The sequence below is a fragment of the Mycobacterium sp. NGS33 genome (assembly GCF_059812885.1).
Map to the genome: position 1 here is coordinate 512,247 of NZ_JCALDN010000002.1, position 56,711 is coordinate 568,957.

A 56,711-nucleotide genomic window follows, 5' to 3' on the forward strand; every position below is an offset into this window, starting at 1 on the left:
GTAACAAGGTAGCCGTACCGGAAGGTGCGGCTGGATCACCTCCTTTCTAAGGAGCACCACGAAAAGCACTCCAATTGGTGGAGTGCGAGCCGTGAGGGGTTCTCGTCTGTAGTGGACGAAAACCGGGTGCACAACAGCAAATGATTGCCAGACACACTATTGGGCCCTGAGACAACACTCGGTCGATCCGTGTGGAGTCCCTCCATCTTGGTGGTGGGGTGTGGTGTTTGAGTATTGGATAGTGGTTGCGAGCATCTAGATGAACGCGTGGTCCTTCGTGGCCGGCGTGTTCATCGAAATGTGTAATTTCTTCTTTGGTTTTTGTGTGTAAGTAAGTGTTTAAGGGCGCATGGTGGATGCCTTGGCATCGAGAGCCGATGAAGGACGTGGGAGGCTGCGATATGCCTCGGGGAGCTGTCAACCGAGCATTGATCCGAGGATTTCCGAATGGGGAAACCCAGCACGAGTGATGTCGTGTTACCCGCATCTGAATATATAGGGTGCGGGAGGTAACGCGGGGAAGTGAAACATCTCAGTACCCGTAGGAGAAGAAAACAATTGTGATTCCGTCAGTAGTGGCGAGCGAACGCGGAACAGGCTAAACCGCACGCATGTATAACCGGGTAGGGGTTGTGTGCGCGGTGTTGTGGGAGTGATATGTCTCAGCTCTACCTGGCTGAGGGGTAGTCAGAAAGTGTCGTGGTTAGCAGAAGTGGCCTGGGATGGCCTGCCGTAGACGGTGAGAGCCCGGTACGCGAAAACCCGACACCTACCTTGTATCAGTTCCCGAGTAGCAGCGGGCCCGTGGAATCTGCTGTGAATCTGCCGGGACCACCCGGTAAGCCTAAATACTTCTCGATGACCGATAGCGGATTAGTACCGTGAGGGAATGGTGAAAAGTACCCCGGGAGGGGAGTGAAATAGTACCTGAAACCGTGTGCCTACAATCCGTCAAAGCCTCTTCGTGGGGTGATGGCGTGCCTTTTGAAGAATGAGCCTGCGAGTCAGGGACACGTCGCGAGGTTAACCCGTGTGGGGTAGCCGCAGCGAAAGCGAGTCTGAATAGGGCGCATCCCCTTTGGGGTGTAGTGGCGTGTTCTGGACCCGAAGCGGAGTGATCTACCCATGGCCAGGGTGAAGCGCGGGTAAGACCGCGTGGAGGCCCGAACCCACTTAGGTTGAAGACTGAGGGGATGAGCTGTGGGTAGGGGTGAAAGGCCAATCAAACTCCGTGATAGCTGGTTCTCCCCGAAATGCATTTAGGTGCAGCGTTGCGTGGTTCACCACGGAGGTAGAGCTACTGGATGGCCGATGGGCCCTACTAGGTTACTGACGTCAGCCAAACTCCGAATGCCGTGGTGTAAAGCGTGGCAGTGAGACGGCGGGGGATAAGCTCCGTACGTCGAAAGGGAAACAGCCCAGATCGCCGGCTAAGGCCCCTAAGCGTGTGCTAAGTGGAAAAGGATGTGTAGTCGCAGAGACAACCAGGAGGTTGGCTTAGAAGCAGCCACCCTTGAAAGAGTGCGTAATAGCTCACTGGTCAAGTGATTATGCGCCGATAATGTAGCGGGGCTCAAGCACACCGCCGAAGCCGCGGCACATTCACCGTACGGTGAGTGTGGGTAGGGGAGCGTCCCTCACTCAGCGAAGCCTCCGGGTAACCGGTGGTGGAGGGTGGGGGAGTGAGAATGCAGGCATGAGTAGCGATAAGGCAAGTGAGAACCTTGCCCGCCGTAAGACCAAGGGTTCCTGGGCCAGGCCAGTCCGCCCAGGGTGAGTCGGGACCTAAGGCGAGGCCGACAGGCGTAGTCGATGGACAACGGGTTGATATTCCCGTACCCGTGTATAGGCGTCCCTGATGAATCAGCGGTACTAACCACCCAAAACCGGATCGACCATTCCCCTTCGGGGGCATGGAGTTTCGGGGCTGCGTGGGACCTTCGCTGGTAGTAGTCAAGCGATGGGGTGACGCAGGAAGGTAGCCGTACCAGTCAGTGGTAATACTGGGGCAAGCCCGTAGGGAGGGCGATAGGCAAATCCGTCGCTCATTAATCCCGAGAGGTGATGCATAGCCGATTGAGGCGAATTCGGTGATCCTCTGCTGCCAAGAAAAGCCTCTAGCGAGCACATACACGGCCCGTACCCCAAACCAACACAGGTGGTCAGGTAGAGAATACCAAGGCGTACGAGATAACTATGGTTAAGGAACTCGGCAAAATGCCCCCGTAACTTCGGGAGAAGGGGGGCCGGAATACCGTGAACACCCTTGCGGTGGGAGCGGGATTCGGCCGCAGAAACCAGTGGGTAGCGACTGTTTACTAAAAACACAGGTCCGTGCGAAGTCGCAAGACGATGTATACGGACTGACGCCTGCCCGGTGCTGGAAGGTTAAGAGGACCCGTTAACCGTAAGGTGAAGCGGAGAATTTAAGCCCCAGTAAACGGCGGTGGTAACTATAACCATCCTAAGGTAGCGAAATTCCTTGTCGGGTAAGTTCCGACCTGCACGAATGGCGTAACGACTTCCCAACTGTCTCAACCATAGACTCGGCGAAATTGCACTACGAGTAAAGATGCTCGTTACGCGCGGCAGGACGAAAAGACCCCGGGACCTTCACTACAACTTGGTATTGGTGTTCGGTACGGTTTGTGTAGGATAGGTGGGAGACTTTGAAGTACAGACGCCAGTTTGTATGGAGTCGTTGTTGAAATACCACTCTGATCGTATTGGACACCTAACGTCGAACCCTTATCGGGTTCACGGACAGTGCCTGGCGGGTAGTTTAACTGGGGCGGTTGCCTCCTAAAATGTAACGGAGGCGCCCAAAGGTTCCCTCAACCTGGACGGCAATCAGGTGTTGAGTGTAAGTGCACAAGGGAGCTTGACTGCGAGACTTACAAGTCAAGCAGGGACGAAAGTCGGGACTAGTGATCCGGCACCTCTGAGTGGAAGGGGTGTCGCTCAACGGATAAAAGGTACCCCGGGGATAACAGGCTGATCTTCCCCAAGAGTCCATATCGACGGGATGGTTTGGCACCTCGATGTCGGCTCGTCGCATCCTGGGGCTGGAGCAGGTCCCAAGGGTTGGGCTGTTCGCCCATTAAAGCGGCACGCGAGCTGGGTTTAGAACGTCGTGAGACAGTTCGGTCTCTATCCGCCGCGCGCGTCAGAAACTTGAGGAAACCTGTCCCTAGTACGAGAGGACCGGGACGGACGAACCTCTGGTATACCAGTTGTCCCACCAGGGGCACGGCTGGATAGCCACGTTCGGACAGGATAACCGCTGAAAGCATCTAAGCGGGAAACCTTCTCCAAGATCAGGTTTCTCACCCTTTTAGAGGGATAAGGCCCCCCGCAGACCACGGGTTTGATAGGCCAGACCTGGAAGCCCAGTAATGGGTGCAGGGAACTGGCACTAACCGGCCGAAAACTTACCAACACACAATCGCAACCACAGTCCATTTCACGGCAGCAATGCCGCGGAACACCACACCCCCCACCAAACAAATTTAAATAGAGTTACGGCGGCCACAGCGACAGGGAAACGCCCGGTCCCATTCCGAACCCGGAAGCTAAGCCTGTCAGCGCCGATGATACTGCCCATACGGGTGGAAAAGTAGGACACCGCCGAACATACACAAAAACACCCCCGGCAACGGGGGTGTTTTTGCATTTCCGGTTAATCGAATAGCGTGAGATTTTCCCGTTGCTTTTCCAATTCGAGCAATGTGCGCTTTCGGCCGAGCCCACCGCCGAAGCCGGTGAGACTCCCGTTGGCCCCGATGACGCGATGGCAGGGAACGACGATGGCGATCGGGTTGTGGCCGTTGGCCAAACCGACCGCGCGGGCGGCGCCCGGCGCCGCGATCTGCTCGGCGATTTCACCGTACGAGCGGGTCTCGCCATACGGAATGGTCAGCAGCGCCCGCCATACCCGGCGCTGAAATTCGGTCCCTCTCAGGTCGAGCTCGAGATCGAAATGCGTCAGCTCGCCGGCGAAATACGCGGCGAGTTGTTCGACGGCCTCACCAAACGCCCGGGGGTTGGGCGACCAGCCGGCGCGATTCGGTTCGTAGGTCTGGTCGACCATCCGTAGATTCGTCAGCACCGGGCCGCGGCCGGCCAGGGTCAGCAGCCCGATCGGGCTGTCGATGGTGCGGTACTCGATCATGCGCGCAACTCCTCATCGCTTCGGTCTGCATCCTCGGCGGGGCGAATCATGCGACCTCCTGCGGCGGCCATTGGTTTACCGGATGCTCGAGAGTGGTCCAAAGGTATTGGGTGGCATAGGAACGCCATGGGCGCCACCGCGCACTGTGGGCGGCAAGGGATCGGTCGTCGGACGGCAGGCCCAGCTGTTTGGCGGCCACGCGCAAGCCCAGGTCGCTGGCGGGAAACGCGTCGGGATCGCCGAGGCCGCGCATGGCGATGACCTCCGCGGTCCACGGGCCGACCCCGGGCAAGGCGAGCAGTTGTGTTCGGGCCCTGTCCCAGTCACACCCGGCGCTCAGCACGACGCTTCCGTCGGCCAGGCCGGCGACCAGGGCGCTCAGCGTTCGCTGCCGGGCTTTGGGCACCGCCAGATGAACGGAGTCGATCTCTGCCAGCTGCTCGACCGACGGGAAGGTGTGGGTCAACGATCCCTGCGGATCGTTGATCGGCTGCCCGTAGGCAGCGACCAGGCGGCCGGCGTGCGTGCTCGCCGCCTTGGTGGACACCTGCTGGCCCAGCACCGCGCGGACCGCGAGTTCGGCCTCGTCGACCGTGCGCGGGATTCGCTGCCCGGGCGCCTTGGCTACGACGGCGCTGAAGTCCTCGTCCGCGCTGAGCGCTTCGTCCACGGCTTCCGGGTCGGCATCGAGGTCCAGTAGGCGCCGGCAGCGCGCGATGGCCGTCGTCAGGTCGCGGAAGTCGTCGAGCACGAGCACGCAACGGACGTGATCGACGGCGGGCGTCAGGGCGACGATCGCGTTGCCGAACGGCAGGCGCAGACTTCGCCGGTAGGCGCCATCGCGGATCTCCTCGCACCCGGGCACCGTGCCCGCCGCCAGATGACCGAACACACCGGCGTATGCAAAGGGCGTTCGTACCGGGAGCCGAAGGCACACCGTGCCAGGCGAATTCGGGGCCGACGCGGGGCGTGTCACCGCGCGCCGCCGCAGCGCGCTCGGTGTGTTCTCGAACACCGAGCGCACCGTGTCGTTGAACTGACGGATGCTGGAAAAGCCGGCGGCGAAGGCGACGTCGCCGAACGGCAGATTCGTCGTCTCGATCAGCACGCGCGCGGTTTGCGCGCGCTGCGCGCGGGCCAGGGCGAGCGGACCTGCCCCCACCTCGGCCTGCAGGAGGCGCTCCAGCTGCCGGGTGGTGTAGCCGAGGCCGGCGGCCAGGCCGGCGACCCCTGCACGGTCCACCGTGCCGTCGGCGATCAGCCGCATCGTTCGCGCCACGATGTCGCCCCGCACGTTCCACTCCGGGGACCCTGGGGAGGCGTCGGGTCGGCACCGCTTGCACGCGCGAAAGCCGGCGCGCTGCGCGGCGGCGGCCGTCGGATAGAACCGCACGTTACGGGCGAACGGGGGCCGCACCGGGCAGCTGGGCCGGCAGTAGATCCGGGTGGTCAGCACCGCGGTGACGAACCAGCCGTCGAACCGGGCGTCCTTGGACTGGACCGCGCGGTAGCAGCGTTCGAAATCGTCGTGCACGGTTCCAGACTTACACCCGGCGACCGACAAAACTGGCGGAAAACCGACATCGTCGTGGGATGCGCCGGGACGGCCGATCGACCACGTCGGCGGCTCACCCTACTGATGCGCCTTTCTCGTCCAATCCAGGCTTTTACCGCGCCCGATGGTATTTACTGTGATCCGGCTCGCTGGTTCTGGTGGTGTGACCCGACGGGTGAGCGAGTTCGGGGAAAGGCGAACCGATGAAGCGGGTGGCGACCTGGTGGGGCCAAGAGGACCATTTCGATTGGCTGACAGGCTATTTGCAAGCGCATGGATTGAGCACCAGTACCCGCAGGATTTTGGCCGTGGTGGCCGCCTCGTTGGTGTTGGTACCGGTCAACGTGTTTTGGGGCCCCGTCCCATTGTATCCGGTTGTGGCGCTGGTGGTTTCCCTCGTGTCCGCCGTGATCGGCTTGGGCATGGCCGTGCTGTGGTTGAGCGGGTGGCCCACTCGGCGCCAGTCCATTTTCTACATCATGACCGGCTGTGTTTCCATCGGTGGCGGTTGTCTGTGGCAGCCCCAGCCACTCGTCGGGCTGATGTCGTGCTCGGCGCTAGCGGTGACCGGCGGCTACATCGCGTTCTTCCACACCACCAGGCTGATGGCGGTGAACTTCTGCGTGGCATGCGGCATCGGGGTCTGGCAGGCGATACGACTGGCGGCTACGGGACAGGCGTTGCTGGCCTTCACCGGCTACTTCCTGGTCCTGGAGCTCAACGTCGTCGTGCCGCTCGCCATTCAAGTCATCGTGCGCGCGCTCTGGATTGATCTTTTGCGCTCCAACCGCGACCCCCTGACCGGGCTGTTGAACCGGAGGGCCTGCGACCGGGCGATCGTCGGCCGGATGCTGGCCGGCGCCCATCACATGTTCCTGGCGGTGGCCATGGTCGATCTGGACCGCTTCAAAGAGCTCAACGATAGCCGCGGGCACGCCGCCGGCGACGAGGCGCTGATCGCGGTGGCGGACACCTTGACAGGCGCATGCGGGGAGAGCGCCATCGTCGGTCGCGTCGGCGGGGAGGAATTCCTGGTCGCCGACATCGTGACGACCGAACAGCTGCCGGAGTGGGGCCGGCAGCTTTGTGACGCCGTGGCGGGAGTGGACGTGTCCGTGACGGCCAGCGTCGGGATCGCCACCCTGGCGTTGAGCAGCGTCGTCTCGGACTACGCCGAGCACGCGTTTCACCAGTTGGTCGCCCACGCCGACACCGCGATGTATGAGGCGAAGCGGTGTGGCGGCAACCAGACCCGCCACCACCAGATCGCGGTCTGAGCCGCGCCCGCGCACGTCGCGTTCAGCTGGTCGGGCTCGTCGGGTGGTGCTCTACCGCGGCGGCGGCCGCGATGAAGTCGCGTGCCGAGCGAGACAGCGGTCGATCGGAATTCCAGACCATGCCGACGTCGCGGTAGGCGTCGGCGTCGGCCAGCCGCAGCACGCGCACCCCCGGCGCGTACTCGCTGCCGTCGATGGGCACCAGGCTGACGCCCAGGCCGGCGGCGACCAGGCCGGCGACTGTCGTGAGGGTCGGGGCTTCCAAGCCGATCCGGGGCCGAAATTGCGCTGCGGCACAGAGCTCGTCGAGCAGTCCGCGCATGCCGAATCCGCGGCGCATGGTCACGAAGCGCTCGTCGGCCAGATCGATCATGGACACCGTCGCATCGTGCGAGAACCGGTGGCCCTGGGGCACGGCGATACCGAGCCGTTGACGAAACAGGCTGCGCCAGGCCAGCGTTCGCTTGCGCGGCCGCGGTGATACCACTCCGATGTCGACGACGCCGGACCGCACACGATCGCCGATCGATTCGGCGGGCCCCTCCTCTAGCGTGAACGTCACCCGCGGTGCCGATTCCCCGAATCGCGCGATCAAGCGCGGAACCACCGTCGACCCGAACGAACTCAGGAAGGCCAACCGGATCTCGCTGAGGGCCGGGTTCGTCAGGTCATCGATGGCGCGCCTGGCCGAATCGAGCTCCAGCTGGGCCCGCCGCGCGTGCTCGTAGAAGATCCGCCCGTACGTGTTGAGGGCAAGGCGTCGGCCGTGCCGGTCGAACAGCGGCACTCCCACCTGCTGTTCCAGGCGAGCCAGCATCCGGGTCAGCGTCGGCTGGGCGACGTGGAGCTGCTGCGCCGCGGCCGTGACGTGCTGCAATTCGGCGAGTGTGATGAACCACTCGTAGTCGCCCTCCGCCACCGCAGCCACCTCCGCTTATGCACCATCTGCATCATAAGTCAGGAAATAATTCATTTCCTTTTTGGTCACGCCGGCCGAAGCATGGTGGCCATGCCTCAGCTCGTCGCGCATCGGGCCGGATCCAAGGGATACCGGCGAATGACGATCGCGCTGTACGGCGCCGGGTTGTCCAGTTTCGCGGCGATGTACTGCACGCAGGCGCTTCTCCCGGCGTTGTCGGCGGCCTACCGGATCACGCCGGCCACCGCGGCGCTGACGATCTCACTGACGACGGGCATGTTGGCGGTGTCGATCATCCCCGCCAGCGCGCTATCCGAGCGCTACGGGCGCGTCACCGTGATGCTCACGTCAGGCATAGCGTCCAGCGTCATCGGGCTGTTGTTGCCGCTGAGTCCGTCCCTCAGCGTGCTGCTGGCGGGACGCGCGCTGCACGGCGTCGCGTTGCCGGCATCCCGGCGGTCGCCATGGCATTCCTGGCCGAGGAAGTGCATGGCTCCTCGCTCGGTTCAGCGATGGGCCGCTATGTCGCGGGGACGACGGTTGGTGGGCTGGTCGGGCGGATCGTGCCGTCCCTGGTGGTCGACGTCAGCAATTGGCGGGTCGCGCTGTTGGTGTGCTCGGTGCTGACGCTGGCCGGCACGGCCGTGTTCGCGCGGTTGGTGCCCAGGTCGCAGTTCTTCACCCCGAAGGCGGCAAGCGTGCGCGACACCGTGCGCAACCTCGCCGCGCATGCGCGAAACCCCGTGCTGCTGAAGCTGTTTGCGCTGGGGTCCGTGGTGATGGGGGCGTTCGTCACGGTCTACAACTACCTCGGGTACCGACTGACCGACCGGCCCTTCGGATTGGCATCCTCGGTGGTCGGCGTGTTGTTCGTCCTCTACCTGGTGGGCACCGCGACGTCGGTCGTGGCCGGGCGCCTCGCCGACCGCAGGGGGCGAAGGCTGGTGCTCGGCTACGCGTTACCGATCACCGCGGCCGGCCTGCTGCTGACCATCCCGCACGCGCTGGCCGTCATCGTGGTCGGTGTCGGCGTGTTCACCGGCGGATTCTTCGCCGCGCACACCGTCGCCAGCGGCTGGGTGGGCGCGGTGGCCCACCGCGACCGCGCGGAGGCGTCCGCGCTGTACCTGTTCAGCTACTACCTGGGCGGGTCGGTGGCGGGCGCCTTGGGCGGTCTCGTCTACGGCGTCGGCGGCTGGCCGGCGACCGTGTGGTTTGTGGGCGCGCTGCTGGCGGCCGGCGCAGTGCTCGTCGCAATGCTGGTGCGGGAGAGGGGATCTAGCCCCAACCGGCGCCTCGCCGTCGCCGTCGCCCAATGATCCGCCCGCTGCGCTAGCCAGACGGCATCAGCCGGGAGGCGTTCCGGCGCACACGCCACCGGCGCAGGCACCCGCTCCGCCCGGTCCCGCGGAGGCCCCGGCGCCCGGCACGCCCGCGCTGGCCCCACCGGGCCCGGCGCCGGCACCCGAACCACCCGGTCCGGCGGTGGTGGCGCCACCCGGCCCGACGCCGGGTCCACCGCCACCCGGGCCGCCGGTCGCCGACGGCGCCGTCGTGGTGACGCTGGCCGGTGTGGTGACGGTGGTGGTGACGGTTGATGTGCTGGGGTTCTTGTTGTTGTTGCCCGAGCTGCAACCCGCGGTCAATGAACTCAGGGCGATCGCCGCGGCGATTCCCGCGGCGAGCGAAGCACGGGTGACTCCACTACCGGTCATGTGCCAACCAATCTCTAGAGGGGTCAGTTCTGGTGTCCCTCTACCCATTCCGGCCCGATATCAACCGCGTCCGGCCGACGCGTCATCAGCCGTTGCGGGCAGCGCCAGTCGGGTGGGACGTTCGTGGCCGCGAAGGGTCACGCTGTCGCCCAGAGACCAACGCGCCCGCTCGGTTTCGCTGGCACGCTCGATGGCGTCGGCCGTCGCGAGCAACCGGCTCGAGTGCGACTTGGCCAGCTCGCACAACCGGGCCGCCTCGTTGACCGGCTCACCGATCACGGTGTATTCGAAGCGTTCCTTGGCGCCGACGTTTCCGGCGACGACCTGCCCCGCGGCCACGCCGATGCCCGCCTCCAGTTCGGTCATTTCGCCGGCCAGCCGCTCGGCGATGCACCGCGCGGCGGCCAGGGCCGAGTCTTCGGGATTCTCCAGGCGGTTCGGCGCTCCGAAGATGGCCAGTGACGCATCGCCTTCGAACTTGTTGACCAGCCCGCAATTACGGTCCACCTCTTCGACCACGATCGCGAAGAAACGGTTCAGCACCGCAACGACTTCGGCCGAAGGTTGGCTCGTCACCAGTTGCGTCGACCCGAGGATATCGATGAATACGACGGCCACATGGCGTTCTTCGCCGCCCAGCTTCGGCTTCTCGCGTTCGGCGGCGAGGGCCACTTCGCGCCCCACGTGGCGTCCGAACAGATCGCGAACTCGTTCGCGCTCGCGCAGTCCGTCGACCATCGCGTTGAAGCCGCGTTGCAGCTCGCCGAGTTCGGTGCCGTCGAATACCACCAATTCGCCGCGCAGGTCACCCTTTTCGACGCGCTGCAGCGCCGCCCGCACCACGCGCACCGGTGTGGCCGTCAACCACGCCAGGATCCACATCAGGATGCAGCCGAAGATGAGCGCGGCCGCCGACACGATCAGCACGCCGACCGCGAACTGGGTCTCGGTGAGGTTGTTCAGCCAGATCTCGAATAGCGCCAGCAGCGCGATGCCGATGACGGGAACACCCGAACCGAGAAACCACACCGTCATGGTTCGGCCCATGATGCCGGCGGCCAGTCGCCGGGGCGGCGGGCCCGCCTCGAGCGCCTGAGCCGCCACCGGACGCAATGCGAATTCGGCGAGCAGATAACTGCCGGTCGCCACCAGAACGCCGCAGAAGCTCACCCCGACCAGGAAGCGTGGGATGAACAACGTGTTGACCATCCCGTAGAGCACCGTGTACAGCACCGCGCCGGCTCCCCAGAGAATGAGGTCGACCAGCGCGATCCGCCACGGGGCGATGAACGTGTTGCGTTCATCCTGGGGAGTCGGAGTGCGCTCCTCGATCGCCCAACGCAACGCCAGGACCGTCCTGCGGGTGATCCACACCGTGCCCACCGTCAGCGCCAGCACGACGTAGGCCGGCGCAACCCCGAAGGTGAGCCACGCCGGTGCGTCGTCGAAGATGCTCGGCGCCGGGATGGCGACGATCACCAGGATCAGCCCGGCGCCGATCCCGAGCAGGTTCGCTCCCAGCACCAGAACGGTCATGATGATCTGGATGCGCACCCGGCGACGGCCCTGGCTTTCCGACACCCGGCCGAGCAGCAGGGAGCCGTACGCAGGCGTCGTGGGCAGACGGCCGCTCTGTCGGGTGACCCGCTCGAGCACCCGGCCTATTCGCTGCGCCACGGACTGGTTGGCCGACATGGTGGCGTCAGCCTAATTTGTCGGCCACGCTCTAAGGTGAGTCGGGTGCGTCTAGTGATCGCTCAATGCACCGTGGACTATGTCGGCCGGCTCACCGCGCATCTGCCCTCCGCGCGCAGGTTGTTGCTCTTCAAGGCCGACGGATCGGTCAGCGTGCACGCCGACGACCGCGCTTACAAGCCGCTGAACTGGATGAGCCCCCCGTGCTGGCTGACCGAGGAGGCCGGCGATCAGGCGCCGGTCTGGGTGGTCGAGAACAAGGCGGGCGAACAGCTGCGCATCACCGTCGAGGAGATCGAACACGACTCCAGCCACGAACTCGGCGTCGACCCCGGCCTGGTCAAGGACGGCGTCGAAGCGCATCTGCAGGCGCTCCTCGCCGAGCACGTGCAATTGCTCGGCGAGGGATACACGCTGGTTCGTCGCGAATACATGACCGCCATCGGTCCCGTCGACCTGCTCTGCCGCGACGAACGCGGTGGCTCGGTGGCGGTGGAGATCAAGCGCCGCGGCGAGATCGACGGCGTCGAGCAGCTCACCCGGTACCTGGAGCTGCTCAACCGCGACACCGTGCTCGCGCCGGTGCGCGGAGTGTTCGCCGCCCAACAGATCAAACCGCAGGCCCGCACCCTGGCCACCGATCGTGGTATCCGTTGTCTGACATTGGATTACGACAAGATGCGGGGGATGGACAGCGACGAGTACCGGCTGTTCTGAGGGTTCGCCACTACACTAACCGGATGGCTCGGCGCCGCACCCCGCCCCGTCGGCAGCGGCCGCCCACGCCACCGCCGGCGCTGCACCGGGTGGAGGTCGGCCCGGACGGGCACGACTACGAGGTCCGGCCAGTAACGGCGGCCCGCGCGACCAAGACCTATCGGTGCCCCGGCTGTGACCACGAAATACATTCGGGCTCGGCGCATCTGGTGGTGTGGCCCACCGATGCGACGCTCGCGGGAGGGCCGGGCCGAGTGGCGGACCGCCGCCATTGGCACACGCCCTGCTGGGCGCACCGCGCTACCCGCGGTCCCACCAGGAAGTGGTCGTGAAGGGCCGGTCTCAGGCGGCCGGTTCGACGAGCTCGATCAGAACTCCGCCACCGTCTTTGGGGTGGATGAAGTTGATCCGGGAGTTTGCCGTGCCGCGACGGGGTGCGTCATAGATCAGCCGCACACCCTGCTCGCGAAGTTGGGCGACCAAGGCGTCGAGGTCGCTGACCCGAACGGCCATCTGCTGGATGCCCGGGCCGCGCTTGTCGAGGAACTTGGCGATCGTCGAGGACTCGTCGATCGGGGCCATCAACTGGATCTGTGCGGTGCCCGCCGGGGCGCCGCGCACAGCCAGCATGGCTTCGCGGATTCCCTGCTCCTCGTTGACTTCCTCGTGCACCAGGATCATGCCGAGGGTGTCGTGGTACCAGTCGATGGCGGCGTCCAGGTCGGCGACTGCGATGCCGACGTGATCGATCGCCGTCACCAGTGAGGTGGCCAGGATCTGACGGGCGTCAACTTGATCGGTCGTCATCACATAACGGTAACCTGGCGGCAAAGATTGCGCTTCTCCGGGAGGCCGAAACGGCCCTCGAGGGAGCGCCTAGTAGGCCTTAGGAGACAGTCATGACGACGTCGGTGATCGTTGCTGGAGCGCGGACACCCATCGGCAAACTGATGGGTTCGCTGAAGGACTTTTCGGCCAGCGATCTGGGGGCGATCGCGATCGCCGGGGCGCTGGAAAAGGCCAATGTGCCGGCCTCGGCGGTCGACTACGTGATCATGGGCCAGGTGCTGACCGCCGGCGCCGGCCAGATGCCGGCCCGGCAGGCGGCCGTGGCGGCCGGCATCGGCTGGGACGTTCCGGCGCTGACGATCAACAAGATGTGCCTGTCCGGCATCGACTCCATCGCGCTGGCTGACCAGCTCATTCGCGCCGGGGAATTCGACGTGGTGGTGGCCGGCGGCCAGGAGTCCATGACCAAGGCGCCGCACCTGCTGATGGACAGCCGCTCGGGCTACAAGTACGGCGACGTGACGGTGCTGGACCACATGGCCTACGACGGTCTGCACGACGTGTTCACCGACCAGCCGATGGGCGCGCTCACCGAGCAGCGCAACGATGTCGACCAATTCACCCGCCAAGAGCAGGACGAGTTCGCTGCCCGGTCGCACCAGAAGGCGGCCGCGGCCTGGAAGGACGGCGTCTTCGCCGACGAAGTGGTGCCGGTCAACATCCCTCAGCGCAAGGGTGATCTGCTGCAGTTCACCGAGGATGAGGGGATCCGCGCCAACACCACCGCCGAGTCGCTGGCCGGCCTCAAGCCGGCATTCCGTCGTGACGGCACCATCACCGCCGGCTCGGCCTCCCAGATCTCCGATGGCGCCGCCGCGGTAGTGGTGATGAGCAAGGCCAAGGCGCAGGAGCTGGGGCTGAGCTGGCTGGCCGAGATCGGCGCGCACGGCGTGGTGGCCGGACCGGATTCCACCCTGCAGTCGCAGCCCGCCAACGCGATCAAGAAGGCGATCGGCCGTGAGGGCATCTCCGTCGACCAACTCGACGTCATCGAGATCAACGAGGCGTTTTCCGCGGTGGCGCTGGCCTCGACCCGCGAACTGGGCGTGAATCCCGACCTGGTCAACGTCAATGGCGGCGCGATCGCCGTCGGGCATCCGATCGGGATGTCGGGAGCGCGGATCACGCTGCACGCCGCGCTGGAACTGTCGCGGCGCGGCTCCGGATACGCCGTCGCGGCGCTGTGTGGGGCCGGCGGGCAGGGCGACGCCCTGATTCTGCGCGCGGGCTAGCCGCCCATCGGGACGTTTGCCGACGTTGCTGGCGCGGCACGCCGGTGGCCGGGTGTGATCTTCGTCATATTTGCCGATCACAGGGCTTTTCGGTGCCCATTTTCGGCCCGTCGTGCCGCGGTCTGAGCGGCTCCGCCACCGGGTGGATGGGTAGCCCGCCCGCATGACAAACTTGACGGCGTGACTCGTCCGCGACCTTCTATCGGCCCCGCCCTGGCTGGTGCGGTCGATCTCTCCGGTCTCAAGCAGCGGGCCCAGCCCGCGGGCAGCCCCGCCGCAGGGGCCACGCCGTCGGCCGCCGAGGGTGACCGCGGAATCATCGCGGTCACCGAGGCCAATTTCGAGGCCGAGGTGCTGCTGCGGTCCGAGGAAGTGCCCGTCGTTGTGCTGTTGTGGTCGCCGCGCAGCGATGCGTGTGTCCAGCTGCTCGACACGTTCGCCGGGCTGGCCGCCGAGGACAACGGCAAGTGGTCGTTGACCACGGTCAACGTCGATGTCGCGCCCAGGGTGGCGCAGATATTCGGCGTCGACGCCGTCCCGACCGTGGTGGCGTTGGCCGCGGGTCAGCCGATTTCGAGTTTCCAGGGCATGCAGCCGGCCGAGCAATTGCGCGGCTGGCTGGATCAGATTCTGTCGGCGACCGCCGGAAAGCTCAGGGGTTCAACGGGTTCCGCAGAGGCGGAGGCGGTTGACCCGGAGCTGGCCGCGGCCCGTCAACAACTCGAAGACGGCGACTTCGAGGCGGCCAAGGCGTCGTATCAGTCGATCCTGGACGCCAATCCTGCTAGCGCTGAAGCCAAGGGCGCGATCCGGCAGATCGACTTCCTCACGCGCGCAACCGCGCAACGACCGGACGCCGTGGCCGTCGCCGACGCCGCGCCGGGCGACATCGACGCCGCCTTCGCGGCGGCCGACGTGCAGATCCTCAACCAGGACGTCGGACCGGCTTTCGATCGCCTGATCGCCTTGGTGCGCAGCACATCCGGCGACGATCGCACCCGGGTGCGCACCCGGCTGGTCGAGCTGTTCGAGCTCTTCGACCCGGCCGATCCCGAGGTTGTCGCCGGGCGGCGCAACCTCGCCAACGCGCTGTACTGAGGGTTACTCGGGGGCCAGCCACAGCGCCGACGTCGGCGGCAGCACCAGCAGCGCCGAGGCCGGCCGGCCGTGCCAGGGGTCTTCCGTGGCGTCCACGCCACCCATATTGCCGATCCCCGAACCGTTGTAGGCCGTGGCGTCGGTGTTGAGCACCTCGCGCCACCGCCCGGCCGACGGCAGGCCCAGCCGGTACCCACCGTGCTCGGCACCCGCGAAGTTGAACACGCACGCCATCACCGAGCCGTCCTTGCCGTAGCGCAGGAAGCTCAGCACGTTGTTGCCCGAGTCGTTGGCGTCGATCCAGGAGTAGCCGTCCGGCACGGTGTCCTGGCTCCACAGCGCCGGGTGGCTGCGGTAGATGTCGTTGAGGTCGCGGACCAAGCGCAGCACCCCGTTGGAGAACCCTTGCTCGTCGAGCTGCCACCAGTCCAGGCCCCGCTCCTCGGACCACTCGGCGCGCTGGCCGAATTCTTGTCCCATGAACAACAGTTGCTTGCCCGGGTGCGCCCACTGGTAGGCGAGCAAGCTGCGCAGCCCGGCCGCCTTGACGTGATTGTTGCCCGGCATCCGGCCCCACAACGTGCCCTTGCCGTGCACCACCTCGTCATGGCTGATCGGCAGCACATAGTTCTCGCTGAACGCATAGAGCATCGAGAACGTCATCTCATGGTGGTGGTAGCTGCGGTAGATGGGATCGCGGCTTATGTAGTCGAGCGTGTCGTGCATCCAGCCCATGTTCCACTTCATCGAAAAGCCCAGGCCGCCAAGGTTTGTCGGTCGCGTCACGCCCGGCCATGAGGTGGACTCCTCGGCGATGGTGACGATGCCCGGGGCGGTCTTGTGCACCGTGGCGTTCATCTCCTGCAGGAACTGCACGGCCTCGAGGTTTTCGCGGCCGCCGTAGATGTTGGGGGTCCAACCACCTTCGGGGCGGGAGTAATCCAGGTAGAGCATGGAGGCGACCGCATCCACCCGAAGGCCATCGATGTGGAATTCCTCGAGCCAGAACAGTGCGTTGGCAACCAGGAAGTTACGCACCTCCCGGCGGCCGAAGTCGAATACGTAAGTGCCCCAGTCGAGCTGCTCACCACGCTGAGGGTCGGAATGCTCGTAAAGCGGGGTGCCGTCGAAGCGTGCGAGCGCCCAGGCGTCCTTGGGGAAGTGCGCCGGAACCCAGTCGACGAGGACGCCGATGCCGGCCTGGTGTAACGCGTCGACCAGGGCCCGGAACTCGTCGGGGGTGCCGAATCGCGATGTCGGCGCGTAGTACGACGTCACCTGGTAGCCCCACGACCCGGCGAAGGGATGCTCGGCGACCGGTAGCAGCTCGACGTGTGTGAACCCGTGTTCCACAACGTAATCCGTCAACTCGCGAGCCAGCTGGCGGTAGTTGAGGCCCGGGCGCCAGGAACCCAGGTGAACCTCGTAGGTGCTCATCGGTTCGAACACCGGGTTGCGCTGCGCGCGCTCGGCCATCCAGTCGGCGTCTTCCCACGTGTAGGTGCTGCGCGTCACCCGGGATGCGGTGTGCGGCGGCACCTCGGTGGCGAACGCCATGGGGTCGGCGCGTTCGGTCACGACACCGTCGGCCCCGTGCACCCGGAATTTGTACAGGCCCTCGAGGGGAAAGCCGGGCCAGAACAGTTCCCAAACCCCCGATGAGCCCAGCACCCGCATCGGAGCTTCGCTACCGGTCCAGCCGTTGAACTCGCCGATCAGATTGACGCCCTTGGCGTTGGGCGCCCACACCGCGAACGACACTCCGGTGACAACGCCGTCGGCCGTGGTGAACGAGCGCGGATGCGCGCCGAGAACTTCCCAGAGTCGCTCGTGGCGCCCCTCCCCGAACAGGTGCAGGTCGACCTCGCCCAGGGTGGGCAGGAAGCGGTAGGCGTCGGCGACGACGTAGGGCTCGGCGCCCTGATAGGTGATCTCCAGCCGGTAGTCGATCAGGTTGACGAACGGCAACACCACACCGAACAGGCCGGATTCGATGTGCTGCAACGGGAATCGGTCATCGCCGACCAGCGCGACGACCTCGACCGCATGCGGGCGATACGCCCGGATGACGGTGTGATCGTCATACTCGTGGGCGCCCAGAATGCTGTGTGGGTTGTAGTGCGTGCCCTCGACCAGGCGCGACAGGTCGGCCGGATCGGGCGCCAAGTGCGTCCGAGCGAGTTGGTCGGCTTGGCTCATGTCCCTTTCACCTCCGGTCCTTTTCATCGCCTGCGTAGCAATGTCATTCGAGAGTCATACGGTATGAGTGGCATGTTGATGATGTGCGCGACCGCCTGCCCGGGGTCGATGCGAACGTAGTTGGATTGGCCCCATTGGAATTCCTGGCCGGTGATCTCGTCGCGCACCCAAAAACGCTCGTAGGGCTCCATACCCAATGCGTCCATATCCAAAAACAGCGTCGCTTCCTCGGTGCCGAACGCGTTGAGCGTCACCACCACCAACACGCAGTCCCCGGTCGCCGGGTCGAACTTGGAGTAGGCGAGCAGCGCATCGTTGTCGATGCTGTGGAAATGAATCGTGCGCAGCTGCTCCAGCGCGGGATGCAAGCGTCGAATTGCGTTGAGCTGCGTGATGAATGGCTCCAGCGATCGCCCCTCGGCCAGCGCTGCAGCGAAATCGCGGGGCCGCAACTCATACTTCTCGGAGTCCAGGTACTCCTCGCTGCCCTCGCGCACCGCGCGGTGCTCGAACAGTTCGTACCCCGAGTACACGCCCCACGCCGGGCCCATGGTCGCCGCCAGCACCGCGCGGATGGCGAACATCCCGGGCCCGTTGTGCTGCAGGATGGCGTGCAGGATGTCGGGGGTGTTCACGAACAGGTTGGGCCGGCGAAAGTCGGCCAGGGCGGCGATGTCGTTGCCGAACTCGGTCAGCTCCCACTTCGCCGTGCGCCAGGTGAAGTAGCTGTAGGACTGCGTGAACCCCAATTTGGCGAGGCCATATTGGCGCGCCGGCGGCGTGAACGCCTCCGACAAGAACAGCACATCGGGGTCGATGGCTTTCACCGTGGCGATCAGCCAGGCCCAGAAGTCCGGCGGCTTGGTGTGCGGATTGTCGACGCGAAAGAACTTGACCCCGTGGTCCATCCAGTGCCGGACCACGCGCAGCACCTCGTCGTAGAGGCCGGCCGGGTCGTTGTCGAAGTTGATCGGATAAATGTCTTGGTATTTCTTCGGCGGGTTTTCCGCGTAAGCGATGGTGCCGTCGGGCAATTCGGTGAACCAGTTGCGGTGCTCGCGCGCCCACGGGTGATCCGGGGCGCACTGCAGCGCCAGGTCCAGCGCGACCTCCATGCCCAACTCGCGGGTGGCGGCGACGAACGCGTCGAAGTCCTCGATGGTCCCCAGGTCCGGGTGGACGGCGTCGTGGCCGCCCTCGTCGCTGCCGATCGCCCAGGGAGACCCCACGTCTCCGGGCGCCGCGGTCGGGGAGTTGTTGCGCCCCTTGCGATGTACCTTGCCGATCGGGTGGATCGGCGGCAGGTAGACGACGTCGAACCCCATCTCCGCGATCCGGGGCAGCTGGGCGGCCGCCGTGGCGAAGGTGCCGTGCACCGGGTTGCCGTCGGCGTCCCACCCACCGGTCGAGCGGGGAAACATCTCATACCAGGCGCCGAACCGAGCCAGCGGCCGGTCCACCCAGACGCCGTACTGCTCGCCCCGGGTGACCAGATCGCGCAGCGGGTAGTCGGCCAGGATTTCCTCGATCTCTGGGCCCAACGCCAGCGCGGTGCGGGTGACCGGGTCGCCGGACTCGCGCAGCGCCGCGGCAGCGGCCAGCAGCGGCTCGCGCAGTGCCCGCGGCACGCCCGTCGCCGCGCGCTCGAAGAGACCGGCACCGACGAGCAGATCGTTGGACAATTCGGTCTCGCCCTGACCGGCGTCCAGCTTGGCGATCACGCCGTGGCGCCACGAGTGGATGGGGTCGCCCCACCCGTCGACCCGGAACGTCCACAGCCCGACCTGATCGGGGGTGAACTGACCGTGGAACACGTAGGGCTCCAAGCCCATCGTCATCGGCAGCAGCAGCGGCTTGATCCGTTGCTGGTCGACCTTGCCGTCGCGCGCGGGGGCCGGCTTGGCCGGGGCCTGGACGGCCTTGATCCGGCGGGTCTCGGTTACCTGCGGATAACCGGGCCCGAGGTAGCGCACCACCAAGGTCGCGGCGACGGCCTCGTGGCCTTCTCGCCACACCGCGGCGCTGACCGGCACGACCTCGCCGACCACGGCTTTCGCGGGGTACGCGCCACAGGAAACGACCGGTTGGACGTTATCGATCTCGACACGACCGGGCACCAGCACTCCGTTCCGATTGTGTGCGGCCAAGCCCGCGGTGTGCTCCGTGCGGAATGCCGCTCGTCGGGAAACTTCCTGTCGTGGGGAAACTTTCTGGGCGGGGAGGCATCGTTGCGACCCCGGTAACTACCCGATACCCACCCTAGTCTCCGGTCACACACCGCCGGAGAAATGCGGTCCGTCCCGTCGCCGTGCACCGGCGGGGAACCTCAGTAAGGTAGGGACGCGTGAAAGCCCTCCGCCGGTTTACCGTCCGTGCTCACCTTCCGGAGCGTCTGACCGCGCTGGACCACCTGTCGACCAACTTGCGATGGTCGTGGGACCGCCCCACTCAGGAGCTTTTCGCGACCATCGACCCAGACCTGTGGGAGCGGTGCGGCAGCGATCCGGTGGCGTTGCTGGGCGCGGTCAAACCCACGCGGCTCGACGAGTTGGCGCTCGACGAGGCCTTCCTGCGCCGGCTCGACGAGCTGACCGCCGACCTCAACGACTATCTGAGCCGCCCGCTGTGGTACCAGCAGCAGCAGGAGCAGGGCGCCCAGATGCCGGCCGCCATCGCGTACTTCTCGATGGAGTTCGGCGTCGCCGAGGTGCTGCCCAACTACTCGGGTGGCCTGGGAATCCTCGCCGGCGACCACCTGAAGTCCGCATCCGATCTGGGCGTGCCGCTGGTGGCGGTGGGCCTCTATTACCGCTCCGGGTATTTCCGCCAATCCCTGACCGCCGACGGCTGGCAGAACGAGACCTACCCGTCGCTGGATCCGCAGGGCCTGCCGTTGCGGCTGCTGACGGATGCGACCGGCGAGCCCGCCCTGGTCGAGCTGATGCTGCCGGACTCCGCGCAGCTGCACGCGCGGATCTGGGTCGCCCAGGTGGGCCGCGTCCCGCTGCTGTTGCTGGATTCCGACGTTCCCGAGAACGAGCATGATCTGCGCGGTGTCACTGACCGCCTGTACGGGGGCGACCAGGAACACCGGATGCGCCAGGAGATCCTCGCCGGCATCGGCGGGGTGCGGGCGATCCGCGCCTTCACCGGCATTCACGGCCTGCCGGCGCCCGAGGTGTTCCACATGAACGAGGGCCACGCGGGTTTCCTGGGAGCCGAACGCATTCGCGAACTGATGACCGGATCCGGCTTGGACTTCGATACCGCGCTGACGGTGGTGCGTTCCAGCACGGTGTTCACCACGCACACCCCGGTGCCCGCCGGCATCGACAGGTTTCCCATCGAGATGGTGCGGCTGTACTTCGACGACCACGCGGGTGACGACGCGAAAACCGGTGACAAGGCAGCGAAATCGGATGCTGCCGGTGCTCCGGTGTTGCTGCCGGGAGTGCCGACCGCGCGCATCCTGGCGCTCGGCGCCGAGGACGATCCCACCAAATTCAACATGGCCCACATGGGTCTGCGGCTGGCCCAACGCGCCAACGGCGTCTCGTCGCTGCACGGCCGGGTGAGCCGGTCGATGTTCAACGAACTGTGGCCCGGCTTCGACGCGAGCGAGGTGCCGATCGGCTCGATTACCAACGGGGTCCACGCGCGCACCTGGGCGGCGCCGCAATGGCTGCAGCTGGGTCGCGAACTGGCCGGGTCGGATTCGTTCAGCGATCCGGGGGTCTGGCTGCGGCTCAAGCAAGTCGACGCGGGACACCTGTGGTGGATCCGCTCGCAGCTTAGGTCGCTGCTGGTCGACGACGTCCGGCGGCGGCTGCGTCGCTCCTGGCTGGAGCGGGGCGCTTCGGATGCCGAATTGGGTTGGATCGCAACAGCATTCGACCCTGAGGTGTTGACGATCGGATTCGCGCGACGGGTGCCGACGTACAAGCGGCTGACGCTGATGCTGCGCGATCCGGATCGGCTGGAACAGTTGCTGCTCGACTCCGAACGTCCGATCCAGTTGATCGTGGCCGGCAAATCGCACCCGGCCGACGACGGGGGAAAGGCGTTGATCCAGCAGGTGGTTCGCTTCGCCGACCGGCCAGAGGTGCGCCACCGGATCGCGTTCCTGCCCGACTACGACATGTCGATGGCGCGGCTGCTGTACTGGGGCTGCGACGTCTGGCTGAACAACCCGCTGCGGCCGCTGGAGGCTTGCGGCACTTCGGGAATGAAGAGCGCCCTCAACGGCGGGCTGAACCTGTCCATCCGCGACGGCTGGTGGGACGAATGGTACGACGGCGAAAACGGTTGGGAGATACCGTCCGCCGACGGCGTGACCGACGAGGCGCGGCGCGACGACCTGGAGTCCAGCGGCCTCTATACGCTGCTGGAAGAAGCGGTGGCACCGAAGTTCTACGAACGCGATGAACACGGTGTGCCGCCCCGCTGGATCGAAATGGTGCGCCACACGGTGCAGACGCTCGGTCCGAAAGTGCTGGCCTCGCGCATGGTGCGCGACTACGTCGAGCAGTACTACACGCCCGCCGCGCAATCGCTGCGCAAGACGATCGCACCCGTCGAGGGCGCCGGGGACGCGGCGAGCGGCGGCGAATTCGGCGCGGCCCGTGAGCTGGCCGCGTACCGCAGGCGCGCCCAGGAGGCCTGGCCCAAGATCGTCATCACCGACGTCGACAGCACCGGCCTGCCGGACAGCCCGGTGCTCGGCTCCAAGCTGACCCTGACCGCCACCGTGCAGCTGGCCGGCCTGGCGCCCGACGAGGTCACCGTCCAGGCGGTGGTCGGGCGCGTCGACGCCAGCGACGCGCTGCTGGAGCCCGTCACCGTCGAGATGTCCTACACCGGCACCGCCGAGGGCGGCAACCAGGTCTTCTCGACGACGACGCCGCTGCCGCTGGCCGGGGCGGTCGGCTACACCGTGCGCGTGCTGCCCCGCAATCCCATGCTGGCGGCCAGTAACGAGCTCGGTCTGGTCACGCTGGCACGCTAGCCGGACCGGTCAGGCCGACAGGCCCTCCTGGGCCGGCGCGGTGCGCAAACGCTGCAACGCCTGGCGCACCTGCTCGCCGTTGGTGGTCTGCCAGAACGGCGGAAGCGACGCCCGCAGGTAGCCGCCGTAGCCGGCGGTGACCATGCGCGAGTCGAGCACGGCGACCACGCCCCGATCGGAGACGCGACGCAACAGCCGCCCCGACCCCTGCGCCAGCAGCAGCGCCGCGTGACTGGCCGCGACGGCCATGAAGCCATTGCCCCCGCGCGCGGCGACCGCGCGCTGCCGCGCGCCCAGCAGGGGGTCGTCGGGCCGGGGAAACGGGATGCGGTCGATCAGCACCAGCGACAGCGACGGCCCGGGCACGTCGACGCCCTGCCACAGCGACAGGGTGCCGAACAGGGACGTCTGGGGGTCGGCGCTGAACTGCTCGACGAGCGCCGAGGTGCTGTCGTCGCCCTGACACAACACCGGCGTCGCCAGCCGGTCGCGCATCGCCTCGGCGGCCGCGCGGGCCGCCCGCATCGACGAGAACAACCCCAGGGTGCGCCCGTCGGCGGCGGTGATGAGTTCGGCGATCTCGCTGAGCTGCTCGGCCGAGCCGGTGCCGTCGCGTCCCGGTGGCGGCAGGTGCGCGGCCACATACAGGATCCCGGCCTTGGCGTGCTGGAACGGCGAACCCACGTCCAGGCCGCGCCACTTCGGGTGGTCGTCGTCCTCGCCGGTCAGTCCCCACGCGGCCGCCATGGCGTCGAACGAGCCGCCGATGATCAGCGTCGCCGACGTGAGCACCGCCGTGGACCGCGAGAACACCCGGGACCGCAGCAGCCCGGCGACCGACAGCGGCGCCACCCGCAACACCGGACGCGCTGCGCCCCTTACCTCCTCGTGCTCCAGCCACACCACGTCGGTGCGGTCGGGGATGGCCGGGCCGAACGACGCCAGCACGCGCGACGCGGTGTCCGATATCTCGCTTAGCGCCGCAACGGCTTCGGCGCGCGCCGAGGCCGCCTTGGGATCGTTGGTGCTGTCGATCGCCGAGCGCGCCGCGGTCGCCACGTCGCGCAGTGACGTCAGATACGTCGCCAGCTCCTCGTCGAGGCGATCGATGCGGCCCGGCGTGCCGTCGTGGATGACCGAGGCGAAGTTGGCCGTCGTCGCCTCCAGGCGCTGGATCAGTTCCGGCTCCACCAATCGGGCGATGCGCCGGGCGGTGAGCCCGAGGGCGGCCGACGTCAGCTCCGCGGTGGCCACCGATGTCACCCGGTCGACCAACTCGTGGGCCTCGTCGACGACCAGCAGCGCATGCTCGGGCAGGACCGCGGATTCGGCCACCGCATCGATGGCCAGCAGCGCGTGGTTGGTGACGACGATGTCGGCCTGACCCGCGCGGCCGCGTGCCCGTTCGGAGAAGCACTCGGTACCGAACGGGCAGCGCGTGACGCCGAGGCATTCCCGCGCGGACACGCTGACCTGCGACCACGATCGGTCCGGCACCCCGGGCTTGAGGTCGTCGCGGTCACCGGAGTCGGTGCTCGAGGCCCATTCGGTGAGCCGTTGCACGTCGCGGCCCAGGGCGCTGACCGCCATCGGGTTGAACAGTTCCTCCTGCGGGCGGTCATCGGCCTCCTCGCCGTCGGCGGCCGCGCCGTTGTGAATCTTGTTCAGACACAGATAGTTTCGCCGGCCTTTGAGCAACGCGAACTGCGGACGGCGCGGCAGCGCGTCGGCCAGCGCGTCGACCAGCCTTGGCAGATCGCGGTCGACGAGCTGGCGCTGCAGGGCGATCGTGGCCGTGGACACGACGACGGGGGAGTCGTCCTCGAGGGCGTGCACGATCGCGGGCACCAGATACGCCAGCGACTTGCCGGTGCCGGTGCCGGCCTGCACCACCAGGTGCTCTTCGGTGGCGAATGCCCGCGCCACCGCGGCGGCCATCTCCTGTTGGCCGCTGCGCTCACTGCCGCCGAGCGCGGCCACGGCGGTGGCCAGCAGCTCGGACACGGACACGTCGGACGTGGCTACCCTCTTCGCTGTTCGGGGCGGCGCTCGCGCCGCGGCATTCTTCGCGCGGTGTTAGCGCCGGCCGGCGGGAATCTGCGTCGTCGTGACCGCGGGATCGCCGTGCGACAAGTTCAATCCCTCCCACGGCAGGCTGCGCAGCCCGGAAGTTACCAGCTCGCGCGCCGCCGCGAGGTTCGGTTTGGACACCAGCTCGCCACCGCGCACCAGCGGGACGGTCAGCACCCGCGCCGGTTCGGAGACGGCGGGCTGGTGTCCGGCCGGATACACCACCTCCTCGGTGATGGTGCCGGAGTCGCGGGACAGCCGCAGCGCCTCCTTGTGGCCGCCGTGAGATTCCTTGTGGCTGCTGCGCTTTTGCACCGGCATGCCGTCCACCTCGACGAGTTTGTAGACCATGTTCGCCGTGGGGGCGCCCGAGCCGGTCACCAGCGAGGTGCCCACGCCGTAACTGTCCACCGGTTCGGCGGCCAGCGCGGCGATGGAGAACTCGTCGAGGTCACCGGAGACCACGATGCGGGTCCCGGTCGCGCCCAGCTCGTCGAGCTGCCGGCGCACCTGGCGGGCCAGCACGCCCAGCTCCCCGGAGTCGATGCGCACAGCGCCGAGCCCCGTGCCGGCGGCCGCGACGGCGTTGGCCACACCGGTCGTCACGTCGTAGGTGTCCACCAGCAGGGTGGTGTCCACGCCGAGCGCGTCGACCTGTGCCCGAAACGCCGCCAGTTCGGTGGATTCGGTGGGGGAGTCGGCGCGGGCGTGCAGCATGGTGAACGCATGCGCGGAGGTGCCCTCGGCCGGTATTCCGTAGCAGCGCTGAGCCTCGAGGTTGGAGGAGGCGTCGAAGCCGGCTATGTATGCGGCGCGGGCCGCGGCGACCGCCGCCTGTTCGTGGGTGCGCCGCGACCCCATCTCGATCAGCGGGCGTCCCCGGGCCGCGCTCACCATGCGCGCCGCGGCCGAGGCGACGGCGGTGTCGTGATTGAAAATCGACAGCGCCAGCGTCTCGAGCACCACACATTCGGCGAACGTCCCGCTCACCGAGAGCACCGGAGATCCGGGGAAGTACAGTTCGCCTTCGGCGTAGCCGTCGATGTCGCCGCCGAACCGGAATTCGCGCAAGTACCGCAAGGTATCTGGGTCGAGGAACTGCCCCAGCGACTGGCACGCCTGGTCATCGAAGGTGAACTGCGGCAGCGCCTCGAGCAGCCGGCCGGTCCCCGCGACCACGCCGTAACGGCGTCCCTGGGGAAGCCGGCGCGCGAAGAGCTCGAAGGTGGTCGGTCGACCGGCGCTGCCGTCGCGCAGCGCCGCCGCCAGCATCGTCAACTCGTACTTGTCGGTCAGCAGCCCAGTAACGACCGGGTCGTTCATTCCATAACGGTATCGGCTGCCGTCGGGGCTCGGAAACGTCGTCCAACGCTCGGTATCGTGTAGGCCATGGTTGTTATGTCAGCGCCCACTAAGCCGGGCACTACAGGACAACGAGAGTCCGCTCCGGTAGAGGCCACGGCGAGCCCGTGGGTCACGATCGTCTGGGACGACCCGGTCAACTTGATGACCTACGTGACCTACGTGTTCCAGAAGTTGTTCGGCTACAGCGAGCCGCACGCCACCAAGCTGATGCTGCAGGTGCACAACGAGGGAAAGGCCGTGGTGTCCGCCGGCAGCCGGGAGTCCATGGAAGTCGATGTGTCCAAGCTGCACGCCGCCGGTCTGTGGGCGACGATGCAGCAGGACCGCTGACGGTCGAGGCGCTGGCGATTCCCTGTGCGCAAATGGAAGCGGGTCGAGACCGCTAACGGTCCCCGTTTCCGGTCGTCGCTGGCCTCCCACGAGGCCGCGCTGCTCAAGAATCTGGCCACGGCGATGATCGGCTTGCTCGACGAGCGTGAATCCGCCTCGCCGGCAGACGAACTCGAGGAGATCACCGGGATCAGGACCGGGAACGCCGAACCGCCGAAGGATCCCACGTTGCGTCGGCTGCTGCCGGATTTCTATCGGCCCGACGGCGATGACGCCGAGTCGTCCGATGCCGCCGACAGCCTGAACGCCGCCCTGCGCAGCCTGCACGAGCCGGACATCGTCGACGCCAAACGCGTTGCCGCACAGCGGTTACTGAGCACGGTTCCCGACGATGGCGGCCGCTTCGAGCTCACCGAGGAGGATGCGAACTGCTGGATCGGGGCCGTCAACGACATCCGGCTGACGCTGGGCGTCATGCTCGAGGTGGGGCCCGACGGCCCGGAGCGCCTGCCGGCCGACCACCCGCTGGCCGTGCACTTCGACGTGTACCAGTGGCTGACCGTCCTGCAGGAATACCTGGTCCTGGTGCTCATGGGATCCCGATGACCGCGTCGCGCGGGCAGCGCAACGCCATCACCGACGTGGCGGGCATCCGCGTCGGCCACTACCAACGACTGGACCCCGACGCGTCCCTGGGCGCCGGCTGGGCCTGCGGCGTCACCGTCATCCTGACCCCGCCGGGGACCGTCGGCGCCGTCGACTGCCGCGGCGGTGCGCCCGGCACCCGCGAGACCGACCTGCTGGATCCGGCCAACACCGTGCGGTTCGTGGACGCAGTGTTGCTCGCGGGGGGCAGCGCCTTCGGGCTGGCCGCCGCCGACGGCGTCATGCGCTTCCTGGAAGAACACGAGCGCGGCGTGGCGATGAACGCCGGGGTGGTGCCGATCGTGCCGGCAGCGGTGATCTTCGATCTGCCGGTCGGTGGTTGGCAGTGCCGCCCGACGGCGGAGTTCGGCTACGCGGCCTGTGCGGCCGCCTTGCACGAAAGCGACGCCGGCGCGGCGATGGCCGTCGGGACCGTCGGCGCCGGGGTGGGCGCGCGCGCCGGGGCGCTCAAGGGCGGAGTCGGGACCGCGTCGAGGACGCTGCCGTCCGGTGTGACCGTCGGGGCCGTCGCGGTGGTGAATTCCGCCGGCGAGGTCGTCGACCGGTCAACCGGCCTGCCGTGGATGACGGATTTGACCCGGGAGTTCGGGCTGCGGCCGCCGCCGGCCGAACAGATCGACGCCCTCGCCCGGCTGCCCTCCCCGTCGGATCCGGTGGACAACCCGCTCAACACCGTCATCGCGGTGGTGGCCACCGACGCCGCCCTAAGCCCCGCAGCGTGCAGGCGGGTGGCGATCGCCGCCCACGACGGCCTGGCCCGCAGCATCCGGCCGGCGCACACGCCGGTCGACGGCGACACCGTGTTCGTGCTGGCCACCGGGGCGGTCGAGGTGCCCCCGCCCGCGGAGGCGCCCGCCGCGTTCTCCCCGGAGACCCGGCTGGCCACCGAGGTCGGCAGCGCCGCCGCCGACTGCCTGGCCCATGCAGTGCTGGGCGGCGCGCTGGCCGCCGACTCGATCGCCGGCATACCGAGCTACCGCGACGTGCTGCCGGGCGCATTCGGTCGATGACGGGTGGCCGGCCGCGGCGCCGGTAGCCTTGACGATGCTGGAAACACGCTGGAAGGGCAGAGCGGAGCGATGAACAGAAGCGGCGCTCGCGGCTTCGCGGGGCGTCAAGGCGCGCCGGGCGCCCAGCCGAAGAAGCGGTCCACCGCGACGGTCGGCGCGGCGACCATCCTCACCTTCGTGGCGCTGCTCTACCTCGTCGAGCTGATCGACCAGCTGAGCCGGCATGCGCTGGACGCCAATGGCATCCGGCCGCTGGAAGTCGACGGCCTGTGGGGCATCGTCTTCGCCCCGGTGCTGCACGCGAGCTGGCAGCACCTGGCGGCCAACACCGTGCCGCTGCTGATCCTCGGATTTCTGATGACGCTGGCCGGCCTGTCCCGATTCGTCTGGGCGACCGCCATCGTGTGGATCCTGGGCGGCTTCGGCACCTGGCTCATCGGCAACGTCGGCAGCAGCTGCGGGCCCACCGACCACCTCGGCGCCTCCGGATTGATCTTCGGCTGGCTGGCCTTCTTGTTGGTGTTCGGAATCTTCGTGCGCCGGATGCGCGACATCGTCATCGGGCTGATCGTCATGTTCGCCTACGGCGGCGTTCTGCTCGGGGCCATGCCGGTGCTCGGCACGTGCGGTGGCGTGTCGTGGCAGGGCCACCTGTGCGGCGCGATCGCCGGCGTCCTGGCCGCCTACTGGTTGTCGGCGCCGGAACGCAAGGGCCGGACGTCCAGGAAAGCCGTCACCACCGTGCCGCGGCCCAAGACATGAGCTCGGCGCTGGCGCCCATCGGCGTCTTCGACTCCGGGGTCGGGGGACTCACCGTCGCGCGGGCGATCATCGACCAGCTGCCCGACGAAGACATCATCTACGTCGGCGACACCGGCCACGGTCCGTACGGGCCGCTGACCATCCCCGAAGTCCGCGCGCACGCGTTGGCCATCGGTGACGATCTCGTCGGCCGCGGCGTCAAGGCGTTGGTCATCGCCTGCAACACGGCCTCGGCGGCGTGCCTTCGCGACGCTCGCGAACGCTACGACGTGCCCGTCGTCGAGGTGATCCTGCCCGCGGTGCGCCGCGCGGTCGCCACCACCCGCAACGGACGCATCGGCGTCATCGGCACCCAGGCGACCATCAACTCGCACGCCTATCAGGACGCGTTCGCCGCCGCCCGGGATACCGAGATCACCGCGGTGGCGTGCCCGCGCTTCGTCGACTTCGTCGAGCGCGGCGTGACCAGCGGCCGTCAGGTGCTTGGGTTGGCCGAGGGCTATCTGGAGCCGCTGCAGCGCGCGCAGGTCGACACGCTGGTGCTCGGCTGCACGCACTATCCGCTCCTGTCCGGTCTCATCCAATTGGCGATGGGCGACAACGTGACCCTGGTCTCCAGCGCGGAGGAGACGGCCAAGGAAGTGCTGCGCGTGCTGACCGAACGGGATCTGCTTCGCCCGCATGATGCATCGCCCGCGACACGGGTCTTCGAAGCCACCGGTGACCCCGATGCGTTCACCGCATTGGCGGCGCGCTTCCTGGGTCCCGCCGTCACCGGCGTCCAGTCCGTTCACCGGGTGCACATTGATTGACCTGCGGACGAGATTCTCGTCACACCAATGCGGCGATGTTTTCGTCACGGTCCTGCCGGGCATGGCACAGTAGTGTCCGTGCGAATAACCGTGCTCGGCTGCTCGGGCAGCGTGGTGGGTCCGGACTCGCCCGCGTCGGGTTATCTGCTCCGGGCACCGGACACTCCGCCGTTGGTCATCGACTTCGGTGGGGGCGTTTTGGGTGCCCTGCAGCGCTATGCCGATCCCGGTTCCGTGCACGTGCTGCTGTCCCATTTGCACGCCGACCATTGTTTGGATTTGCCGGGCCTTTTCGTGTGGCGGCGCTACCACCCGACGCGCCCGCTCGGGAAGGCGTTGCTCTACGGCCCGGGCGACACGTGGTCGCGGTTGGGCGCGGCGTCGTCACCCTACGGCGGTGAAATCGATGACTGCTCGGACATTTTCGACGTTCGGCATTGGGTCGACGGTGAGCCGGTGGCCATCGGCGCGCTGACGGTGACCCCGCGGGTGGTGGCCCATCCGACGGAGTCCTACGGGCTGAAGATCACCGACCCCTCCGGTGCCTCCTTCGTCTACAGCGGTGACACCGGCGTCTGCGATCAGCTCGTCGAGCTGGCCCGCGGCGCCGACGTTTTCCTGTGCGAGGCCTCGTGGACGCACGCGCCGGACCGCCCACCCGCGCTGCACCTGTCGGGCACCGAGGCCGGCCGGGCCGCGGCCGAGGCCGGCGTTCACGAACTGTTGCTGACCCACATCCCGCCGTGGACCTCGCGCGAGGACGTGATCAGCGAGGCCAAGGCTGAGTTCGACGGTCCCGTGCACGCGGTGGTGTGCGGGGAGACCTTCGATATCCGCCGCTCCGAGAGGGTCTGAGTCAGCGCGTTAGGGTTGGCGTCGTGACGAGACGAGAAGACGGCCGCCTTGACGACGAGCTGCGGCCCGTGGTCATCACCCGCGGTTTCACCGACCACCCCGCCGGTTCGGTATTGATCGAATTCGGCCACACCAAGGTCATGTGCACCGCCAGCGTGACCGAGGGCGTGCCGCGGTGGCGCAAGGGGTCGGGCCTGGGCTGGCTGACCGCGGAGTACGCGATGTTGCCGTCGGCCACCCACACCCGTTCGGACCGCGAGGCGGTGAAGGGCCGGCTGTCCGGGCGCACCCAGGAGATCAGCCGGCTGATCGGGCGGTCGCTGCGTGCCTGCATCGACCTGGCCGCGCTCGGCGAGAACACCATCGCCGTCGACTGCGACGTCTTGCAGGCCGACGGCGGCACCCGCACCGCGGCCATCACGGGCGCCTTCGTGGCGTTGTCCGACGCGGTGACGTATCTCGCGGCGGCGGGGAAACTGTCGGACCCCCGGCCGCTGTCGTGTGCGATCGCGGCGGTCAGCGTCGGCGTGGTCGACGGCCGGATCCGGGTCGACCTGCCCTACGAGGAGGACTCCCGCGCCGAGGTTGATATGAACGTTGTCGCCACCGACACCGGAACGCTGGTGGAGGTCCAGGGGACCGGCGAGGGGGCGACGTTCCCGCGCTCGACGCTGGACAAGTTGCTCGACGTCGCGCTGGCCGCCTGCGACAAGCTGTTCGCCGCCCAGCGCGAGGCGCTGGCGTTGCCCTACCCCGGTGTGCTCCCGGAGGGGGCTCCGGCGCCGAAGGCGTTCGGCAGCTGACCGTGCCTGATGGTGACGACCCGCCGCGCCCGGCTTCGCCGCGCTTGCGATCGTCACGCCTCCTGGTCGCCAGCCGCAACCCGAAGAAGCTGGCCGAGTTGCGCCGGGTGCTCGACGCCGCCGGTCTGACCGGGTTGACGTTGGTGTCGCTCGACGACGTGGCGGCGTTCGACGAGGCACCCGAGACGGGCGCGATCTTCGAGGACAACGCGCTGGCCAAGGCGCGGGATGCCTTCAACGCGAGCGGATTGGCAAGCGTGGCCGACGATTCCGGGCTCGAGGTCGCCGCGCTCAACGGCATGCCCGGCGTGCTGTCGGCGCGCTGGTCGGGTCGGCACGGCGATGACGCGGCCAATACCGCGTTGCTGCTGGCGCAATTGCGCGACGTGCCCGACGGCCGGCGCGGTGCGGCGTTCGTCTCGGCCTGCGCGCTCGTCTCGGCCGCCGGAGAGGTCGTCGTGCGCGGCGAGTGGCCCGGCAGCATCGCCCGCGAGCCGCGCGGCGACGGCGGCTTCGGCTATGACCCGGTCTTCATCCCGAACGGACACGACCGCACGGCGGCGCAGCTGAGCCCAGCGGAGAAGGACGCCATCTCACATCGCGGGCGGGCGTTGCGGCTGCTGTTGCCCGCGCTCGAAACGCTCGCCCGAGCCGGGGGCTAGAGCGCCCCGGCGTGTGACCTACAACCCGAAACGCGCCTTGACGTCCCTGGTTTGGAAGTGCTCGACGATGATGCCGAGCAGCGGGATGGTCCCGGACAGCAGCACGCCCACCGTCTTGCCGAGCGGCCAGCGCACCTTGACCGCCAGATTGAACGCGGTCAACACGTAGATGAAATACACCCAGCCGTGGACCACTTCGATCCACCGGATCTCGTGGCCGAAGGCGAGGTGCGAGACGATCTCGTAGCACAGCGCGATCAGCCACAGACCCGTCGTCCACGCCATGATCCGGTAGCCGAGCAACGCGGTGCGGATCTTGTCGGCGGGGACCGCGGGCACTTGCGCTCCGGACGTCTCCGGTGTGGTCATGCGGTTGTCCTCTTCTGCTTTTCGGCGTCGTGCGCGGCGAGCTCGGCCAGGTAGGCGTTGTACTCCCGCAGGGCGGGGTCGTCGGGTGTCTGCGCGGCGGGCTTGGGCCGCTCGGGTAGCAGCCCGGCGGGTATCTCCGTCATCGCGTCAGTGCCGCGCGGCTGTGGTGGCTCCTCTTCGTAGCGCACGAATTTGCGGTACGCGTACACGCAGAATCCCGCGAACAGCGGCCACTGCAACGCGTAGCCGAGGTTCTGAAAGGAGCCCGAGACGGAATTGAACCTGGTCCACTGCCACCAGCCCAGGGCCAGGCAGCCGCACGCCGCGACGATCACCAGCGCGATGAGCGCGGGCCTGCGACGATGCGTAGTGGACACCCCTTGACCGTACCGCTTTGGGATTGGGGCCCGACGAATTCGTCGAGCCCGTGCCGGCAGCCCGGCGGCGTCGCAAGCGATACGATCGGCAAGCCGCGGGCGTGGCGAAATTGGCAGACGCGATGGTTTTAGGTGCCATTGCTCGAAAGAGCTTGAGGGTTCGAGTCCCTCCGCCCGCACTGGTCGACGCCCGGGACGAAATCTTTCGGCGGTAAAGGCATCAAACCCTGTGCGCGGGGTACCTGGAACCCACAGGACCTAAGGGGGACGCCATGCCCGCGCATACCGAGCCACCGCCACGAAGCGAAAACGCTTTCACCGCAGCCGATGTCGAGTGCGCCGAACGCAGAGCAGCCGCGGCCCGCGAACGCGCCGCCCGCGCTGGGCTGTCCGCTGCGCGAAGCTTCGAGGAGTCCGCGCTCCAACACGAGCGGGTCGCCAGGACACAGGAGTGGACCGCCGAGCAAGGCGTGCCCCATGCCGACGCGCACCGCCAGTCCGCAATCAAGCACCGTCAGGCGGCCGAAGAGGACCACAAGCTCGCCGAGCTGAAGCGCAAAGAATCCGAAGCGGACCTGGCCCCCGACGTCGGCCAGTGACCGATCACTCCGCCACGAAGCGGGCACGCACCTCCGGGGCCGGCAGCGGACAAGTGTCGTACTTGCCGCCGATGCGGTAGCGGACCGCGGCGAATTTGTCGTAGAGCCAATCGCGCAGCGGAGCGGGAATGACGCGCGCGAGCGCGACCAGTCGCCAGGGTCCGCCGAGGTAATGCGCCACGCGCAGCACGGCCTCGGATCGGACGGCCGCCCGCTCCGAGGGCCCGCCCGGGTCATCCACAAACACCACCGAGTCCACGCTGCCGATCTCGGGGTGCCGCTCGATGATCGCTTTGGCGAAGACGCTCTCCAGCGCCGCGAAGCGCAGGGGGCCGGTGGGATCGAACCGCAGGATCGTGCGCACCGACCGGTTGCACACGCCGCACGCCCCGTCATACAGCAGCACCGGCGCCGCTGACTCACCGCTCATGTCGTCCAGGTTACGGGGCGGCGCCGCGGTTGACCTATGGTAAGGCAACCCTTAGTTTGTGAGGGTAACGTACCGAGCCGTGACCAGCTGGCCGGTGATCTCGGCGCCCAGCCGGGGTCGTGGCAGGTGTCGAATCCAGCGTGTGTGCGGGCCGCATCGATCCGTGGCCTCGCCTTGTCGTCAGATCGGCGAGGCCGTCGCGGCGCGGGGTGCCGCGAGAAAGGACCGTTAATGGCGCGCGGATTCTCCGGTGTGATGCTGCGCAGCTTCGGCGCGCGCGATCACACCGCGACGGTGATCGAAACCGTCCGGATCGCACCGCATTTCGTGCGGGTGCGGATGGTGTCGCCGACGCTGTTCGAGGACGTGGATCCCGAACCGGCTGCGTGGCTGCGGTTCTGGTTCCCGGACCCGGACGGATCGAAGACGGAATTCCAGCGGGCGTACACGATCTCGGAGGCGGACGTTCCCGCCGGACGTTTCGCGGTCGACATCGTGCTGCACGATCCCGCCGGACCGGCGTCGCAATGGGCGCGCACGGTGCAGCCCGGGGCGACCATCGCGGTCATGGCGTTGATGGGCTCGTCGCGGTTCGACGCGCCCGACGAACAGCCGGCCGGCTACCTGCTGATCGGCGACTCGGCGTCCATCCCGGGGATGAACGGCATCATCGGGGTGGTCCCCGACGACGTCCCGATCGAGATGTACCTCGAACAACACGACGACGACGACACGCTGATCCCGATCGCGCGGCACCCCAGGCTCCGGGTGCACTGGGTGGCCCGCCACGACGAGAAGTCGCTGGCCACGGCGATCGAAAACCGGGACTGGTCGGACTGGTACGCGTGGGCGACGCCGGAGGCCACGACGCTCAAGCAGGTGCGAACACGGCTGCGCGACGAGTTCGGCTTTCCCAAGTCCGAGGTGCACGCCCAGGCGTACTGGAACGCCGGGCGCGCCATGGGCACGCGGCGCGGCGACGAGCCGGCGGTATCCGACGGTGTCGCACCCGCGGTCTCCGCGGAAGACGTTGCGGCGCAGCTGGAATCGGCGCAGGGGGTGCCAGAGGCCACACCCGCCCCGGCGGCCCGGGGGAACTGGCGCGCCCAGGGCGCGGGGCGGCTGCTCGCGCCGCTGCGCTCGGCGCTGATCGTCTCCGGTGTGCTGCAGGCGGTGATCACGCTGGTCCAACTGGCGCCGTTCGTGTTGCTGGTGGAGCTGGCCCGACTCTTGGTCTCGGGCGCGCCCGCGTCCCGGCTGGCCGGCATCGGCATCGCGGCGGTGTCGCTGCTGGGCCTGGGCGCCTTGCTCGGTGCCGCCCTAACGCTGTGGCTCCACGTCGTCGACGCGCGGTTCGCCCGCGATCTGCGATCGCGCCTGTTGCACAAGCTGTCTCGGCTCCCACTGGGCTGGTTCACCGCACGCGGGTCGGGGTCGATCAAGCAGCTGCTGACCGACGACACGCTGTCCCTGCACTACCTGGTGACCCATGCCATCCCGGACGCGGTCGCCGCCGCCGTCGCGCCGGTCGCGGTGCTGGTCTACCTGTTCGCCGTCGACTGGCGGGTGGCGCTGGTGTTGTTCTTGCCGGTCCTGGTCTACCTGGTGCTGACGTCGTCGCTGACGATTCAGTCGGGTCCGCGCATCCCGCAATCGCAGCGCTGGGCGGAGACGATGAGCGGTGAGGCCGGCGCATACCTGGAAGGCCAGCCGGTGATCCGCATCTTCGGTGGCGCCGCCGCGTCCAGCTTCCGGCGCCGCTTGGATGATTACGTCGGCTTCCTGGTCGCCTGGCAGCGCCCGCTGGCCGGCAAGAAGACGTTCATGGATCTGGTCACCCGTCCCTCGACGTTCCTGTGGCTCATCGCGGTCACCGGCACCTTGCTGGTGGTCACGGGCCGGATGAATCCGGTGAACCTGCTGCCGTTCTTGGTGCTGGGCACCACGTTCGGGGCACGGTTGCTCGGCATCGCCTACGGTCTGGGCGGCATTCGCGCCGGCATGCTGGCCGCTCGACGACTGCAGAACACCCTCGACGAGGCCGACCTCGCTATGCACGATCACCACGAGGCCACCGGGGATCCGGCGTCGACGGTGGTGTTCGACCACGTCAGCTTCGGCTACCGGCCCGACGTGCCGGTCATCCACGACGTCTCGCTGACGTTGCGGCCGGGGACGGTCACCGCGCTGGTCGGCCCCTCCGGGTCCGGCAAGTCGACGCTGGCCGCCCTGCTGGCCCGGTTCCACGACGTCGGGCAAGGCTCCATACGCGTTGGGGGGCAAGACATTCGGTCGATGACCGCCGATCAGCTGTATGCGCAAGTCGGATTCGTGCTGCAGGAAACGCAATTGGTGTACGGCACGGTCGCGGAAAACATCGCGCTGGCCGTCCCCGACGCCACCGCCGCGCAGATCGAACAGGCGGCACGCGACGCGCAAATCCACGACCGCATCATGCGGCTGCCGGACGGCTACGACACCATGCTGGGCGCCGGCAGCGGGCTCTCGGGCGGCGAACGTCAACGGCTCACCATCGCGCGCGCGATCCTCGCCGACACCCCGGTGCTGATCCTCGACGAGGCCACCGCCTTCGCCGACCCGGAATCGGAATACCTTGTCCAGCAAGCACTCAACCGGCTGACGCGGGATCGCACCGTGCTGGTGATCGCGCATCGATTGCACACCATCACCCGGGCCCACCAGATCGTCGTGCTCGACCACGGCCGCATCGTCGAACGCGGCACGCACGACGAGTTGCTGAGCGCCGACGGCCGGTACCGACGGCTGTGGGACGGCGGCCATCGGAGCCGCCGTGATCAGCTGAGCGCGGGCACGAGCGGCGAGGGGGTGCGATGATTCGCACGTGGTTGAGTCTGGTTCCGGCTAATCGCCGCAACCGGGTCATCACCTACACGGTGTTGGCGTTGGTCTCCGTGGTGGTGCGGGCGGTGGCCACCGTGCTGCTGGTCCCCTTGGTGGGGGCGTTGTTCGGTGACGACCCGCGGCGGGCGCTGGCCTGGCTGGGCTGGCTCACGGCGGCCACCGCGACCGGCTGGGTGATCGACACCGCAACGGCGCGTAGCGGTTTCGACCTGGGCTTCGCCGTGCTGGACCACAGCCAACATGACGTCGCGGATCGGCTGCCCGGCGTGCGGCTGGACTGGTTCACCGCCGAGCACACCGCAACCGCACGGCAGGCCATCGCCGCCACCGGACCGGAGCTCGTCGGCCTGGTCGTCAACCTGCTGACGCCGCTGATCTCCGCCGTCCTGTTGCCCGCGGCCATCGCGGTGGTCCTGCTGCCGGTGTCCTGGCAGCTGGGGGCCGCGGCGCTGGGGGGCCTGCCGCTGCTGTTGGGTGCGCTGTGGGCGTCGGCGCGCCTGGCTCGGCGCGCCGATGTCGCTGCGGCCCAGGCCAACAGCGCGCTCACCGAGCGGATCATCGAGTTCGCCAGGACCCAGCAGGCGTTGCGCGCCGCACGGCGCGTCGAGCCGGCGCGCAGCCTGGTCGGCGACGCGCTGGCCGCACAACACGGCGCCACCATGCGCCTGCTCTCGATGCAGGTCCCGGGCCAGCTGCTGTTCAGCCTCGCCAGCCAGCTCGCGCTGATCCTGCTGGCCGGGGCCACCACCGCGCTGACCCTTAACGGAACGCTCACGGTGGCCGAGGCCGTCGCGCTGATCGTCGTCATCGTGCGCTACCTCGAGCCGTTCACCACCATCAGCGAGCTGGCGCCGGCGCTGGAAAGCACCCGCGCCACGCTCGAGAACATCCGCTCGGTGCTCACCGCGCCGCTGATGAATGCCGGTGGCGCCACGCTGGCCGGCGCCGCGGCGCCACGCATCGAGTTCGACGACGTCGTGTTCCGCTACGACGGCGCGGGCGCGCCGGTGCTCGATGGCGTGAGCTTCGCGTTGGAACCGGGCAGCACGACGGCGATCGTCGGACCCTCCGGTTCGGGTAAGAGCACCATCCTGGCGCTGATCGCCGGGCTGCACGAGCCCACCGGCGGCCGGGTGCTGATCGACGGGGTGGACGCGGCGACGCTGGATGCCGACGCCCGGCGGGCGGCGGCCAGCGTCGTTTTCCAGCACCCCTACCTGTTCCACGGGTCGATCCGCGACAACGTGTTCGCCGGGGATCCCGGCGCCGGCGACGAGCGGTTCGCCCGGGCGGTGGCGCTCGCGCGCGTGGACGAGCTGGTCGCACGGTTGCCCGACGGCGCCGACACGGTCGTCGGCGAGGCCGGTTCGGCCCTGTCCGGCGGTGAGCGCCAACGCGTCAGCATCGCCCGCGCGTTGCTCAAACCGGCGCCGATCCTGCTGGTAGACGAGGCGACCAGCGCGTTGGACACCGAGAACGAAGCCGCGGTCGTCGACGCACTCACCGCCGACCCGCACGCACGCACTCAGGTGATCGTCGCGCACCGCCTGGCCAGCATCCGTCACGCCGACCGCGTGCTGTTCCTCGACAACGGCCGGGTAGCCGAGGATGGCACGGTTGACGAATTGCTCGCTGCGGGCGGCCGTTTCGACGAATTCTGGCGCCGGCAGCACGAAGCCGCCGAATGGCGCATTCTGACCGACTAGCGCACCGCGGTTGACCGCAACTCTTGCGGTATGCCTTACAGTTTGTCAGTCGGACGGAGCTGTCCGCGTACAGGAGGCGTGCTGGTTATGAGTGCTGTGCTGTCCATCCCGCGATACCCCGGCGACGTGACCCCGCAGTGGTTGTCGGCCGCGCTGTCCGGCGGCGGCGCACCCGTGGAGGTCGCCGACGTCGACGTGGTCGCGATCGGCACCGGACAGACCGGGGCGACCTACCGGGTCACCGCTCGCTATGCGACGGATCCTGGGGACCTGCCGCAGACCTTCGTGATCAAGCTGCCCGCCCAGGACGACACCGTGCGCGACCGGGTGGTCATCGGGTACCGCAGCGAATGCGCGTTCTATTCCTCGGTGGTCGATCGGGTGCAGGTGCCCACGCCACGATGCTTCTACTCCGAGATCACCGACGATGCAATGGATTTCGCCCTACTGCTCGCCGATCAGGCGCCGGCGGTGCAGGGCGATCAGCTCGTCGGCTGCGGGGAAACCGAGGCGCGCCTTGCGGTTACCGCGCTGGCAGGCCTGCATGCACCCAGTTGGTGCGATCCCGTCTGGCTCGATTTCCCCGGCATCGCGTTTGGCCGGCCGGATGAGGCCGGTGCGGACGGCATGGGCGAGGTGGCGAAGGTGAGCGCCGACATCACGCTGGACAAGCTGGGCGAGCGGATGAGCGCCGCAGATCGCGATACCTTCAGTGCGGCAATGCGTTTGATCGCGCCCTGGCTGTTGTCCGAGTATGACCGGTTCGCCCTGCTACACGGCGACTATCGCCTGGACAACCTGCTGTTCGATCCGGAGCGGACCAGGGTCAGCGTAGTGGACTGGCAGACGCTCGGCGTGGGTCTGCCGACCCGGGATCTCGCGTACTTCACCGCGACCAGCCTCAATCCGCAACTGCGCGCGAACATCGAAGAGGGCCTCGTCGCCGACTATCACCGCGCGCTGACGGCCGGCGGGGTCGGCGACTACGACCGCGAAACCTGTTGGCGCGACTACCGGCTCGGGGTGCTGCAGGCCCCGCTGATCTCCGCGCTCGGGTTCGCGTTCGCCGCCGCCACCGAGCGCGGCGACGACATGGTGCTGGCCATGCTCAGCCGCGGCTGCCGGGCGATCCGCGAGCTCGGGACGCTGGAGCTGATCGGCTGAACGCTCTACAGGTCGCCGGTGAAGTCGGCGCTGAGCCAGCGGTCCGGGCGGATGGTGAACAGCACCTCCTCGACGCCTTCCATGCTGCGCACGAATGCGCGCCCACCTTCCTCGCCGAGATAACGGATGGCGACCGTCTCCGCCACGTCGACCGGGGCCGGCTTGGTGGTCTCGATGATCGTGCCCTCGACCACCACGTACTGATACGGCGGCTCCTCGCGCTGCACCACCACCGTCACCGCCCCCGCCCGCTCGATGAGGCGCGCCTTGCGGCTCGACGCCCCGGTCATGATCCGGATGTTTCCGCCGGGGGTGTAGTCGTACCAAATCGGCACGCTGGCCGGCGGCCGGCCTTCGGTGGCGGCGACGGACAGCACGGCCACATGCTTGTCGGCGAGGAATTCCTGGCGCTCGGATTCGGTGAAGGCTTTCATGACGAGTGCAAACGCCCGGGCGGTGGAGCTATTCCCGATCCGCCCGAAGGGCGCTCAGTACTGCGTCGAGCCCTGATCGACCGGGATCTGGGCCGCGGTGACCTTGCGTGATTCGTCGCTGGCAAGCCAGCACACGGTGTCGGCGATCTCCTCCGGCTCGGCGACCCAGTCGGGCAGAAACGGGGTGAGGACGTGCGACAGCTGGGGGTTGGTCTCCATGGTCTTGCCCACCGCCGTGACCATGTCCCCGGAACCCATCGGGGTGTTCACCGGACCCGGGTGCACGCTGTTGACCCGGATCGAATGCTTGCCCAGTTCCGCGGCGAAGGCCCGCGCCAGCCCGGTGACCGCATGCTTGCTGGCGGTGTAGTGAATCATGAACGGCTGCATCTTCATACCGGCCGCGGAACTGATCAGGATGATCGACCCGCCCCGGCCGCCCTCGATGATCTTGTCCGCACCGGCCATCACGGTGTTCCAGGTGCCGGTCACATTGATGTCCATGACGTCACGGAAATTCTCCGGTGTGATCTCATCCCATGCCTGCGGAGCCGCGACCCCGGCGTTGGCGACGATGACGTCCAGCCGGCCCAGCTCGGCGACGCCGTCGGCGACGACCTTTCGCAGACCGTCGAAGTCGCGGGTGTCGATGACCGAGGCGATGATCCGGCGATTCGCGGCTTCGACCAGGCGCACCGTTTCGCTCAGGTCATCGGGAGTCGCCGGATCGTAGGGCACGCAGGACGGGAGCTTGCCGGCGATGTCGACGGCGATGATGTCGGCGCCTTCGGAAGCCAGGCGCACCGCGTGCGCCCGACCCTGGCCCCGGGCCGCGCCGGTGATGAATGCCACTTTTCCGGCAAGCCTGCCGCTCATCGTTGCTCCTCTGCTGGTTTCGACCGTTGCGCGGCCAGGTTTATCGTTGCGCCGCCTTGACGAGGTTCGATCCGATGATCAAACGCTGAATCTCACTGGTGCCCTCGTACAGCCGCAGCAGGCGCACGTCACGGTAAATGCGTTCGACGGCAACGCCTCTCATGTAACCGGCGCCGCCATGGATCTGCACCGCGAGGTCCGCGACGTTGCCGGCCATCTCGGTGCAGAAGACCTTGGCGGCCGAGGGCGCGATCCGGCGATCCTCGCCGGCGACCCACAGGCGGGCCGCCTCGCGCACCAGCGCGCGGCCCGCCATCACCCCGGTCTGCTGGTCGGCGAGCATGCCCTGCACCAACTGGAAGCTGCCGATGGGCGTTCCGCCCTGCGTCGCGGTGGCGGCGTAGGACACCGATTCGTCGAGCGCGCGTTGCGCGGCGCCCACCGCGAGGGCGGCGATGTGCACCCGGCCGCGGGCCAACGAGGTCATGGCCGCTCGGTATCCGTGATCTTCACTGCCGCCGACGAGCGCCTCGGGACCGACGCGGACGTCGGTGAAGTTGACGTCGGCCGTCCAGGCGCCTTCCTGGCCCATCTTGGCGTCCTTGGCGCCCACCTCGACGCCCGCGGCGTCCGCCGGCACCAGAAAGACGGCGATCCCCGGACCCTGGTCGTCGGCGGGCCGGGTGCGCGCGAACACCACGAACAGATCGGCGACGGGCGCGTTGGTGATGAAGCGCTTCTGCCCGGAGATCACCCAGTCCCCGCCTTGTTCGGAGCCGTCACGAACGGCCTTGGTGCGCAAGCCGGCGGGGTTCGATCCGGCGCCGGGTTCGGTGAGCGCGAAGGAGGCGACGACGTCGCCGGACGCGATCGACTCCAGCCAGCGGGATTTCTGTTCGTCGGTGCCGAACCCCACCAGCACCTGCCCGGCGATGCCGTTGTTGGTGCCGAACATCGACCGCAGGGCCAGCGACGTGTAGCCCAGCTCCATCGCCAGCTCGACGTCCTGCATCAGGTTGAGGCCAAGGCCGCCCCACTCCTGGGGGATCGCGTAGCCGAACAGGCCCATCTTCTTGGCCTCGTCGCGCAGATCGTCGGGCACGCGGTCGGTGTCCAGGATCTCCTGCTCGCGGGGGACGACCACACTGCGTACGAATTGCCTTGTCTGAGCGAGGATCTCGCGGAAGTCCTCGTCGGAGACTTCCGCGACTTCGGCGGTGGCCATGGGCTCCACACTCCTCTCTGGATCCGGGGGCACCCGGGTTCAGAGCAGGATCCTATATCAAATATGATATTTGCTTCAGACGTGCCCGGTGGAGGCGAACGACAGTGAAGGATGGGTGATCGACAGTGGCGATGCTGACGGGTCAGACCGCGGTAATCACCGGCGGAGCGCAGGGGCTGGGTCTGGCCATCGCGGAGCGCTTCGTCGCCGAGGGCGCGCGAGTGGTGCTCGGCGACGTCAACCTCGAGGAAACCCAGGTCGTGGCCAAGCGGTTGGGCGGCGACGACGTGGCAGTGGCCGTCCGGTGCGACGTCACCAAGTCCTCCGACGTCGAAACCCTGATCCAGACCGCGGTCGAGCGTTTCGGCGGCCTGGACATCATGGTCAACAACGCCGGGATCACCCGCGACGCGACGATGCGCAAGATGACCGAGGAGCAGTTCGATCAGGTCATCAACGTGCATCTGAAGGGGACGTGGAACGGCACCAGGCTGGCCGCGGCCGTCATGCGGGAGAACAAGCGCGGCGCCATCATCAACATGTCCTCGGTGTCCGGCAAGGTCGGCATGATCGGCCAGACCAACTACTCGGCGGCCAAGGCCGGCATCGTCGGCATGACCAAGGCCGCCGCCAAGGAGCTGGCCTACCTCGGCGTCCGGGTGAACGCCATCGCACCCGGACTGATCCGCTCGGCGATGACAGAGGCTATGCCACAGCGCATTTGGGATTCCAAGGTCGCCGAGGTGCCGCTGGGCCGCGCGGGTGAGCCCAGTGAGGTCGCCAGCGTGGCGTTGTTCCTGGCGTCGGATCTGTCGTCGTATATGACCGGCACGGTCATGGAAATCACCGGCGGCCGCCACCTATGAGTGTCGAGGCCGTCGTCTGCGAACCCGTTCGAACCCCGATCGGCCGCTACGGCGGAATGTTCAAGGCGCTCAGCGCCGTCGACCTCGGTGTCACCGCGCTCAATGGGCTGCTGGAGCGGACCGGGCTGGCGCCCGACGCCGTCCAGGACGTGATCCTCGGCCACTGCTACCCCAACAGCGATGCGCCCGCGATCGGGCGCGTGGTGGCGCTGGATTCCGGCCTGCCGGTAACGGTTCCGGGCATGCAGGTCGACCGGCGGTGCGGCTCGGGCCTGCAGGCGGTGATCCAGGCCTGCCTGCAGGTGGGCGCGGGGGACAACGACCTCGTGGTCGCCGGGGGTTGCGAAAGCATGAGCAACGTCGCCTTCTATTCCACCGACATGCGCTGGGGCGGGGCCCGCACCGGTGTGCGGGTGCACGACGGGCTGGCCCGGGGGCGCACGACCGCCGGCGGGCGGAACTACCCGGTGCCGGGGGGAATGCTGGAGACGGCCGAGAATCTGCGCCGCCAGTACGGTATTTCGCGCCGGGAACAGGACGAGCTGGCGGTGCGATCCCATCAGCGTGCCGTCGCCGCGCAGAAGGACGGCATTCTGGTCGAGGAGATCATCCCGGTCGCGGTGCCCACCCGCACCGGTGAGGAACTCATCGACACCGACGAGCACCCGCGCGCCGACACCTCGGTCGAATCGCTGGGCAAGCTCAAACCCGTTCTGGTGAAAGAGGATCCGGAGGCCACCGTCACCGCCGGCAACGCCAGTGGGCAGAACGACGCGGCTTCGATGTGCGTGGTCACCACACCGGAGAAGGCCGACGAATACGGCCTGAAGCCGTTGGTGCGCCTGGTGTCGTGGGGCGTGGCGGGAATCGCGCCCAAGGTCATGGGCATCGGGCCGGTGCCCGCGACCGAGGTGGCGCTGGCCAAGGCGGGTCTGCGGCTGTCCGACATCGACCTCATCGAGCTCAACGAGGCCTTTGCCGCGCAAGCGCTTGCGGTGATGCGGGAATGGAAGTTCGGCGCCGCCGATCACGAGCGCACCAACGTGCACGGTTCGGGGATCTCGCTGGGACATCCGGTGGGTGCGACGGGCGGGCGGATGCTGGCCACCCTGGCGCGTGAACTCCATCGCCGCCAGGCGCGCTACGGCCTTGAGACTATGTGCATCGGCGGCGGCCAGGGATTGGCTGCCGTCTTCGAGCGGGTCGCGCCGAAATGACCGATCGGGCGTTGCCGCTGGACGGCCTCACCGTCGTGGAGGTGTCGAGTTTCGTCGCCGCGCCACTGTGCGGCATGACGCTGAATCAGCTTGGCGCGGAGGTCATCCGAATCGATCCGATCGGCGGCGCGTCCGATGTCCAGCGGTGGCCGCTGGCGGCGGACGGCACCTCGATCTACTGGACCGGCCTGAACAAGGGGAAGCGGTCGGCCACCATCGATCTGCGGTCCCCGGACGGTCACGAACTGGTCCAGCGGCTGATCACCGAGGGCGACGGCGTCGTGGTGACCAACGCCGCGGGATTGTCCTGGCTCAGCCACGAGGTCTTGGCGGCCAAGCGCCCCGACGTGATTCACGTTCAGTTGCTCGGGCGCGGTGACGGCTCCACCGGAGTGGACTACACCGTCAACGCGGGGCTGGGCTATCCGCTCGTCACCGGTCCGGCCGATCATGCCGGCGCCATCAACCACGTGCTACCGGCCTGGGATGTGTGCTGCGGACTGTACGCCGCGCTGGCCGTCGTCACCGCCGTCCGCCACCGCGAACGGTCCGGGGCGGGGACCCGGATCAGCCTGGCGCTCGAGGACGTCGCCCTGGCCACCGCGGCGAACCTGGGGCTGCTGACCGAGCCGCAAGTCACTGGGACACAACGCGAACGGCTGGGCAACGCCATCTACGGCCAGTACGGGCAGGACTTCACCAGCAGCGACGGGGCCAGGTTCATGGTGGTCACCCTGACCGGCCGGCACTTTCGCGATCTGCTCGCGGTGACGGGCACCGGCGACGCGGTGTCGGCGCTCGCCGAGGCGCTGGGCGCCGATTTCGGGTCCGAAGGCGACCGCTACCGCTATCGCGACGTGCTGTCGAGCCTGTTCGCCACCTGGTTCAGCGCCCACACCGCCGCCGAGATCACCGCCGCGCTGGCCGACACCACGGTGCTCTTCGAGCGGTACCGCACCTTCGCCGAGGTCGCCGCGGGACCGAAAGTGACTGACAATCCGCTCTTTTCCCGACTGCGCCAGCCCGGTCTCGGCGAGTACTTCGCGCCGGGCCTGCCTGCCGCATTCGACGGCAGCCATCCGCCCAGCGCGCCGGCACCGGCCCTGGGACAGGACACGGCCGACGTCCTCGCGCGTCTGGGGTTGAGCGCCGCCGACATCGCGCGCCTGACGGACGCCAAGACCATCGCCTGCTGAGCAGCCGGAAGGGAACCACGGCACATGGCCAAACTCGCCCAGACCCTCGGATTGACCGACCTCCAAACCGAGATCATCGCCACGGTACGGCAATTCGTCGAGAAGGAGGTCATTCCGCACGCGGCCGAGCTGGAACGCGCTGACACCTACCCGCAGGCGATCGTGGATCAGATGCGGGAGATGGGCCTGTTCGGTCTGATGATTCCCCAGGAGTACGGCGGGCTCGGAGAATCGCTGCTGACCTACGCGCTGTGCGTCGAGGAACTGGCGCGCGGTTGGATGAGCGTCTCCGGCGTGCTCAACACCCACTTCATCGTGGCGTACATGCTGCGCCAGCACGGCACCGACGAACAGAAGCAACGGTTCCTGCCGCGGATGGCGGCCGGCGAGACACGCGGCGCCTTCTCGATGTCCGAGCCGGAACTGGGTTCCGACGTGGCCGCGATCCGCACCCGGGCGCGACGCAACGACGACGGCACCTACACCATCGACGGCCAGAAAATGTGGCTCACCAACGGCGCCACCTCCACGCTGGTGGCGGTGCTGGTGCGCACCGACGAGGGTTCGGACAAGCCGCACCGCAACCTCACCGCGTTCCTGGTGGAAAAGCCGGTCGGTTTCGGCGAAGTCGTTGCCGGCCTGCACATCCCGGGCAAGATCGAGAAGCTGGGCTACAAGGGCATCGAAACCACCGAGATGATCTTCGACGGCTACCGGGCCGGGGCCGACGACGTCCTCGGCGGCACCACCGGGCAGGGCTTTTTCCAGATGATGGACGGGATCGAGGTCGGCCGCGTCAACGTGTCGGCGCGGGCGTGCGGTGTGGGGATCCGCGCCTTCGAGCTCGCGGTGCGCTACGCCCAACAACGCGCGACCTTTGGCAAGCCGATCGCCGAGCACCAGGCGATCGCGTTCCAACTGGCCGAGATGGCGACCAAGGTCGAAGCGGCCCACCTGATGATGGTCAACGCCGCGCGCCTGAAGGATTCGGGCGAGCGCAACGACGTCGCCGCCGGCATGGCCAAATACCTGTGCAGCGAATATTGCGCCGAGGTCACCCAGCAGAGTTTCCGGATCCACGGCGGTTACGGATATTCCAAGGAATACGAGATCGAGCGGCTGATGCGCGACGCGCCCTTCCTGCTGATCGGCGAGGGCACCAGCGAGATCCAGAAGAACATCATCAGCAAGCGACTGCTCGCCGAGTACCAGGTGTAGGCAGATGAGCGTTCCGGATTTCGCTGCGCGGCCTCAACTTTCGGAGGACGTCGCGCGGATCATCCGCGGGCGGATATTCGACGGCACGTACGCGGCCGGATCGTACGTCCGGCTGGACCAATTGGCCGCGGAGTTGGGCATCAGTGTCACACCGGTGCGTGAGGCGCTGTTCGCGCTGTGCGCCGAAGGCCTGATCAACCAGCAACCCCGTCGGGGCTTCGCGGTGTTGCCGGTGACCGGACGCGACGTCACCGACGTGGCGAACGTGCAGGCCCACGTCGGCGGCGAATTGGCGGCGCGGGCGGCGATCAACATCACCGACGACCAGCTGCACGAGCTCAAGAAGATCCAGGCGCAGCTCGAAGACGCCTACGCCGGCGGCGAACACGAGCGCACCGTCCGGCTGAACCACGAATTTCACCGCGCCATCAATGTCGCGGCGGACTCGCCCAAGCTCGCCCAGCTGATGTCGCAGATCACCCGTTATGCCCCCGAGTCGGTGTTCCCCGCCATCGAGGGCTGGCCGGAGCAATCGATGCAGGACCATCGGCGGATCCTGTCCGCGCTGAAGAAGCGTGACGGCACGCTTGCCCGCGCGGCGATGTCGGAACATCTTGCGGCCGGGGCGGTTCCGTTGATCGATCACCTGGTGGCGCGCGGGGTGGTGGCCGACGACGGCCCGCTGGCCTAGTCGCGCCCGCGGGTGTCCTGGTCCCGAAACGTGTGCCGATAAGTCTGCGGCGACACTCCCGCCAGTCGGCGAAACTGCTCACGGAAGTTCGTCGACGACGCGAAACCCGTTCGGCGAGCGATGGTTTCGATGCTGTCGCCGGTGCTCTCCAGGAGCTGCTGCGCGTGCCTGATCCGGACGTTGTTGACCCACTGCATGGGGGTGTGGCCGGTCTCGCTCTTGAACCGGCGGTTGATCGTCCGCTCGCTGCTGGACGCCCGGCGCGCGATGTCGCGCAGGGTCAGCGGCAGGTGCGCGTTGTTCTCGATCCAGACCAATACGTCGTCCAGCTCGGTGTTGGACCTCCGGCGATTGCGGATGATGAATTGTGCCTGGCCACCGCTGCGGTGCAGCGGGGTGACGGCGAGCCGGGCGGCGTCGGCGGCCGCGGCCGAACCGTAGTCGCGGGCGACCATGTGCAGGCACAGATCCAATCCGGCGGACGCCCCGGCCGAGGTGAGCACTTGGCCCTCGTCGACGTACAGCGCGTCGGCATCGAGCCGGACGGTCGGATAGCGCGCCGCGAACAGTTCCGCCGCCACCCAGTGAGTGGTTGCCCGTTTGCCGTCGAGAATGCCCGCGGCGGCCACCGTGAAGGCGCCACTACAAATGGAGGCGATGCGAATGCCATTGCGGTAAGCGGACTTCAGTGCGGCAATCACATCGTCGTGAACCGGCGCCGCGACGTCGTTGCGGCCGGGCACCACGATGGTGTCCGCCGCGGCGAGCTCGTCCACCCCATGGTCCGTCGCGATCCCGATCGGCCCGGCCGCCACGAGAGGTTCGCAGCCACACACGCGCACCCGGTAGCCGGGCCTCCCGTCGGCGAGCCGGACACGGCCGAACACCTCGATCGCCATGGCGAGGTCGAACGCGATGACATCCGGCTCGGCCAGGATCGCGACGGCGTGCATGGCTTGGCAATATACCGGTGGAAGGTGGCAATCCAGCCACTGGTGTGATGCGCGGCGACCGGTGACCATGGCCGGGTGCATGCGCAAATCGTTCTGTACGACGGGTTCGACCCGTTCGACGTCATCGCGCCCTTCGAAGTCCTCGCCGCCGGCAGCGACATGGTCTCGGGCGACCTCGCGGTGACGTTGGTGGCGGCCGAAGGACCGCGCACCGTGACAAGCGGCACGCGTGGTCTCGCGTTGACCGCCACCGCCCGGCTCGATCCGTCCGAGCCGGGCTGCGTGATCGTGCCCGGCGCCAGTGGGCCCACCGTCGGTGACCCCGATGACGGGGTCGAGACCATCCCGGTGTTGTTGGGCCGAGCGGCTGACAGCGAGCTGACTCCGCTGCTGCACAAAGCATTCGGCAACGCGGACATGACAGTGGCGGCGGTGTGTGGCGGCTCCATCGTGATGGCGATGTCGGGGCTCATCGAAGGGCGGCGCGCGGCGACACACCACCTGGGTCTGGACCTGCTGGAGGCGGCGGGCGTGCATCCGGTGGTGGCCCGCGTCGTCGACGATGGGGACCTGGTCACGGCGGGCGGCGTCACCTCGGGACTCGACCTGGGCCTGCATCTGCTCGATCGCTTCTATGGCCCGCGAATCGCCCATGCCGTCGAGCAACTCTTCGAATACGAGCGGCGGGGCACGGTGTGGCGACCCGTCGGCCGCGAACCGGTGGAGGTTTAGGTTGAGCATCGAAGGCCACTGGGACGTGACGATCAAAACCCCGATCGGCACCTTGCCGGTGCTGTACGCGTTCACCCGATCGCGCGACGGGGTCGCCGGCACGGCGACCTACAAGATGAAACCGTTGCCTTGCAACACGTTACGTGCGAAACGGCCGACGGCGGCACTCGCCTCACGTGGCGACAGTCGGTGACCAAGCCGATGCGGCTCAACCTAAATTTCGACGTCGTGGTGCGGGACGACGCCCTGAGCGGGCATTCGCGCGCGGGCCGGCTGCCACGCTCGGCGGTAACCGGGACTCGACGCTAGCCGGCGCCATCTCTTGTCGCACAGCGACGTTGGGCATACGCTGCCAGCAGGGTGGGCCACGGACGGAGAGAAGAAGATGCCCGCAATGCTTCGCGCGTCGGCCCTACTCGTTGCGACCGTGACGGCGATCGCCGCCGCGCCGACGGTCGTCGCCGACCCGGTCGACCCGATACCCGGCAATGGTGTCTTCGTCGTCGGCCCCGACATTGCGCCGGGTCTGTACCGAACGGCCGGCTCGGCGTCGACCTTCGGGGTCTGGATCAACAACGTGCCGACTCAGGACTCGATGTGCGCGTGGTTCACCTACAGCACGCCCGACGCGAACAAGGACCATGTGGTCCAGACGAACATGTCCGTGGGTCCGATGTTCGCGAACATCAACACCACGATCAAGGCGTTCGAGTCGCAGAACTGCCAGCCGTGGACGCGGGTGCCCTAGGGCGGGGCCGCGTCGATCAACATCTCGCGCAGCCGGCGGACGTCGACCTTGCCGGTTCCGCCGCGCGGAACGTCGTCGTCGGAGTCCAGCAGTAACCACACCGTCGGGACCTTGAAGGCGCTCAACACACTTCGAGCACGGGCGCGCAGCTGCTCGGCGGTCAGCGTGCGGCACACCACCGCCGCGCCGACGCGTTCCCCCGAGCCGCCCGCAACGTTGGTGACGACGGCGTAGTCGACGCCGTCGATCGTGCGCAGCGCCCGCTCGACCTCGCTGGGGTAGACGGTCGCACCGCTGACTTTGAACATGTCGTCGGATCGCCCGTGGTAGAACAGGAATCCGTCGTCGTCGAGGTGGCCGAGGTCACCGGTGGGGTAGAAGCCGTCGGCGGTGAACAGGTCTTCACGGGTGCGCCCGCAGATGCCGCGCAGCGTGTGCGGTCCGCGGATGTGGATCATCCCGGTGGCCCCCACTTCGACGGGCGCGCCGCTGTCGACGTCGACGATGCGGACCTCCATGCCGGGGAATGGTTTTCCGCAGCTGCCCCACGCCGACGCGGGCATGTCGGTGTCGGCGGGATAACCGCAGTACGGGCCGAAGGCCTCGGTCATGCCGAACAGCGTCGCCCGCGCGCCGGGCCGGGCCCGCTGCCCGGGCGGCAGCAGCGCCTGCAGGCTTCCCGCCTGTAGAGCCGACAGGTCGGCGCCGACCTGGGCGGCGTGCCGTGCCAATGCCTCGGCCTGATCCGGCCAGCCCCGAAACAGCGTCACCCGTTCGTCTTCCAGCAGTTTCAGGGTCGCCTCGGGCCGGGGGATCTCCTCGGTCACCAGGGTGGCGCCGGCCAGCAATGCCGAGAGTATTCCGCTGCCGAAGCCGCCCACCCAGAAGAAGGGCATCGGCAGATACAGGCGGGTCCGATCGGTGATGCACCGCGCCGCGAGACCCGATCGCACGGCGCCCAACGCGTTGCCGTGCGAGTGGATGACTCCCTTGGGGGATCCGCTGCTGCCCGAGGTGAACATGATGACCAGCGGGTCGGCGGGTGTGACCGTCGCCGTCATGGCGTCGAGGATGTCGCGGGCACCCTCACCCGCGGACGCGGCATCGACCCGGTCGGCGGGCCAAACCTGGCGCAACGCAGGCAGTTCGGATCGGCCCTCCGCCCGAAGGTCATCGAGGTAACGGTGGCCGCGGAACTCCTCGACGCTGATCAAGAATTGCACGGAGGCCACCCGCAGCTGCGCGGCCAGTTCACCGGCCGTGAGCAGGGTGCTCAGCGGGACCAGGACCGCGCCGATGCGGGTAAGCGCTATCGCGACCCGCACCCAACGGGTGCCGTTGGGCATGATGAGTCCCACCCGGGTGCCCTTGCCCACGCCGGCTTCGACCAAGGCCGCTGCCAAATCGCGGGTGGCGAAATCGAGTTCGCGGTAGGTCAACCGGGAGGTGGGGTCGACCACCATCGGTTTGTCGCCGTCGCGGTCGGCCCGAAACCGCACCAGTCGGTCGATGGTGTTAGACATCGAACAGCTCTCGGAGACGTCGCATGTCGACCTTGCCGCTGGGCTGCAGCGGAACGTCGGCGCCGCGGAGGGTGACGAACCTCCTGGGAATCTTGTAGGTGGACAGTTCCGTTTTGAGCCGCGCCACCATAGCGGCTTCGTCGAAAGCTGCGGCCCCGTCCGGCTGGACAACCACCGCGGCGACAACCTGCCCGCGCTGGACGTCGGGCAGGCCGAACACGTAAGCCGGCGCTCCGTCGGTGGCCCTGCTGATGGCGTTCTGCACCTCGGCCGCCGAGACATTGGCGCCCGCCGTCTTGATCATCGCGCCGAGCCGGCCGGTGAAGTAGACGAATCCGTCCGCATCGACGCGCACCAGGTCGCCGGTGTGGAACCAGCCGTCGGCATCGAAACACTCTTCCCGGCTGCGCTTGTAGTAGCGCTGCATCAGGTACGGCCCGCGAAGGCACAGCTCGCCGACCTCGCCGGCGGGAAGATCGGTCGCGGTGCCGGGGTCGATGACCTTGATCTGAAATCCCGGTGCCGGCTTGCCGAATGAGCCGCGCCGGTGCTCGGGTTGGTCGGATTCGTCGTCGCCGATCAGCACGACGCTGCCGGCCTCGGTCATGCCCAGCATGTTGTGCCGTAGTTCCGGGTCGGCCGGGCGGGCGTCGGGAGCCATGATCGGGTACAGGTTGCCGCGCCGCATCGACGACAGATCGCGTTGCGCGAAGCTCGGGTGGACGGCCAGGTGGGCGACCGCGGCCGCGAAGCCGTTGGTCACGGTTGGCTTTTCGGCTTCCAGCAGGTCGAGGGTCTCCCCGGCATCGGTGGCGTTGGAGCACACCAAGGTCGATCCGGCCAGCAGCGTCGCAAGGAGACCGAACGCGAGTCCGCCGATCCAGAAGAACGGCGAATTGCAGAACAATCTGTCGTCGGACGTCAAACCGCGGATCAGGTTGAGATTTCGTTGGTGCGCCAGCAGGGCGCCGTGGGTATGCACGACTCCCTTGGGGGCGCTCGTGGAGCCCGAGGTGTACACGATCGTCAGCGGATCGCATTCTGCGACGTCATCTTCCGTCGCCGCCAGGAGCGCGGGGTCGACGGAATCACCGAGCCCGCACACCTTCTCGTGGGTGACCGCGACGTGGCGCAGCTGCGGCGCTGCGACACAGAACAATCGGGAATCGAGATCGGCGCCCGAGAGAATTTCGGACAGCCGTTGGACGTAGTCGTGAGAGCGAAAGGATGCGGCGGTCAACAAGATTTCCACATCGCTGTCGACCAGTTGCTCGCGCAGCTCGCGGGCGGTGGCGAAGGTGGAGAACGGGATCACCACCGCACCGATTCGCGCCGCGGCCAGCATCCCCACGACGAACTCGGCTCCGTTCGGATAGAGGACCCCCACATGGGTTCCCTTGCCGGCGCCCAGGGCGATCAGGCCGCGGGCGAGCTCCGCCGACCGGTGATCGGCGGCGGCATAGCTGATGCGGTCACTGTCGCACACCAGAAGCGGGTGATCGCCGCGCCGGCTGGCTTGACACCGCAGGACCTCGGCGACGGTCAACGGCTCAACGGGCATGGTCGTGCCGCGCTGCGGGGTCGCCGAAAAGGACTCGGATCGCGAGGAGATCGGCCTTGCCCGACGGTGTTCGGGGGATGCTGTCGACGATCACGATTTCGGTGGGAACCTCGTAGCGCGCCAGTCGCCCGCGCAGATGCTCGACCAGGGCGTCGGCGTCGGACGATGCCCCCTCTCGGAGCTCGACCACGGCGACGGGCGTCTCGCCGAGCCGCTCATCGGGGCGGGCGATCACGGCCGCGCCGGCCACCGCGGGGTGGCTCTCCAGGGCGGCCTGGACGTCGTCGGGCATCACTTTGAAACCGCCGCGGATGATCGCCTGGTCGGCACGGCCCACGATCCACAGAAACCCGTCGGCGTCGATGCGCGCCATATCGGTGGTCCGCATCCATGGCGCGGCAGGTCCCAGCTGGCCCGGTTTGACCTCCAGCAGGCCGACTTCGCCCGGGCCCAGGGGCGTTCCGTCCTCGGTGACCACCCGCAGCTGGGCGCCCGGATTGGCCCGGCCGACGCTGCCCCGTTTGGTCTTCCAGTACCGCTGATGGTCGGTGAGGGTCCAGCCCGCCACCCCGCCACCGAATTCGGTTGCCGCATAAGAGGTCAACACCGGAATGCCGTACTTCTCGGTGAAGGCATCGGCATCCTCGGCCGACAACGGCGCCGTGCCGCAGGTAACGGCCCGCAGGCTCTCCAGGTCGGCGCGCGGGACCTCGGAGTGCAATACCGTGCGCAGCGCCGCCGGCACCAGCGACGCCGCGCGGGGCCGGTGCTTGCGCACCGCCTCGGCCCACGCGTTCAGCTCGAACCGTTCCAGCAGCACGAACGGCCTCGCCTCGGCGATGCATTGCAGCACCCGGAACACCCCGCCGATGTGGACCAACGGCGAGTTCACGATCGCGACGCCGCGGCGCAGCTCCGTAGGCGAGACCGCGTGATCCGGCTCGGGGCCGATCACGCTGCGCGCCAACATGTCGTAGCTCAGATCGATCCGCTTGGGCGGCCCGGTCGTGCCGCTGGTCAGCATGCGGACGGCGACACCGGCTTGGGGGGCGGCGTCGCCGAGGCGCGGCGCGGAGACCTCGGCGTCGTCCAACCCGCCCGCAATCGCGATGGCCGGTGTGCCCACGGGCACCAGCGCCCTCAGATCGTCGGCCTCGCCGACGATCACCGGAAGCTGCAGCCCCGCGATGTCGGCCTTGATGCGCTCGTCACCGCGAGAGGGGTTGATGACCACCACCGTTCCACCGCCCAGCAGGACGCCCAGGAATGCGGCCACGTGCCCGGGACGGTTGCGCAGCAGCATCCCGACTTCGGCTCCGCCGGTAGCGGCGGCGATACGGCGTGCCAGCGTGGCGACCCGGTCCCAGGAGATCCACTGTCCGCCATACTCGATGGCGTGTGAGTCCGGCTGCAGGTCGAGCACGTCGGCGATGCGTTGAGCCAGCGGGTGACGCGACATCAGCGGATCTGTGGTGTACGGCCCGCGCCGGAATCGTGTTGAGCGCCCAGCTCCGCGGTGCCCAGCGGGTTTCCCAGCCGGGTGTAGATCAGGTTCTGCTCCATTGCCGCGCGGTACGGCTTGTCCAGCGATTCCCAGATCGCCTTCACCGTGCCGGCCGTCGCGGTCGGCGGCTTGGCGGCGATGGTCGCCGCGATCTCGTGGGCGCGGTGCCAAAGCTGGTCCGCGGCGACGACCTCGGAGACCAATCCGATCCGCAGCGCGGTGTCGGCGCCGACCCGTTCGTCGTTGCCCATCAGCGCTATTCGCAACGTCTCACCCAGGCCGATGCGGCGCATCAGGCCGATCGGCTCCAAGGCACAGACCAGGCCCGCGGACACGTGGGAGTCGAAGAACGTGGCGTTCTCGGAGCAGATCACCACGTCGGATTCGTTGACGAAGTAGAACCCGCCCGCGGTGCACATGCCCTGCACCGCGCATACCACGGGTTTCCACATCTTCTGCCACTTGGGACTGAGTGCTTCGCCGGGATCCTCGTGGTTCCAGATGTTTTCGGGCTGGCCGTACGGCGTCTTGATGTCCAGCCCGGCGCTGAAAGCCCGGTCGCCGGCGGCGCGCAGCACGACCGCGTGCACCGAGTCGTCGAGTTTGACCGTGCGCCACGCGCGGGCCATCTCCTCGCACATGGTGCGGTTGAACGCGTTGAGCTGTTCGGGGCGATTCAGCGTGATCGTGGCGACGTGGTCGCTCGCGTCGACCTCGAGCAGAATGGTTTCGAACGTCATCGGCACTGCCAATTCGGCGTGCGCTTTTCGACGAAGGCCCGCGGGCCTTCGGCCGCGTCCTCGGTGCGCAGCACCCGCTCGCGGAAGGTTTCGGCGAGTATCTCCGCCTCGTGCAGCGGTACGTTGAGGCCCTTGAGAATCGCGAGCCGGGTGCCCCGGACCGCCAGCGGCGCATTGGAATTGACGATGTCGGCGATCTCGTGGGCCCGCTCCAGCAGGCGGTCGTGCTCGACGATTTCGCTGATCAATCCGAGTTCATAGGCGCGCGCCGCGCTCATCCGCTCGTGCTTGCCCATCAAGGCCATTCGCAGCGCGATCGAGCGGGGCAAGACCCGGGACACCCGCACCAATTCGCGGCCGGCCACCAGCCCGATGCTGACGTGCGGATCGAAGAAGGTCGCCTGCTCGGATGCGATGACGATGTCGGTCGTCGTGACCCAGTCCATGCCGGCGCCACAGCAGATTCCGTTCACGGCGGTCAGCACCGGCTTGGCCGTGGTGCGAAACGGCGGCGTGCCCTCCTGGGGCGCCTCCCACTGGTCGTACGTGGACAGGTAGGGCCGCTCGTAGATCACCTTGCCGTCTTCGGGAATCTCCTTGACGTCGGCGCCGGTGCAGAACGCGCGACCGGTGCCGGTGACGATGGTCAGCCACACATTGTCGTCGTTTTCGGCCTCGTCGTAGGCGGCCCGCAGTTCGGTGATCATGTGCGGGCTGAGCGCATTGAGGGCGTCCGGGCGATTCAGCGTGATCGTCGCGGTGTGGCCAGCGACTTCGTATTTGATCGTGTCGAACGAATCAGTGGGCATCGGTCATCCCTTCGTGCAGCGCCTGGTGCGGTCCTCGAGTGGCGGGCCTATGGACGGAGTCGCGGCAATTGCCGTGCATGGCAACCACACTCGGCCTCCTGGAGTGGTTGATCGTCTGGTTAGCGTCCACGGAAATCCGGATCCCGTCGCTGCCGGAAAGCCTCCAGGCCCTCCTTGAAATCGCTTGTTCGGCAGGATAGTTCCAGGTTGAACAGCTCCTGGGTCAGCGACTGGCCCAGCGTTGCATGCTGGCCGAAGTTCAGGGCCTGCTTGGCCAGTCCCAGCGCGGCCGTCGGTCCGGACGCCAGTCGGTCCACCAACTTTTCGGCGGCCTGATCGAGGTCGGTGCCGCTGACCGCCTGGTGAATCAATCCCCAGTCGGCTGCGTCCGGCGCGCCCACCTTCTCGCCGAGCAGCAGCATTCGCCGGGCCCGGGCCACGCCGACCAGCCGCGGTAACAGCCAGGTGGAGCCCGAGTCCGGGCTGAACCCCCGGTCGATGAAGGGCTCCCAGAAGACCGCGTCGTCGGCGGCCACGGTGAAATCGGCGGCCAACGCGAGATTGCAGCCAAAGCCCACCGCCCAGCCCCGCACGCTGCACACCACCGGCAGCTGGATGGTTGCGACGAGCTCGATCACGCGGTGAGCGGCGTGTGGGATCCGGCGCACCAGGTCACCGGCGCGGGGGCGTTGGCCGCCGGGATCGTTCGCGGCCACCCAGTCGGCGCCGGCGCAGAAGTCATCGCCGGCTCCGCGGATGTGAACGGCCCGCAGCGAATCGTCGGCCGCGGCACCGGTAAGCGCATCGACCAGCGTCCCGATCATCAACTGTGTCAACGAGTTACGCCGCGATGGGCGATCGAGCGTCACCAGTAACACGGCACCGTCGCGATGCACTGTCACCGAACCCTCGGCACCGGCCGTGTCGGCCCCCTGACTCACCGTCGAATCCGGCCTTTCTTGCCGATACGGTTACCCATACAGTAGGCAATACGATTGATACGCTGTATAAGTTAGCAAGGATACGCTGCCTGCGAAACAATCCGGGGTGAAAGAGGCAACATATGACCTTGTCGGAGGGGCATGCCACGCCCGCGTCGGCGGGCGGCGGCCACACGAGGTTC

Annotated in this window: 49 protein-coding genes, 1 tRNA gene, 3 rRNA genes and 2 pseudogenes (2 of these 55 cut by a window edge); 32 read left to right on the plus strand and 23 right to left on the minus strand. The window is 67.7% G+C overall.

What is annotated here, in order from left to right; translation table 11 throughout:
* The 3 genes from AC5Y5B_RS06440 to rrf all read left to right on the plus strand — a co-directional run.
* A 16S ribosomal RNA gene (locus tag AC5Y5B_RS06440) occupies window positions 1-46 on the plus strand (it extends 1,485 nt beyond the left edge of the window).
* Between the two features lie 283 nt (window positions 47-329).
* A 23S ribosomal RNA gene (locus AC5Y5B_RS06445) occupies window positions 330-3,439 on the plus strand.
* An 81-nt stretch (window positions 3,440-3,520) separates the two neighbouring features.
* Window positions 3,521-3,633 (plus strand): 5S ribosomal RNA (gene rrf, locus AC5Y5B_RS06450).
* Together the 16S, 23S and 5S rRNA genes form the textbook arrangement of a ribosomal RNA operon.
* Window positions 3,634-3,679: 46 nt before the next feature.
* Here rrf and AC5Y5B_RS06455 read toward each other — a convergent pair.
* Together AC5Y5B_RS06455 and AC5Y5B_RS06460 are read right to left on the minus strand one after the other, a co-directional pair.
* On the minus strand, window positions 3,680-4,171 hold the full coding sequence (locus tag AC5Y5B_RS06455; protein WP_112634337.1) for a methylated-DNA--[protein]-cysteine S-methyltransferase: 492 nt from the start codon (window positions 4,169-4,171) through the stop codon (window positions 3,680-3,682).
* Window positions 4,172-4,217: 46 nt separating this feature from the next.
* The gene (locus AC5Y5B_RS06460) at window positions 4,218-5,705 is read right to left on the minus strand and encodes an AlkA N-terminal domain-containing protein (protein ID WP_500004422.1); all 1,488 of its coding nucleotides are present in this window, start codon (window positions 5,703-5,705) and stop codon (window positions 4,218-4,220) included.
* A 224-nt stretch (window positions 5,706-5,929) separates the two neighbouring features.
* On the opposite strand from AC5Y5B_RS06460, the gene AC5Y5B_RS06465 reads away from it, so the two are divergent.
* Entirely contained in the window at window positions 5,930-7,003 is a 1,074-nt protein-coding gene (locus tag AC5Y5B_RS06465) for a GGDEF domain-containing protein (protein WP_112634339.1), read from the plus strand.
* 22 nt (window positions 7,004-7,025) lie between these two features.
* On the opposite strand, the gene AC5Y5B_RS06470 is transcribed toward AC5Y5B_RS06465, so the two are convergent.
* Complete coding sequence (locus AC5Y5B_RS06470) at window positions 7,026-7,922, minus strand: LysR family transcriptional regulator (RefSeq protein ID WP_500004425.1); 897 nt, start codon at window positions 7,920-7,922, stop codon at window positions 7,026-7,028.
* A gap of 81 nt (window positions 7,923-8,003) precedes the next feature.
* Between AC5Y5B_RS06470 and AC5Y5B_RS06475 the strand changes: the two are divergent.
* Window positions 8,004-9,241 (plus strand): annotated as a pseudogene (locus tag AC5Y5B_RS06475) (MFS transporter).
* A 27-nt stretch (window positions 9,242-9,268) separates the two neighbouring features.
* Here AC5Y5B_RS06475 and AC5Y5B_RS06480 read toward each other — a convergent pair.
* Window positions 9,269-9,637, minus strand: coding sequence for a hypothetical protein (locus AC5Y5B_RS06480; protein ID WP_289176288.1), 369 nt, complete (start codon window positions 9,635-9,637; stop codon window positions 9,269-9,271).
* 60 nt (window positions 9,638-9,697) lie between these two features.
* A complete protein-coding gene (locus AC5Y5B_RS06485) occupies window positions 9,698-11,332 on the minus strand; it encodes an adenylate/guanylate cyclase domain-containing protein (RefSeq protein ID WP_500004427.1) in 1,635 nt (544 codons plus the stop codon).
* A gap of 45 nt (window positions 11,333-11,377) precedes the next feature.
* Between AC5Y5B_RS06485 and nucS the strand changes: the two genes are divergently transcribed.
* Window positions 11,378-12,049 (plus strand): endonuclease NucS, encoded by a 672-nt coding sequence (gene nucS, locus AC5Y5B_RS06490; protein WP_112631862.1) that lies wholly within the window; start codon window positions 11,378-11,380, stop codon window positions 12,047-12,049.
* 23 nt (window positions 12,050-12,072) lie between these two features.
* Window positions 12,073-12,381, plus strand: coding sequence for an Rv1322 family protein (locus AC5Y5B_RS06495; protein ID WP_500004429.1), 309 nt, complete (start codon window positions 12,073-12,075; stop codon window positions 12,379-12,381).
* A gap of 10 nt (window positions 12,382-12,391) precedes the next feature.
* On the opposite strand, the gene mce is transcribed toward AC5Y5B_RS06495, so the two are convergent.
* The gene (gene mce, locus AC5Y5B_RS06500; RefSeq protein ID WP_082972021.1) at window positions 12,392-12,859 is read right to left on the minus strand and encodes a methylmalonyl-CoA epimerase; all 468 of its coding nucleotides are present in this window, start codon (window positions 12,857-12,859) and stop codon (window positions 12,392-12,394) included.
* An 89-nt stretch (window positions 12,860-12,948) separates the two neighbouring features.
* Here mce and AC5Y5B_RS06505 point away from each other — a divergent pair, with 89 nt between their 5' ends.
* Both AC5Y5B_RS06505 and AC5Y5B_RS06510 read left to right on the plus strand, forming a co-directional pair.
* Entirely contained in the window at window positions 12,949-14,130 is a 1,182-nt protein-coding gene (locus tag AC5Y5B_RS06505) for an acetyl-CoA C-acetyltransferase (RefSeq protein ID WP_500004432.1), read from the plus strand.
* 180 nt (window positions 14,131-14,310) lie between these two features.
* Entirely contained in the window at window positions 14,311-15,228 is a 918-nt protein-coding gene (locus AC5Y5B_RS06510) for a tetratricopeptide repeat protein (RefSeq protein ID WP_112631859.1), read from the plus strand.
* A 3-nt stretch (window positions 15,229-15,231) separates the two neighbouring features.
* On the opposite strand, the gene glgB is transcribed toward AC5Y5B_RS06510, so the two are convergent.
* The gene (gene glgB, locus AC5Y5B_RS06515; RefSeq protein WP_112631858.1) at window positions 15,232-17,427 is read right to left on the minus strand and encodes a 1,4-alpha-glucan branching protein GlgB; all 2,196 of its coding nucleotides are present in this window, start codon (window positions 17,425-17,427) and stop codon (window positions 15,232-15,234) included.
* Window positions 17,428-17,450: 23 nt separating this feature from the next.
* Window positions 17,451-19,544, minus strand: coding sequence for an alpha-1,4-glucan--maltose-1-phosphate maltosyltransferase (locus AC5Y5B_RS06520; protein ID WP_500004433.1), 2,094 nt, complete (start codon window positions 19,542-19,544; stop codon window positions 17,451-17,453).
* A 227-nt stretch (window positions 19,545-19,771) separates the two neighbouring features.
* Between AC5Y5B_RS06520 and glgP the strand changes: the two genes are divergently transcribed.
* Window positions 19,772-22,432, plus strand: coding sequence for an alpha-glucan family phosphorylase (gene glgP, locus AC5Y5B_RS06525; RefSeq protein WP_500004435.1), 2,661 nt, complete (start codon window positions 19,772-19,774; stop codon window positions 22,430-22,432).
* Window positions 22,433-22,441: 9 nt separating this feature from the next.
* Here glgP and AC5Y5B_RS06530 read toward each other — a convergent pair whose 3' ends face one another.
* Together AC5Y5B_RS06530 and AC5Y5B_RS06535 are read right to left on the minus strand one after the other, a co-directional pair.
* Entirely contained in the window at window positions 22,442-24,442 is a 2,001-nt protein-coding gene (locus AC5Y5B_RS06530) for an ATP-dependent DNA helicase (protein ID WP_112631855.1), read from the minus strand.
* Window positions 24,443-24,508: 66 nt separating this feature from the next.
* A complete protein-coding gene (locus AC5Y5B_RS06535; protein ID WP_500004437.1) occupies window positions 24,509-25,825 on the minus strand; it encodes a nicotinate phosphoribosyltransferase in 1,317 nt (438 codons plus the stop codon).
* 66 nt (window positions 25,826-25,891) lie between these two features.
* Between AC5Y5B_RS06535 and clpS the strand changes: the two genes are divergently transcribed.
* The 8 genes from clpS (at window position 25,892) to rdgB (ending at window position 31,767) form a co-directional block, all read left to right on the plus strand.
* Window positions 25,892-26,197 carry an ATP-dependent Clp protease adapter ClpS gene (clpS, locus tag AC5Y5B_RS06540; RefSeq protein ID WP_066867352.1) on the plus strand — a complete coding sequence of 102 codons (306 nt, stop codon included), beginning with the start codon at window positions 25,892-25,894 and terminating at the stop codon, window positions 26,195-26,197.
* A 24-nt stretch (window positions 26,198-26,221) separates the two neighbouring features.
* Window positions 26,222-26,803 carry an oxidative stress transcriptional regulator AosR gene (gene aosR, locus AC5Y5B_RS06545; RefSeq protein ID WP_112631853.1) on the plus strand — a complete coding sequence of 194 codons (582 nt, stop codon included), beginning with the start codon at window positions 26,222-26,224 and terminating at the stop codon, window positions 26,801-26,803.
* The gene (locus AC5Y5B_RS06550) at window positions 26,800-27,873 is read left to right on the plus strand and encodes a P1 family peptidase (RefSeq protein ID WP_500004440.1); all 1,074 of its coding nucleotides are present in this window, start codon (window positions 26,800-26,802) and stop codon (window positions 27,871-27,873) included. Before aosR ends, AC5Y5B_RS06550 begins: the two co-directional genes overlap by 4 nt.
* Before the next feature lie 69 nt (window positions 27,874-27,942).
* Window positions 27,943-28,635, plus strand: a complete 693-nt coding sequence (locus AC5Y5B_RS06555; RefSeq protein ID WP_500004442.1) for a rhomboid family intramembrane serine protease — start codon at window positions 27,943-27,945, stop codon at window positions 28,633-28,635.
* Window positions 28,632-29,447 (plus strand): glutamate racemase, encoded by an 816-nt coding sequence (gene murI / locus AC5Y5B_RS06560; protein ID WP_500004444.1) that lies wholly within the window; start codon window positions 28,632-28,634, stop codon window positions 29,445-29,447. The genes AC5Y5B_RS06555 and murI overlap by 4 nt, the downstream gene beginning before the upstream one ends.
* Before the next feature lie 72 nt (window positions 29,448-29,519).
* Window positions 29,520-30,302 carry a cyclic nucleotide-degrading phosphodiesterase gene (locus AC5Y5B_RS06565; protein WP_500004446.1) on the plus strand — a complete coding sequence of 261 codons (783 nt, stop codon included), beginning with the start codon at window positions 29,520-29,522 and terminating at the stop codon, window positions 30,300-30,302.
* Between the two features lie 23 nt (window positions 30,303-30,325).
* On the plus strand, window positions 30,326-31,105 hold the full coding sequence (gene rph, locus AC5Y5B_RS06570) for a ribonuclease PH (protein WP_500004448.1): 780 nt from the start codon (window positions 30,326-30,328) through the stop codon (window positions 31,103-31,105).
* A 44-nt stretch (window positions 31,106-31,149) separates the two neighbouring features.
* On the plus strand, window positions 31,150-31,767 hold the full coding sequence (gene rdgB / locus AC5Y5B_RS06575; protein WP_500004770.1) for an RdgB/HAM1 family non-canonical purine NTP pyrophosphatase: 618 nt from the start codon (window positions 31,150-31,152) through the stop codon (window positions 31,765-31,767).
* Between the two features lie 18 nt (window positions 31,768-31,785).
* Here rdgB and AC5Y5B_RS06580 read toward each other — a convergent pair whose 3' ends face one another.
* Together AC5Y5B_RS06580 and AC5Y5B_RS06585 are read right to left on the minus strand one after the other, a co-directional pair.
* Entirely contained in the window at window positions 31,786-32,136 is a 351-nt protein-coding gene (locus AC5Y5B_RS06580; protein WP_500004450.1) for a DUF3817 domain-containing protein, read from the minus strand.
* Window positions 32,133-32,513 carry a hypothetical protein gene (locus AC5Y5B_RS06585; protein WP_112631845.1) on the minus strand — a complete coding sequence of 127 codons (381 nt, stop codon included), beginning with the start codon at window positions 32,511-32,513 and terminating at the stop codon, window positions 32,133-32,135. Before AC5Y5B_RS06585 ends, AC5Y5B_RS06580 begins: the two co-directional genes overlap by 4 nt.
* Before the next feature lie 95 nt (window positions 32,514-32,608).
* On the opposite strand from AC5Y5B_RS06585, the gene AC5Y5B_RS06590 reads away from it, so the two are divergent.
* Both AC5Y5B_RS06590 and AC5Y5B_RS06595 read left to right on the plus strand, forming a co-directional pair.
* Window positions 32,609-32,692 (plus strand) — tRNA-Leu (locus AC5Y5B_RS06590).
* Window positions 32,693-32,785: 93 nt separating this feature from the next.
* Window positions 32,786-33,112 (plus strand): hypothetical protein, encoded by a 327-nt coding sequence (locus AC5Y5B_RS06595; protein ID WP_500004453.1) that lies wholly within the window; start codon window positions 32,786-32,788, stop codon window positions 33,110-33,112.
* 4 nt (window positions 33,113-33,116) lie between these two features.
* On the opposite strand, the gene AC5Y5B_RS06600 is transcribed toward AC5Y5B_RS06595, so the two are convergent.
* On the minus strand, window positions 33,117-33,542 hold the full coding sequence (locus AC5Y5B_RS06600) for a thiol-disulfide oxidoreductase DCC family protein (protein ID WP_500004454.1): 426 nt from the start codon (window positions 33,540-33,542) through the stop codon (window positions 33,117-33,119).
* A 231-nt stretch (window positions 33,543-33,773) separates the two neighbouring features.
* On the opposite strand from AC5Y5B_RS06600, the gene AC5Y5B_RS06605 reads away from it, so the two are divergent.
* The 3 genes from AC5Y5B_RS06605 (at window position 33,774) to AC5Y5B_RS06615 (ending at window position 39,295) form a co-directional block, all read left to right on the plus strand.
* The gene (locus AC5Y5B_RS06605; RefSeq protein WP_500004456.1) at window positions 33,774-36,398 is read left to right on the plus strand and encodes an ABC transporter ATP-binding protein/permease; all 2,625 of its coding nucleotides are present in this window, start codon (window positions 33,774-33,776) and stop codon (window positions 36,396-36,398) included.
* Window positions 36,395-38,131: an ABC transporter ATP-binding protein gene (locus AC5Y5B_RS06610; protein ID WP_500004457.1), complete on the plus strand. Its 1,737-nt coding sequence runs from the start codon at window positions 36,395-36,397 to the stop codon at window positions 38,129-38,131. Before AC5Y5B_RS06605 ends, AC5Y5B_RS06610 begins: the two co-directional genes overlap by 4 nt.
* Before the next feature lie 87 nt (window positions 38,132-38,218).
* The gene (locus AC5Y5B_RS06615; protein WP_500004460.1) at window positions 38,219-39,295 is read left to right on the plus strand and encodes a phosphotransferase family protein; all 1,077 of its coding nucleotides are present in this window, start codon (window positions 38,219-38,221) and stop codon (window positions 39,293-39,295) included.
* Between the two features lie 5 nt (window positions 39,296-39,300).
* Here the strand turns inward: AC5Y5B_RS06615 and AC5Y5B_RS06620 are convergent, their stop codons facing one another.
* Genes AC5Y5B_RS06620 through AC5Y5B_RS06630 form a run of 3 tightly spaced genes read right to left on the minus strand, consistent with a single transcriptional unit; the run spans window position 39,301 to window position 41,830 of the window.
* Window positions 39,301-39,729 (minus strand): pyridoxamine 5'-phosphate oxidase family protein, encoded by a 429-nt coding sequence (locus tag AC5Y5B_RS06620; RefSeq protein WP_500004464.1) that lies wholly within the window; start codon window positions 39,727-39,729, stop codon window positions 39,301-39,303.
* Window positions 39,730-39,783: 54 nt separating this feature from the next.
* On the minus strand, window positions 39,784-40,605 hold the full coding sequence (locus tag AC5Y5B_RS06625; RefSeq protein ID WP_112631839.1) for a mycofactocin-coupled SDR family oxidoreductase: 822 nt from the start codon (window positions 40,603-40,605) through the stop codon (window positions 39,784-39,786).
* 40 nt (window positions 40,606-40,645) lie between these two features.
* On the minus strand, window positions 40,646-41,830 hold the full coding sequence (locus AC5Y5B_RS06630; protein WP_112631877.1) for an acyl-CoA dehydrogenase family protein: 1,185 nt from the start codon (window positions 41,828-41,830) through the stop codon (window positions 40,646-40,648).
* A gap of 131 nt (window positions 41,831-41,961) precedes the next feature.
* On the opposite strand from AC5Y5B_RS06630, the gene fabG reads away from it, so the two are divergent.
* From fabG to AC5Y5B_RS06655, 5 genes are read left to right on the plus strand one after another with little or no spacing between them, the layout of a single operon-like run.
* Window positions 41,962-42,696, plus strand: a complete 735-nt coding sequence (gene fabG / locus AC5Y5B_RS06635) for a 3-oxoacyl-ACP reductase FabG (protein ID WP_500004772.1) — start codon at window positions 41,962-41,964, stop codon at window positions 42,694-42,696.
* Complete coding sequence (locus tag AC5Y5B_RS06640; RefSeq protein ID WP_112631838.1) at window positions 42,693-43,913, plus strand: acetyl-CoA C-acetyltransferase; 1,221 nt, start codon at window positions 42,693-42,695, stop codon at window positions 43,911-43,913. Before fabG ends, AC5Y5B_RS06640 begins: the two co-directional genes overlap by 4 nt.
* Window positions 43,910-45,109, plus strand: a complete 1,200-nt coding sequence (locus AC5Y5B_RS06645) for a CoA transferase (protein WP_500004467.1) — start codon at window positions 43,910-43,912, stop codon at window positions 45,107-45,109. The genes AC5Y5B_RS06640 and AC5Y5B_RS06645 overlap by 4 nt, the downstream gene beginning before the upstream one ends.
* A 24-nt stretch (window positions 45,110-45,133) precedes the next feature.
* Window positions 45,134-46,327, plus strand: coding sequence for an acyl-CoA dehydrogenase family protein (locus tag AC5Y5B_RS06650; protein WP_112631836.1), 1,194 nt, complete (start codon window positions 45,134-45,136; stop codon window positions 46,325-46,327).
* A 4-nt stretch (window positions 46,328-46,331) separates the two neighbouring features.
* A complete protein-coding gene (locus tag AC5Y5B_RS06655) occupies window positions 46,332-47,018 on the plus strand; it encodes a GntR family transcriptional regulator (protein ID WP_500004469.1) in 687 nt (228 codons plus the stop codon).
* Here the strand turns inward: AC5Y5B_RS06655 and AC5Y5B_RS06660 are convergent.
* Window positions 47,015-47,971 carry a GlxA family transcriptional regulator gene (locus tag AC5Y5B_RS06660; RefSeq protein ID WP_112631834.1) on the minus strand — a complete coding sequence of 319 codons (957 nt, stop codon included), beginning with the start codon at window positions 47,969-47,971 and terminating at the stop codon, window positions 47,015-47,017. The two genes, AC5Y5B_RS06655 and AC5Y5B_RS06660, sit on opposite strands and share 4 nt — an antisense overlap.
* Window positions 47,972-48,046: 75 nt before the next feature.
* On the opposite strand from AC5Y5B_RS06660, the gene AC5Y5B_RS06665 reads away from it, so the two are divergent.
* The 3 genes and pseudogenes from AC5Y5B_RS06665 (at window position 48,047) to AC5Y5B_RS06675 (ending at window position 49,451) form a co-directional block, all read left to right on the plus strand.
* Window positions 48,047-48,703, plus strand: coding sequence for a DJ-1/PfpI family protein (locus AC5Y5B_RS06665; RefSeq protein ID WP_500004471.1), 657 nt, complete (start codon window positions 48,047-48,049; stop codon window positions 48,701-48,703).
* Window position 48,704: 1 nt separating this feature from the next.
* A pseudogene (locus AC5Y5B_RS06670) lies at window positions 48,705-49,012 on the plus strand (hypothetical protein).
* A gap of 76 nt (window positions 49,013-49,088) precedes the next feature.
* Window positions 49,089-49,451: an Rv1352/Rv1906c domain-containing protein gene (locus AC5Y5B_RS06675; RefSeq protein WP_044486844.1), complete on the plus strand. Its 363-nt coding sequence runs from the start codon at window positions 49,089-49,091 to the stop codon at window positions 49,449-49,451.
* On the opposite strand, the gene AC5Y5B_RS06680 is transcribed toward AC5Y5B_RS06675, so the two are convergent.
* From AC5Y5B_RS06680 to AC5Y5B_RS06705, 6 genes are all read right to left on the minus strand, one after another.
* Window positions 49,448-50,974, minus strand: a complete 1,527-nt coding sequence (locus AC5Y5B_RS06680; protein ID WP_500004473.1) for a class I adenylate-forming enzyme family protein — start codon at window positions 50,972-50,974, stop codon at window positions 49,448-49,450. The genes AC5Y5B_RS06675 and AC5Y5B_RS06680 overlap by 4 nt on opposite strands.
* Entirely contained in the window at window positions 50,967-52,535 is a 1,569-nt protein-coding gene (locus AC5Y5B_RS06685) for a class I adenylate-forming enzyme family protein (protein ID WP_500004476.1), read from the minus strand. Before AC5Y5B_RS06685 ends, AC5Y5B_RS06680 begins: the two co-directional genes overlap by 8 nt.
* Window positions 52,525-53,994 carry a class I adenylate-forming enzyme family protein gene (locus AC5Y5B_RS06690; protein ID WP_500004478.1) on the minus strand — a complete coding sequence of 490 codons (1,470 nt, stop codon included), beginning with the start codon at window positions 53,992-53,994 and terminating at the stop codon, window positions 52,525-52,527. The genes AC5Y5B_RS06685 and AC5Y5B_RS06690 overlap by 11 nt, the downstream gene beginning before the upstream one ends.
* The gene (locus AC5Y5B_RS06695) at window positions 53,994-54,779 is read right to left on the minus strand and encodes an enoyl-CoA hydratase/isomerase family protein (protein ID WP_112631875.1); all 786 of its coding nucleotides are present in this window, start codon (window positions 54,777-54,779) and stop codon (window positions 53,994-53,996) included. The genes AC5Y5B_RS06690 and AC5Y5B_RS06695 overlap by 1 nt, the downstream gene beginning before the upstream one ends.
* Entirely contained in the window at window positions 54,776-55,588 is an 813-nt protein-coding gene (locus tag AC5Y5B_RS06700) for an enoyl-CoA hydratase/isomerase family protein (protein WP_112631827.1), read from the minus strand. The genes AC5Y5B_RS06695 and AC5Y5B_RS06700 overlap by 4 nt, the downstream gene beginning before the upstream one ends.
* Window positions 55,589-55,707: 119 nt before the next feature.
* Complete coding sequence (locus AC5Y5B_RS06705) at window positions 55,708-56,529, minus strand: enoyl-CoA hydratase/isomerase family protein (RefSeq protein ID WP_112631826.1); 822 nt, start codon at window positions 56,527-56,529, stop codon at window positions 55,708-55,710.
* Window positions 56,530-56,651: 122 nt separating this feature from the next.
* Here AC5Y5B_RS06705 and AC5Y5B_RS06710 point away from each other — a divergent pair, with 122 nt between their 5' ends.
* Window positions 56,652-56,711 carry the start of a hotdog family protein gene (locus AC5Y5B_RS06710; protein WP_112631825.1) on the plus strand. Its footprint extends 636 nt past the window's final position, so the window shows 60 of its 696 coding nt (coding positions 1-60); its start codon is at window positions 56,652-56,654; its stop codon lies off the right edge, out of view.

Coding starts and splice junctions, on each gene's coding strand:
- AC5Y5B_RS06455 (WP_112634337.1), bottom strand. CDS start 4,171: ATGATCGAGTACCGCACCATCGACAGCCCGATCGGGCTGCTGACCCTG.
- AC5Y5B_RS06465 (WP_112634339.1), top strand. CDS start 5,930: ATGAAGCGGGTGGCGACCTGGTGGGGCCAAGAGGACCATTTCGATTGG.
- AC5Y5B_RS06480 (WP_289176288.1), bottom strand. CDS start 9,637: ATGACCGGTAGTGGAGTCACCCGTGCTTCGCTCGCCGCGGGAATCGCC.
- AC5Y5B_RS06485 (WP_500004427.1), bottom strand. CDS start 11,332: ATGTCGGCCAACCAGTCCGTGGCGCAGCGAATAGGCCGGGTGCTCGAG.
- AC5Y5B_RS06495 (WP_500004429.1), top strand. CDS start 12,073: ATGGCTCGGCGCCGCACCCCGCCCCGTCGGCAGCGGCCGCCCACGCCA.
- AC5Y5B_RS06505 (WP_500004432.1), top strand. CDS start 12,949: ATGACGACGTCGGTGATCGTTGCTGGAGCGCGGACACCCATCGGCAAA.
- glgB (WP_112631858.1), bottom strand. CDS start 17,427: ATGAGCCAAGCCGACCAACTCGCTCGGACGCACTTGGCGCCCGATCCG.
- AC5Y5B_RS06535 (WP_500004437.1), bottom strand. CDS start 25,825: ATGAACGACCCGGTCGTTACTGGGCTGCTGACCGACAAGTACGAGTTG.
- clpS (WP_066867352.1), top strand. CDS start 25,892: ATGGTTGTTATGTCAGCGCCCACTAAGCCGGGCACTACAGGACAACGA.
- AC5Y5B_RS06550 (WP_500004440.1), top strand. CDS start 26,800: ATGACCGCGTCGCGCGGGCAGCGCAACGCCATCACCGACGTGGCGGGC.
- AC5Y5B_RS06555 (WP_500004442.1), top strand. CDS start 27,943: ATGAACAGAAGCGGCGCTCGCGGCTTCGCGGGGCGTCAAGGCGCGCCG.
- murI (WP_500004444.1), top strand. CDS start 28,632: ATGAGCTCGGCGCTGGCGCCCATCGGCGTCTTCGACTCCGGGGTCGGG.
- AC5Y5B_RS06580 (WP_500004450.1), bottom strand. CDS start 32,136: ATGACCACACCGGAGACGTCCGGAGCGCAAGTGCCCGCGGTCCCCGCC.
- AC5Y5B_RS06595 (WP_500004453.1), top strand. CDS start 32,786: ATGCCCGCGCATACCGAGCCACCGCCACGAAGCGAAAACGCTTTCACC.
- AC5Y5B_RS06600 (WP_500004454.1), bottom strand. CDS start 33,542: ATGAGCGGTGAGTCAGCGGCGCCGGTGCTGCTGTATGACGGGGCGTGC.
- AC5Y5B_RS06605 (WP_500004456.1), top strand. CDS start 33,774: ATGGCGCGCGGATTCTCCGGTGTGATGCTGCGCAGCTTCGGCGCGCGC.
- AC5Y5B_RS06610 (WP_500004457.1), top strand. CDS start 36,395: ATGATTCGCACGTGGTTGAGTCTGGTTCCGGCTAATCGCCGCAACCGG.
- AC5Y5B_RS06615 (WP_500004460.1), top strand. CDS start 38,219: ATGAGTGCTGTGCTGTCCATCCCGCGATACCCCGGCGACGTGACCCCG.
- AC5Y5B_RS06620 (WP_500004464.1), bottom strand. CDS start 39,729: ATGAAAGCCTTCACCGAATCCGAGCGCCAGGAATTCCTCGCCGACAAG.
- AC5Y5B_RS06625 (WP_112631839.1), bottom strand. CDS start 40,605: ATGAGCGGCAGGCTTGCCGGAAAAGTGGCATTCATCACCGGCGCGGCC.
- AC5Y5B_RS06630 (WP_112631877.1), bottom strand. CDS start 41,830: ATGGCCACCGCCGAAGTCGCGGAAGTCTCCGACGAGGACTTCCGCGAG.
- fabG (WP_500004772.1), top strand. CDS start 41,962: ATGCTGACGGGTCAGACCGCGGTAATCACCGGCGGAGCGCAGGGGCTG.
- AC5Y5B_RS06640 (WP_112631838.1), top strand. CDS start 42,693: ATGAGTGTCGAGGCCGTCGTCTGCGAACCCGTTCGAACCCCGATCGGC.
- AC5Y5B_RS06645 (WP_500004467.1), top strand. CDS start 43,910: ATGACCGATCGGGCGTTGCCGCTGGACGGCCTCACCGTCGTGGAGGTG.
- AC5Y5B_RS06650 (WP_112631836.1), top strand. CDS start 45,134: ATGGCCAAACTCGCCCAGACCCTCGGATTGACCGACCTCCAAACCGAG.
- AC5Y5B_RS06655 (WP_500004469.1), top strand. CDS start 46,332: ATGAGCGTTCCGGATTTCGCTGCGCGGCCTCAACTTTCGGAGGACGTC.
- AC5Y5B_RS06660 (WP_112631834.1), bottom strand. CDS start 47,971: ATGCACGCCGTCGCGATCCTGGCCGAGCCGGATGTCATCGCGTTCGAC.
- AC5Y5B_RS06675 (WP_044486844.1), top strand. CDS start 49,089: ATGCCCGCAATGCTTCGCGCGTCGGCCCTACTCGTTGCGACCGTGACG.
- AC5Y5B_RS06680 (WP_500004473.1), bottom strand. CDS start 50,974: ATGTCTAACACCATCGACCGACTGGTGCGGTTTCGGGCCGACCGCGAC.
- AC5Y5B_RS06685 (WP_500004476.1), bottom strand. CDS start 52,535: ATGCCCGTTGAGCCGTTGACCGTCGCCGAGGTCCTGCGGTGTCAAGCC.
- AC5Y5B_RS06690 (WP_500004478.1), bottom strand. CDS start 53,994: ATGTCGCGTCACCCGCTGGCTCAACGCATCGCCGACGTGCTCGACCTG.
- AC5Y5B_RS06695 (WP_112631875.1), bottom strand. CDS start 54,779: ATGACGTTCGAAACCATTCTGCTCGAGGTCGACGCGAGCGACCACGTC.
- AC5Y5B_RS06700 (WP_112631827.1), bottom strand. CDS start 55,588: ATGCCCACTGATTCGTTCGACACGATCAAATACGAAGTCGCTGGCCAC.